The organism is Actinocatenispora comari, assembly GCF_017312725.1.
Taxonomy (GTDB): Bacteria; Actinomycetota; Actinomycetes; order Mycobacteriales; family Micromonosporaceae; genus Actinocatenispora; species Actinocatenispora comari.
On sequence record NZ_BOPO01000127.1, the window covers coordinates 54,892 to 112,562 of the forward strand.

General features: G+C 72.9%; 52 protein-coding genes and 1 pseudogene (2 of these 53 only partly in view). 28 read left to right on the forward strand and 25 right to left on the reverse strand.

Features of this window, described 5'->3' with window-relative positions:
• On the reverse strand, positions 1 to 122 hold the beginning of the coding sequence (locus NUM_RS30690) for an ArsR/SmtB family transcription factor (RefSeq protein ID WP_207128400.1). The gene continues 457 nt to the left of window position 1, outside the view; only the first 122 of its 579 coding nucleotides appear in the window; it begins with the start codon at positions 120 to 122; its stop codon lies beyond the left edge, outside the window.
• Between the two features lie 97 nt (positions 123 to 219).
• On the opposite strand from NUM_RS30690, the gene dcd reads away from it, so the two are divergent.
• The 3 genes from dcd to NUM_RS30705 all read left to right on the forward strand — a co-directional run bounded on the left by dcd (position 220) and on the right by NUM_RS30705 (position 5,068).
• On the forward strand, positions 220 to 798 hold the full coding sequence (gene dcd, locus NUM_RS30695; protein ID WP_207128401.1) for a dCTP deaminase: 579 nt from the start codon (positions 220 to 222) through the stop codon (positions 796 to 798).
• A gap of 313 nt (positions 799 to 1,111) precedes the next feature.
• Positions 1,112 to 3,052 carry an N-acetylmuramoyl-L-alanine amidase gene (locus NUM_RS30700; protein WP_225918956.1) on the forward strand — a complete coding sequence of 647 codons (1,941 nt, stop codon included), beginning with the start codon at positions 1,112 to 1,114 and terminating at the stop codon, positions 3,050 to 3,052.
• Positions 3,053 to 3,115: 63 nt separating this feature from the next.
• Entirely contained in the window at positions 3,116 to 5,068 is a 1,953-nt protein-coding gene (locus NUM_RS30705; protein ID WP_207128402.1) for an N-acetylmuramoyl-L-alanine amidase, read from the forward strand.
• A 339-nt stretch (positions 5,069 to 5,407) separates the two neighbouring features.
• Here the strand turns inward: NUM_RS30705 and NUM_RS30710 are convergent, their stop codons facing one another.
• From NUM_RS30710 to NUM_RS30720, 3 genes are all read right to left on the reverse strand, one after another.
• On the reverse strand, positions 5,408 to 6,445 hold the full coding sequence (locus NUM_RS30710) for a hemolysin family protein (RefSeq protein ID WP_207128403.1): 1,038 nt from the start codon (positions 6,443 to 6,445) through the stop codon (positions 5,408 to 5,410).
• A gap of 76 nt (positions 6,446 to 6,521) precedes the next feature.
• On the reverse strand, positions 6,522 to 7,886 hold the full coding sequence (locus NUM_RS30715; RefSeq protein WP_225918957.1) for a hemolysin family protein: 1,365 nt from the start codon (positions 7,884 to 7,886) through the stop codon (positions 6,522 to 6,524).
• On the reverse strand, positions 7,883 to 8,515 hold the full coding sequence (locus tag NUM_RS30720; RefSeq protein WP_207128404.1) for a hypothetical protein: 633 nt from the start codon (positions 8,513 to 8,515) through the stop codon (positions 7,883 to 7,885). The genes NUM_RS30715 and NUM_RS30720 overlap by 4 nt, the downstream gene beginning before the upstream one ends.
• Positions 8,516 to 8,923: 408 nt before the next feature.
• Between NUM_RS30720 and NUM_RS30725 the strand changes: the two genes are divergently transcribed.
• On the forward strand, positions 8,924 to 9,895 hold the full coding sequence (locus NUM_RS30725; RefSeq protein ID WP_225918958.1) for a lysozyme: 972 nt from the start codon (positions 8,924 to 8,926) through the stop codon (positions 9,893 to 9,895).
• Between the two features lie 68 nt (positions 9,896 to 9,963).
• Here the strand turns inward: NUM_RS30725 and NUM_RS30730 are convergent, their stop codons facing one another.
• Entirely contained in the window at positions 9,964 to 12,186 is a 2,223-nt protein-coding gene (locus tag NUM_RS30730) for a (Fe-S)-binding protein (RefSeq protein WP_207128406.1), read from the reverse strand.
• 467 nt (positions 12,187 to 12,653) lie between these two features.
• On the opposite strand from NUM_RS30730, the gene NUM_RS30735 reads away from it, so the two are divergent.
• The 7 genes from NUM_RS30735 to NUM_RS30765 all read left to right on the forward strand — a co-directional run bounded on the left by NUM_RS30735 (position 12,654) and on the right by NUM_RS30765 (position 18,989).
• The gene (locus NUM_RS30735; RefSeq protein WP_207128407.1) at positions 12,654 to 13,328 is read left to right on the forward strand and encodes a hypothetical protein; all 675 of its coding nucleotides are present in this window, start codon (positions 12,654 to 12,656) and stop codon (positions 13,326 to 13,328) included.
• Between the two features lie 301 nt (positions 13,329 to 13,629).
• Positions 13,630 to 15,513: a molecular chaperone DnaK gene (dnaK, locus tag NUM_RS30740; protein ID WP_207128408.1), complete on the forward strand. Its 1,884-nt coding sequence runs from the start codon at positions 13,630 to 13,632 to the stop codon at positions 15,511 to 15,513.
• Positions 15,510 to 16,298, forward strand: coding sequence for a nucleotide exchange factor GrpE (gene grpE, locus NUM_RS30745; RefSeq protein ID WP_207128409.1), 789 nt, complete (start codon positions 15,510 to 15,512; stop codon positions 16,296 to 16,298). Before dnaK ends, grpE begins: the two co-directional genes overlap by 4 nt.
• Before the next feature lie 40 nt (positions 16,299 to 16,338).
• A complete protein-coding gene (dnaJ, locus tag NUM_RS30750) occupies positions 16,339 to 17,496 on the forward strand; it encodes a molecular chaperone DnaJ (protein WP_207128410.1) in 1,158 nt (385 codons plus the stop codon).
• 10 nt (positions 17,497 to 17,506) lie between these two features.
• Positions 17,507 to 17,953, forward strand: a complete 447-nt coding sequence (locus NUM_RS30755) for a heat shock protein transcriptional repressor HspR (RefSeq protein ID WP_207128411.1) — start codon at positions 17,507 to 17,509, stop codon at positions 17,951 to 17,953.
• Between the two features lie 229 nt (positions 17,954 to 18,182).
• Positions 18,183 to 18,383 (forward strand): antitoxin, encoded by a 201-nt coding sequence (locus NUM_RS30760; RefSeq protein WP_225918959.1) that lies wholly within the window; start codon positions 18,183 to 18,185, stop codon positions 18,381 to 18,383.
• Between the two features lie 273 nt (positions 18,384 to 18,656).
• Positions 18,657 to 18,989 (forward strand): antitoxin, encoded by a 333-nt coding sequence (locus tag NUM_RS30765; RefSeq protein WP_207128412.1) that lies wholly within the window; start codon positions 18,657 to 18,659, stop codon positions 18,987 to 18,989.
• A gap of 334 nt (positions 18,990 to 19,323) precedes the next feature.
• Here the strand turns inward: NUM_RS30765 and NUM_RS30770 are convergent.
• From NUM_RS30770 to NUM_RS30800, 7 genes and pseudogenes are all read right to left on the reverse strand, one after another.
• Positions 19,324 to 20,502 (reverse strand): annotated as a pseudogene (locus NUM_RS30770) (cation:proton antiporter); the annotation flags it as partial.
• Between the two features lie 3 nt (positions 20,503 to 20,505).
• Positions 20,506 to 21,006 carry a cation:proton antiporter regulatory subunit gene (locus tag NUM_RS30775; RefSeq protein ID WP_207128460.1) on the reverse strand — a complete coding sequence of 167 codons (501 nt, stop codon included), beginning with the start codon at positions 21,004 to 21,006 and terminating at the stop codon, positions 20,506 to 20,508.
• 510 nt (positions 21,007 to 21,516) lie between these two features.
• A complete protein-coding gene (locus NUM_RS30780) occupies positions 21,517 to 22,167 on the reverse strand; it encodes a TetR/AcrR family transcriptional regulator (RefSeq protein WP_207128414.1) in 651 nt (216 codons plus the stop codon).
• Positions 22,168 to 22,259: 92 nt separating this feature from the next.
• Positions 22,260 to 23,237, reverse strand: coding sequence for an aldo/keto reductase (locus NUM_RS30785; RefSeq protein WP_207128415.1), 978 nt, complete (start codon positions 23,235 to 23,237; stop codon positions 22,260 to 22,262).
• 157 nt (positions 23,238 to 23,394) lie between these two features.
• Entirely contained in the window at positions 23,395 to 24,609 is a 1,215-nt protein-coding gene (locus NUM_RS30790) for a Cmx/CmrA family chloramphenicol efflux MFS transporter (protein WP_207128416.1), read from the reverse strand.
• Between the two features lie 141 nt (positions 24,610 to 24,750).
• Positions 24,751 to 25,314: a TetR/AcrR family transcriptional regulator gene (locus tag NUM_RS30795; protein ID WP_207128417.1), complete on the reverse strand. Its 564-nt coding sequence runs from the start codon at positions 25,312 to 25,314 to the stop codon at positions 24,751 to 24,753.
• A 36-nt stretch (positions 25,315 to 25,350) separates the two neighbouring features.
• Positions 25,351 to 25,953, reverse strand: a complete 603-nt coding sequence (locus tag NUM_RS30800) for a TetR/AcrR family transcriptional regulator (RefSeq protein ID WP_207128418.1) — start codon at positions 25,951 to 25,953, stop codon at positions 25,351 to 25,353.
• 111 nt (positions 25,954 to 26,064) lie between these two features.
• On the opposite strand from NUM_RS30800, the gene NUM_RS30805 reads away from it, so the two are divergent.
• On the forward strand, positions 26,065 to 27,234 hold the full coding sequence (locus NUM_RS30805) for an FAD-dependent oxidoreductase (protein WP_225918960.1): 1,170 nt from the start codon (positions 26,065 to 26,067) through the stop codon (positions 27,232 to 27,234).
• 236 nt (positions 27,235 to 27,470) lie between these two features.
• Here NUM_RS30805 and NUM_RS30810 read toward each other — a convergent pair whose 3' ends face one another.
• Positions 27,471 to 27,962, reverse strand: coding sequence for a hypothetical protein (locus NUM_RS30810; RefSeq protein WP_207128419.1), 492 nt, complete (start codon positions 27,960 to 27,962; stop codon positions 27,471 to 27,473).
• Positions 27,963 to 28,095: 133 nt separating this feature from the next.
• Here NUM_RS30810 and clpB point away from each other — a divergent pair, with 133 nt between their 5' ends.
• The 5 genes from clpB to pyrE all read left to right on the forward strand — a co-directional run bounded on the left by clpB (position 28,096) and on the right by pyrE (position 33,800).
• A complete protein-coding gene (gene clpB / locus NUM_RS30815) occupies positions 28,096 to 30,687 on the forward strand; it encodes an ATP-dependent chaperone ClpB (protein WP_207128420.1) in 2,592 nt (863 codons plus the stop codon).
• 123 nt (positions 30,688 to 30,810) lie between these two features.
• On the forward strand, positions 30,811 to 31,398 hold the full coding sequence (locus tag NUM_RS30820) for a hypothetical protein (protein WP_207128421.1): 588 nt from the start codon (positions 30,811 to 30,813) through the stop codon (positions 31,396 to 31,398).
• A 121-nt stretch (positions 31,399 to 31,519) separates the two neighbouring features.
• Positions 31,520 to 32,404, forward strand: coding sequence for a hypothetical protein (locus tag NUM_RS30825; RefSeq protein ID WP_207128422.1), 885 nt, complete (start codon positions 31,520 to 31,522; stop codon positions 32,402 to 32,404).
• A gap of 12 nt (positions 32,405 to 32,416) precedes the next feature.
• Positions 32,417 to 33,196, forward strand: coding sequence for an SDR family NAD(P)-dependent oxidoreductase (locus tag NUM_RS30830; protein WP_207128423.1), 780 nt, complete (start codon positions 32,417 to 32,419; stop codon positions 33,194 to 33,196).
• A gap of 67 nt (positions 33,197 to 33,263) precedes the next feature.
• On the forward strand, positions 33,264 to 33,800 hold the full coding sequence (pyrE, locus tag NUM_RS30835) for an orotate phosphoribosyltransferase (protein WP_207128424.1): 537 nt from the start codon (positions 33,264 to 33,266) through the stop codon (positions 33,798 to 33,800).
• A gap of 71 nt (positions 33,801 to 33,871) precedes the next feature.
• Here pyrE and NUM_RS30840 read toward each other — a convergent pair whose 3' ends face one another.
• A complete protein-coding gene (locus NUM_RS30840; protein ID WP_207128425.1) occupies positions 33,872 to 34,804 on the reverse strand; it encodes a S66 peptidase family protein in 933 nt (310 codons plus the stop codon).
• Positions 34,805 to 34,919: 115 nt separating this feature from the next.
• On the opposite strand from NUM_RS30840, the gene NUM_RS30845 reads away from it, so the two are divergent.
• The gene (locus NUM_RS30845) at positions 34,920 to 35,297 is read left to right on the forward strand and encodes an ArsR/SmtB family transcription factor (protein WP_207128426.1); all 378 of its coding nucleotides are present in this window, start codon (positions 34,920 to 34,922) and stop codon (positions 35,295 to 35,297) included.
• A 187-nt stretch (positions 35,298 to 35,484) separates the two neighbouring features.
• Here the strand turns inward: NUM_RS30845 and NUM_RS30850 are convergent, their stop codons facing one another.
• The 4 genes from NUM_RS30850 to NUM_RS30865 form a co-directional block, all read right to left on the reverse strand.
• Positions 35,485 to 36,633, reverse strand: coding sequence for a hypothetical protein (locus NUM_RS30850; protein WP_207128427.1), 1,149 nt, complete (start codon positions 36,631 to 36,633; stop codon positions 35,485 to 35,487).
• Positions 36,634 to 36,774: 141 nt separating this feature from the next.
• On the reverse strand, positions 36,775 to 37,509 hold the full coding sequence (locus NUM_RS30855; protein WP_207128428.1) for a DedA family protein: 735 nt from the start codon (positions 37,507 to 37,509) through the stop codon (positions 36,775 to 36,777).
• Positions 37,510 to 37,640: 131 nt separating this feature from the next.
• Positions 37,641 to 38,951: an ABC-2 transporter permease gene (locus NUM_RS30860; RefSeq protein WP_207128429.1), complete on the reverse strand. Its 1,311-nt coding sequence runs from the start codon at positions 38,949 to 38,951 to the stop codon at positions 37,641 to 37,643.
• A gap of 135 nt (positions 38,952 to 39,086) precedes the next feature.
• Entirely contained in the window at positions 39,087 to 40,439 is a 1,353-nt protein-coding gene (locus NUM_RS30865) for a CehA/McbA family metallohydrolase (RefSeq protein ID WP_225918961.1), read from the reverse strand.
• A 203-nt stretch (positions 40,440 to 40,642) separates the two neighbouring features.
• Between NUM_RS30865 and NUM_RS30870 the strand changes: the two genes are divergently transcribed.
• On the forward strand, positions 40,643 to 41,695 hold the full coding sequence (locus NUM_RS30870; RefSeq protein WP_207128430.1) for an esterase-like activity of phytase family protein: 1,053 nt from the start codon (positions 40,643 to 40,645) through the stop codon (positions 41,693 to 41,695).
• Positions 41,696 to 41,815: 120 nt separating this feature from the next.
• On the opposite strand, the gene NUM_RS30875 is transcribed toward NUM_RS30870, so the two are convergent.
• On the reverse strand, positions 41,816 to 42,808 hold the full coding sequence (locus NUM_RS30875) for an aldo/keto reductase (protein WP_207128431.1): 993 nt from the start codon (positions 42,806 to 42,808) through the stop codon (positions 41,816 to 41,818).
• Between the two features lie 120 nt (positions 42,809 to 42,928).
• On the opposite strand from NUM_RS30875, the gene NUM_RS30880 reads away from it, so the two are divergent.
• On the forward strand, positions 42,929 to 43,555 hold the full coding sequence (locus NUM_RS30880; RefSeq protein WP_207128432.1) for a TetR/AcrR family transcriptional regulator: 627 nt from the start codon (positions 42,929 to 42,931) through the stop codon (positions 43,553 to 43,555).
• Between the two features lie 66 nt (positions 43,556 to 43,621).
• Here the strand turns inward: NUM_RS30880 and NUM_RS30885 are convergent, their stop codons facing one another.
• Positions 43,622 to 44,608, reverse strand: coding sequence for a hypothetical protein (locus NUM_RS30885; protein WP_207128433.1), 987 nt, complete (start codon positions 44,606 to 44,608; stop codon positions 43,622 to 43,624).
• 192 nt (positions 44,609 to 44,800) lie between these two features.
• Between NUM_RS30885 and amrS the strand changes: the two genes are divergently transcribed.
• Both amrS and amrB read left to right on the forward strand, forming a co-directional pair.
• Entirely contained in the window at positions 44,801 to 46,021 is a 1,221-nt protein-coding gene (gene amrS, locus NUM_RS30890; protein ID WP_207128434.1) for an AmmeMemoRadiSam system radical SAM enzyme, read from the forward strand.
• Complete coding sequence (amrB, locus tag NUM_RS30895) at positions 46,018 to 46,809, forward strand: AmmeMemoRadiSam system protein B (RefSeq protein WP_207128435.1); 792 nt, start codon at positions 46,018 to 46,020, stop codon at positions 46,807 to 46,809. The genes amrS and amrB overlap by 4 nt, the downstream gene beginning before the upstream one ends.
• A gap of 105 nt (positions 46,810 to 46,914) precedes the next feature.
• Here the strand turns inward: amrB and NUM_RS30900 are convergent, their stop codons facing one another.
• The gene (locus NUM_RS30900) at positions 46,915 to 47,151 is read right to left on the reverse strand and encodes a hypothetical protein (RefSeq protein ID WP_207128436.1); all 237 of its coding nucleotides are present in this window, start codon (positions 47,149 to 47,151) and stop codon (positions 46,915 to 46,917) included.
• Between the two features lie 380 nt (positions 47,152 to 47,531).
• Here NUM_RS30900 and fbaA point away from each other — a divergent pair, with 380 nt between their 5' ends.
• From fbaA to NUM_RS30915, 3 genes are all read left to right on the forward strand, one after another.
• Positions 47,532 to 48,557 carry a class II fructose-bisphosphate aldolase gene (gene fbaA, locus NUM_RS30905; protein WP_207128437.1) on the forward strand — a complete coding sequence of 342 codons (1,026 nt, stop codon included), beginning with the start codon at positions 47,532 to 47,534 and terminating at the stop codon, positions 48,555 to 48,557.
• Between the two features lie 353 nt (positions 48,558 to 48,910).
• A complete protein-coding gene (locus NUM_RS30910; RefSeq protein ID WP_207128438.1) occupies positions 48,911 to 50,020 on the forward strand; it encodes a histidine phosphatase family protein in 1,110 nt (369 codons plus the stop codon).
• Between the two features lie 287 nt (positions 50,021 to 50,307).
• On the forward strand, positions 50,308 to 50,739 hold the full coding sequence (locus NUM_RS30915) for a DUF3151 domain-containing protein (protein WP_207128439.1): 432 nt from the start codon (positions 50,308 to 50,310) through the stop codon (positions 50,737 to 50,739).
• Here NUM_RS30915 and NUM_RS30920 read toward each other — a convergent pair whose 3' ends face one another.
• Positions 50,740 to 51,054, reverse strand: coding sequence for a putative quinol monooxygenase (locus tag NUM_RS30920; protein WP_207128440.1), 315 nt, complete (start codon positions 51,052 to 51,054; stop codon positions 50,740 to 50,742).
• Between the two features lie 60 nt (positions 51,055 to 51,114).
• Between NUM_RS30920 and NUM_RS30925 the strand changes: the two genes are divergently transcribed.
• Positions 51,115 to 51,459 carry a winged helix-turn-helix transcriptional regulator gene (locus NUM_RS30925; RefSeq protein WP_225918962.1) on the forward strand — a complete coding sequence of 115 codons (345 nt, stop codon included), beginning with the start codon at positions 51,115 to 51,117 and terminating at the stop codon, positions 51,457 to 51,459.
• A 20-nt stretch (positions 51,460 to 51,479) separates the two neighbouring features.
• On the opposite strand, the gene NUM_RS37495 is transcribed toward NUM_RS30925, so the two are convergent.
• A complete protein-coding gene (locus tag NUM_RS37495; RefSeq protein WP_225918963.1) occupies positions 51,480 to 53,657 on the reverse strand; it encodes a chromosome partitioning protein in 2,178 nt (725 codons plus the stop codon).
• A gap of 130 nt (positions 53,658 to 53,787) precedes the next feature.
• Complete coding sequence (locus NUM_RS30935; protein WP_225918964.1) at positions 53,788 to 54,786, reverse strand: diacylglycerol kinase family protein; 999 nt, start codon at positions 54,784 to 54,786, stop codon at positions 53,788 to 53,790.
• 216 nt (positions 54,787 to 55,002) lie between these two features.
• On the opposite strand from NUM_RS30935, the gene NUM_RS30940 reads away from it, so the two are divergent.
• Positions 55,003 to 56,289, forward strand: coding sequence for an adenylosuccinate synthase (locus NUM_RS30940; protein ID WP_207128441.1), 1,287 nt, complete (start codon positions 55,003 to 55,005; stop codon positions 56,287 to 56,289).
• On the opposite strand, the gene NUM_RS30945 is transcribed toward NUM_RS30940, so the two are convergent.
• Complete coding sequence (locus NUM_RS30945; RefSeq protein ID WP_207128442.1) at positions 56,286 to 56,636, reverse strand: hypothetical protein; 351 nt, start codon at positions 56,634 to 56,636, stop codon at positions 56,286 to 56,288. The genes NUM_RS30940 and NUM_RS30945 overlap by 4 nt on opposite strands.
• A gap of 280 nt (positions 56,637 to 56,916) precedes the next feature.
• Between NUM_RS30945 and purD the strand changes: the two genes are divergently transcribed.
• Positions 56,917 to 57,671 carry the 5' portion of a phosphoribosylamine--glycine ligase gene (purD, locus tag NUM_RS30950; RefSeq protein ID WP_207128443.1) on the forward strand. 508 nt of this gene lie beyond the right edge of the window, so the window shows 755 of its 1,263 coding nt (coding positions 1-755); its start codon is at positions 56,917 to 56,919; its stop codon lies off the right edge, out of view.

Consider the following 57,671-nt stretch of genomic DNA (forward strand, 5'->3'; position numbering starts at 1 on the left):
GCGGCGATGCGGGTGGCGGTGGCCGGGCCGCCGTCGCGGAGCAGGTTGAGCACGGTCAGCCGGATCGGGTGGGCCAGCACCCGCAGGGTGGCGGTGTCGAGGCGGATGTCCTGCTCGTCCATGGCCCGACGGTACACCTACAACAGTTGTTTCAAAACATCTGTTGTAGGTTCCAGGGTGGGTTGGGCGTTGCCCGGGCACTGTCGGTACGCTGCGCGAATGCTGCTGTCCGACCGGGATCTGGCCAAGGAGATCGACGGCGACCGGCTGCGCCTCGACCCGTACGATCCGGCGCTGATCCAGCCGTCCAGCATCGACGTGCGACTGGACCGCTGGTTCCGGGTGTTCAACAACTCGCGGTACACGCACATCGACCCCGCCCGCCAGCAGGACGACCTGACCAGCCTGCGCGAGGTGCCGGACGGCGAGCCGTTCGTGCTGCACCCCAACGAGTTCGTACTCGCGTCCACGCTCGAGGTGGTCACGCTGCCGGACGACCTGGCCGGCCGGCTGGAGGGCAAGTCGAGCCTGGGCCGGTTGGGGCTGCTGACGCACTCCACCGCCGGGTTCATCGACCCGGGCTTCTCCGGCCACGTGACGCTGGAGCTGTCCAACGTGGCGAACCTGCCGATCATGCTCTGGCCGGGGATGAAGATCGGCCAGCTGTGCCTGTTCCGGCTCTCCTCGCCCGCCTCCGCGCCGTACGGTTCGGCCGTGTACGGGTCGCGCTACCAGGGCCAGCGCGGCCCGACGCCGAGCCGCTCCTGGCAGAACTGGCGCACCTGGCCCACCAGCTGACCCTTCGACCCCCCAGCCCCAGCCCCAGCCCGAGCCCTGGCCATGACCCTGGCCATGACCCTGGCCATGACCCCGGCCTCGGCCTCGGGTGGCCGTGCCGCTTCCCACCGGCGCCGCGTGCGGGGCGATTTCCGCCGCTTCGGTAGGAGCTGCCGTCACCGGGCGGTGAAAAATTCTTCCCAAACTCCCCCCTTGGACCGGCGGGTGTTGACGTCGGCGCAAGGTCGGACAAGTGTGTCCACAAGCGGTTAGCGTCAGATCAACCGCCATACCCGAAACGACGGGTGACCATCGCCGACGAGGAGATGAGGCTGTGCGACGCATCGTTCGAGCCGCCGCGGTCGCCGCGGCCGGAGTGCTGGGCGCCGGGGCCATGGCCACCGGCGCCGGCGCGCAGGGCAGTACCGGTCCGGCGTCCGGGCCGGGCCAGCGCCAGGCCGAGTTCACCGCGGCGGCGAACCGCTCCGGCGTACCGGCCGACGTGCTGCTCGCCGTGTCCTACCAGGAGACGCGCTGGGAGGCGCACGCCGGCGCGCCGAGCACCTCGGGCGCGTACGGGCCGATGGCGCTCACCGACGTGGCCGCCGCGACCCGCGGCGCGAAGGCCGCCGCGCCGGAGCACAACCAGCGCGGCGACGGCGTGCCCCGGCCGGCGGCGACCCCCGCGGGCGCCGGCGTGGACGGCGCCGCGCAGCACACCGCCCGTACCGCGGCGGCGCTGCTCGGCGTGGACCCGGCGACGGTGCGCGGCGACGAGGCGACGAACATCGACGCCGGCGCCGCGCTGCTCGCCCGCTACGCCCGCGACCTCGGCCACGGCAGCCTGCCGGGCAGCGTGGACGGCTGGTACGGCGCGGTCGCGAAGTACGCGCAGGCGTCCACCCAGCAGGGCGCGCAGAGCTTCGCCGACGCGGTGTACGGCACGATCGCGGCCGGCGCGCACGCCACCACCGCGGACGGCCAGCGGATCACCCTGACCGCCCGGAAGGTGACGCCGAAGCGGGCCGAGGCGGCGAGTCTGGGCCTGCCGAAGCCGGCGAGCAGCGAGCGGCCGGAGTGCCCGCGCGGGCTCGACTGCGACTTCGTCCCGGCCGCGTACCAGCTCGACGGCGACGGGTCGGACCCCGGCAACTACGGCAACTACGACCTCGCCGACCGGCCGAAGCAGGTGAAGATCGACACGATCGTCCTGCACGACACCGAGGAGACCTATTCCGACACGCTCGACACGTTCACCAACCCGGCGAGCTACGTGTCCGCGCACTACGTGGTGCGGTCCGGCGACGGGCACGTGACGCAGATGGTGCCGACCAAGGACGTGGCCTGGCAGGCCGGCAACTGGTACATCAACTCGCACTCGATCGGCATCGAGCAGGAGGGGTTCGCGGTCGCGGGCGCCACCTGGTTCACCGAGCCGCTGTACCACTCGACCGCCCGGCTGGTGCGCTACCTCGCCGCGCGGTACGGGGTGCCGCTGGACCGGCAGCACATCCTCGGCCACGACAACGTGCCGGGCATCAACGCCGCCGGCATCCCGGGCATGCACTGGGATCCGGGCCCGTTCTGGGACTGGAACCACTTCATGAACCTGGTCGGCCGGCCGACGATCCCGCTGCCGGGACGGCACGTCGTCACGATCAACCCGCGGTTCGCGGCGAACGAGCAGCAGGTGCGCGACTGCGAGCAGAACACGCCGGTGGCGAAGCAGGCCAGCTCGTTCGTCTGGCTGCGTACCGGGCCCAGCGACGACGCGCCGCTGTTCGACGACCCGGGGCTCGACCCGAAGCAGACCGGCGGCACGGACTGCGCCGCCGACTGGGGTGACAAGGCCAGCGCCGGCCAGCAGTACGTGGTGGCCGGCCGCGACGGCAGGTGGATCGCGATCTGGTACGACGGGGCGAAGGTCTGGTTCGACGGCACCCGCGCGGTCTCGCCGACCCGGGCTCTGGTGGTCCGGCCGAAGCCGGGCAAGGACAGCATCCCCACCTACGGCGTCGCCTACCCGGAGAAGTCCGCCTACCCGGCCGAGATCCCGCCGGCGAGCGTCACCCCGCTCACCTACACCATCCACTCCGGACAGTCCTATGTGTACGGAGGTCGGGCGGTCACCGACTACTACTACGCGAAGACGATCGACGACAGCATCCCGGGCGATCACACCGACGTGCACGGGCACGACCGGTACCTGCGCATCCAGCTGGGGCACCGGATCGCGTTCGTGAACGCCGACGACGTGGTCGTCGTCCCCGCCTGATTTCGGCCGTCCGTCCCGGGGTGCCCAGCCACCCCGGGACGAACCCTGTGAGGGAGGAACCCGATGCACCGACCGCCATCCCGAAGACTCGCCGCCGCGATCGTGGCCAGCGCCGGTCTCGTCGCCCTGGTACCGGCCGCGGCCGGTACGGCGGCGCCCGCGCCGGCCGCGACCGGGGCCGACCGGCAGCAGCAGTTCGCCGCCGCCGCGGCCCGCCACCACGTACCGCTGTCCGTCCTGTTGGGAGTGTCCTACCTGGAGTCCCGGTGGGACGCGCACGTGGGGCAGCCGAGCAGTGCCGGCGGGTACGGCCCGATGCACCTCACCGACGTGACCCGGGTCGCGGCGCCGGCCGCGCGCGGGGACGCCCGTGGTGACGACGCGCGGCCGATGACCACGCCGGCCCAGCCGTCCCGTACCACCGACGATCCGGCGCTGCACACGATGGACGCGGCCGCCGCGCTCACCGGTGCGAGCACCGCCACCCTGCAGACCGACCCGGCGGCGAACATCGACGCCGGTGCCGCGCTGCTCGCCGACTACCAGCGGCAGCTCGGCGCGGGCGGCGGCGACGCGGCCGACTGGTACGGCGCGGTGGCCCGCTACTCGGGTGCCACCGACGCGGCCGGCGCGCGCGAGTTCGCCGACGAGGTCTACCAGGTGATCCGCACCGGCGAGACCCGCCGCACCGACAGCGGCGACACGGTACGGCTGGCCGCCCAGCCGTCGGTGGCCCCGAAGACCGGCCAGCTGTCCGCGCTGCACCTGAGCAGCGCGAAGGCCGAGGCGGGCACCCCGACGCCGGAGTGTCCGTCCAGTATGGACTGTGACTTCGTGCCGGCCGCCTACGCGCAGAACAGCGCCGACAAGGGCGACTACGGCAACTACGACCTCGCCGACCGGCCGAGCAAGCTGAAGATCCAGTACATCGTGATCCACGACAACGAGGGCTACTACAACGGCACGCTGAGCTGGTTCCAGAACCCGGCGGCGTACGCGGCGGCGCACTACGAGCTGCGCAGCTCCGACGGCCACGTGACGCAGATGATCCAGAACACCAACGTCGCCTGGCAGGCCGGCAACTGGTACATCAACGCGCACTCGATCGGCATCGAGCACGAGGGGTTCGCCGCCACCGGCGCCACCTGGTACACCGAGGCGATGTACCGGCAGTCCGCGAAGCTGGTGCGCTACCTCGCCGCGAAGTACCGGATCCCGCTGGACCGGCAGCACATCATCGGCCACGACAACGTACCGGCGACCACCGCCGGCGGGATCAAGAACATGCACTGGGACCCGGGCCCGTACTGGGACTGGAACCACTACATGAACCTGGTCCGCGGGCACGCGCAGCGGCCCGGCCGCACCGGTGGCCTGGTGACGATCTCGCCCGACTTCGCCACCAACCAGCAGCCGGTCACCGGCTGCGACAAGTCCGGCTCCGGCACGCCGTGCGACGCGCAGGGCACCAACTTCGTCTACCTGCACACGCAGCCGAGCGCCGACTCGCCGCTGGTGTCCGACCCCGGCCTGCACGCCGGGCCCGGTACCACCGACATCGCCGACTGGGCCGCCCGCGCGGTGGACGGCCAGCAGTTCGCGCTGGCCGGGCGGCACGGTGACTGGACCGCCATCTGGTACGCCGGGGTCAAGGGCTGGTTCCTCGACCCGCACCGCAGCCCGACCGCGACCGCGGCGCACGGGTTCGTGGTGACGCCGAAGCAGGGTGCCACGGTGCCGATCTACGGCAAGGCGTACCCGGAGGCCAGCGCCTACGACGGCACCCCGGTGCCGGTGCAGTCGGTCACCGACCTCGGTTACACCATGACCGCGGGGCAGCGGTACCCGCTGGGGTTGACCAACGTGGTCACCGACTACTACTACGCGCCGACGATCGACAGTTCGCTGCCCGGGGACCACACCGTCGTGGTCGGGCACGACCGGTACTACGAGATCCAGTTCGGCCACCGCATCGGCTTCGTCCGCGCCGACGCGGTCACCATCCGCCCGGTGTAGGTGACGAGCTAAAGGCCACCTCTGTTCGCCTTTCAACCCCCCGTGGGGGAAACGTGGGGAGGGGACTTCGCCCCTCCCCACACCCCTCCCCGTCAAGGGGGCAGTCGCCCCCTTGACCATCCCCCGCCGGAAACGCGGAGACGAGATCGCGACCCCGCCTAGCCGCCTCGGAACATCGGGGTACCGGCGAGGTTTCGCCGACGCCGCCTGGCCGCCACGGAGCTGCTCTTCTCTCGCACGCACCCAGCGGTGGGCAGCCGGCAACCGCAGGGTGCGTGCGGGTCGGGACCAGACGACACACGCAGTGCAGGGCTGACCGCAACCACCAGCGCCGCAGGGTCAGCGGGTTCGGGGGGTGGCGGACTCGGACGTGCCGACGATGGCGGAGAGGACGTCGTCGAGGGTGACGATGCCGATGGGTGCGCCCTCGGTACCGACCAGGGCGATGTGGTGCCGGCCGCGGCGCATCGACAGCAGCAGGTCGGCGAGCGTACGGTTCGGCGCCACCACCGGCAGCGGCCGGATCGCGGTGGCGGGCAACGGTTTGCGCCGGGCCGGCCCGGTCACCTCCAGCACGTCCTTGACGTGGATGAACCCGAGCACCCGGCGGGACGAGCGGGCCACCACCGGGAACCGGGACCGGTGGGTACGGTTCGCGGTCAGCTCCAGCGCCGCCGGCGAGATGTCGTCCGGTACGGCGACCACGTCCATCCACGGCAGCAGCGCGTCGGCGGCGGTCAGCCGGCCGAGCGCGAGCGCGCCGGCGAGCCGGGCGTGCTCCGGTTCGGCCAGCAGCCCCTCGGTGCGCGACTCGCTGACCAGCCCGGCGAACTCGTCGGCGTTGAACACCGACTTCGCCTCGTCCGGCGGTTCGATCCGGAACAGCTTCAACACCAGCCGGGCCAGCCACTGCACCGCCACCAGCAGCGGGCGGGTGATCGTACAGAAGCCGAGCAGTGGCGGCGCCAGCCACAGCACCGCGCGTTCCGGCCCGACCAGCGTCAGGTTCTTCGGCACCATCTCGCCGAGCACCGTGTGCAGGTAGGTGACGATCGCGAGCGCCAGCACGAACGACACCGGGTGCAGCACCCCGTCCGGTACGTGCGCCGCCTCGAACGGGATGCGCAGCAGGTGCGCGATCGCCGGCTCGGCCGCGGCGCCCAGCCCCAGCGAGCAGATCGTCACGCCCAGCTGGGTACCGGCGACCATCAGCGGCAGCTGGCTCATCGCCGACAGCGTCCACCGGCCGCGCCGGGACCGCCCCGCCTCCGCCTCGATCTGGGTACGCCGGGACGCGATGATGGCGAACTCGCCGGCGACGAAGAACGCGTTGCCGGCCAGCAGCACCACCGTGACGATCAGTGCTCCGACGTTCACCCGGTCACCTCCCCGACCGCGCGCCGGTCGGCAGATCCGGGGCGGTCTGCGCCGGTCGGGCGGTGCCGGGCGGCGGTCATGACGGCTCCTGCGGGACGTACTCGCTGGGCGGTTCCCAGCCGGCCGGTGGACGCACCCGGACCTGCTCGATCCGGTGCTTCTCCACCGAGGTGACGGTGAACTCCCAGCCGTCGTGCTCGATGCTCTCCCCGGCCACCGGGATGTGCCCGAGCTGCGCCATGACGAACCCGGCGAGCGTCTCGTACGGGCCGTCGGGCAGCCGGAAGCCGCACTGCTCGTACAGCTCGTCGGCGCGCAGCACGCCGGGCATCAGCTTCGCCGGATCGACACCGGGCGCGGTGATCTGCACCGTCTGCGCCGACGCCGACTCCTCCTCCGGCCGGTCGTACTCGTCCTCGATGTCGCCGACCAGCTCCTCGACCAGGTCCTCCAGGCTCACCACGCCGTCGGTCCCGCCGTACTCGTCGACCACCACGGCGAGGTCGCGCCCGCCCTGCCGCAGCGCCTCCAGCACCTTGTCCAGCCGCAGGCTCTCCGGCACGAACACCGGCTCGCGCGCGTACCGGCGCACCAGCGTCGCCCGCCGTTGGTCCGGCGGTACCGCCAGCACGTCGGAGATCACCGCGACTCCGACGATCGAGTCGAGGGTGTCCACGTACACCGGGAAGCGGCTGCGGCCGGACTCGTTCGCCAGCGCCAGCATGTCGGTGACGGTGGCTTCGGCGGGCAGCGCCACCACGTCCACCCGCGGCGTCATCGCCTCCGCGGCCCGCTTGTCGCCGAACCGGATCGTTCGCTGCACCAGCATCGCGGTCTCCCGGGGCAGCGCGCCGGCGCGCGCCGACATCGCCGCGAGCAGCCCCAGTTCCTCCGCCGACCGGGCGCTCGCCAGTTCCTCCTGCGGCTGCACCCCGAACCGGCGGACCACCGCGTTGGCGGAACCGTTCAGGATCCGGATCAGCCAGCCGAACACGGCCGAGAAGCCGCGCAGGATCGGGGTCACCGCCCGGACCGCGCCCATCGGCCTGGCCAGCGTGGCGTTCTTCGGGACCAGCTCGCCGAACAGCATCGAGAACAGCGTCGCGACCACCAGCGCGAGCACCGCCGCGATGCTTGCCGCGACGTCCCCGCCCAGCCCGGCGAACAGCGGCCGCAGCAGCTTCGCCAGCGCCGGCTGGGCCAGGTAACCGGTCAGCAGCGCGGACAGTGTGACGCCCAGCTGGGCGCCGGACAGCTGGAACGACAGCCGGCGGAACGCCGCGAGCACCTGCCGGGCCCGCCGGTCGCCGGCCGACGCCTGCCGCTCGATGCTGACCCGGTCGGCCGTCACCAGCGCGTACTCGGCCACCACGAAGAAGGCGTTCGCCCCGGTCAGCAGCACGAAGGCGGCCAGCGGTAGCACCGTCGACAGCGCGATCACCCGTCCGAGTCGACGCGCGCGCTGGCCACCTGGGTCGCGGTCGAGCCGTCGACGCGGAACAACCGCAGGTGGTACTCGCCGGTCGGGAACGGCATGGTGAAGTGGCCGACGTACCGGCAGCCGGACAGTGTCGCCGGTTGCCGCACCACGAACGCCTTGCCGGCGGCCATCGACTCGCTGCCGACCGGCTCGACCTTCCCGCCGACGATGCGGGCGGAGGTGGCGCCGAACGTCACCGCGTACGTGTCGGCCCTGCCGGTGGCCGCCCAGTACACCGGGTTGCCCTTTTTGACGTGGCCGACCGAGCCGGTGACCTTGGGGGTGCCGCACTGCGCCTTCGGCGGCCACGTGCCGTGCCGGGCCGCGAGTGCCACGGCGCCGACGAACACCACCACGATCAGCACCGCGAGCAACACCCGCGGCTGGTACCAGATGGGCGGCTTGTGCCGTTGCCAGATCGGCTGCTCGGGATCGTCCGGATGTTCGGGCGGCTCCTCGTCGGCCGGGCGTCGCGGGTCGTCGCGCAGCACCGGATGCTTCCCGTTCGTCCGGCCGGTCTCGGCCGGGGCGGGCTCGGCCGACGATCGACCCGGACCAGGTCGATCGTCGCCGCCGGCTGCGTGCTCCACGAGGTGCAGGCTACGCCGTGCCGGCCCGGTGACCGCACCAGCCCGCCCGCGTGACAGCCGCTTCGGGACCGTTTCGGTACGCAGGCCGCCGGATCCGATCCGTGGCTGATCGCGGCGTTGGGCCGATACGCACTGTTGGCCCGGAACGCCGGTCTGCGTCGGAAAGTTTCAATCACGTATAGAAGATGGTGAATACCACCGGTCCGGTCTTGTCTTGATCTTCCTCGGGTAGATGAATGCGGGCGGTAACTGTCCAGACCGATCAATCCGATCCATCCGTATCGATGGGACTGCTCCTCGAACAGCGTGGACGGGTTGGGCGAAGACGACAGCGAGGAACCCATGACAGGACCGCAATCACGCGGCGTACGCGGACGGCGCCGGTGGCGGCTCGCGACCATCGCGGGAGTGGCAGCGGCCGCGGCCCTCACGTTCATCGGCTCCGGTACCGCCAACGCCGCACCGTCGGGGCCGCACGGCGTCGACGTCTCCCACCACCAGGGCTCGATCGACTGGGCCGCGACCGCCCACGGCGGGGTGAAGTTCGCCTACATCAAGGCGACCGAGGGCACCACCTACCACGACGCCGCCTTCGCGGCGAACTACAACGGCGCGTACCGGGCCGGCGTCGTCCGCGGTGCCTACCACTTCGCGCACCCGTCCAGCTCCAGCGGCGCCACGCAGGCCAACTACTTCCTGGCGCACGGCGGCGGCTGGTCGGCCGACGGCCGGACGCTGCCCGGCGCGCTGGACATCGAGTACAACCCGAGCGGCGCCACCTGCTACGGGATGAGCGCCGGCAGCATGGTCAACTGGATCGCCGACTTCCGGAACACCTACCACGCCAGGACGGGCCGCTGGCCGGTCATCTACACCACCACCGACTGGTGGACCCGGTGCACCGGCAACTACGCCGGCTTCGCGGCGACCAGCCCGCTGTGGCTCGCCCGGTACGCCTCGTCGCCCGGCGCGCTGCCGGCCGGCTGGAAGTTCACCACGATCTGGCAGTACGCCGACCAGGGCTCGGCGCCCGGTGACCAGGACGTGTTCAACGGCTCGGCGACGCAGCTGACCACGTTCGCCCGCGGCGGCGCGGCCAAGGCGACCGGCAAGCCCACACCGAAGCCGACCACGGCGGCGCCGAGCACGCCGAGCAGCCCGACCGCCGGGCCCAGCCACGCGCCCAGCGCCACCACGTCACCGTCGCAGGTGGCCACGCACAGCCCGACCGCGGCGCCGTCCGCCTCGCCGAGCGACAGCGCACCGGCCCTGCCGGTCACCGGTACCAGCCTGGGCCTACTCGCGGGTGGCGGCGCGGCACTGATCGCCGGCGGCGTGATCCTCTACCTGCTGACCCGGCGCCGGCGCACCAGCTCCTGACGCCGGTACGTCGACGGGCGGTGCGGTTCCCTGGTGGGGAACCGCACCGCCCGTTCCGGCGCGTCCGGCTACTTGCCCAGCGAGCGGAGCAGCACGGTGGCGACGTCGAGCACCTCGACGTCGTTCTCGGCGTCCACCCCGTCCGGCTTGGTGGCGTTCACCCCGTCGGACATCATCGTCATGCAGAACGGGCAGGCCACCGCGATGGTCTTCGCCCCGGTCGAGCGGGCCTCCTCGACCCGCTCCACGTTGATCCGCTTGCCGATCCGCTCTTCCATCCACATCCGGGCTCCGCCGGCGCCGCAGCAGAACGACCGCTCCGCGAACCGCGGCATCTCGGTCAGCCCGCTCGCCGCGCCGTCGCCGGCGGCCGCGCCGTCCCCGCTGCCGGCGGCGGCGCCGATCAGCTCCCGCGGCGGCTCGAAGATCCGGTTGTGCCGGCCCAGGTAGCACGGGTCGTGGTAGGTCACGCCGCCCTCGATCGGGGTGACCGGGGTGAGCTTGCCGGCGGCCACCAGATCGGCCAGCAGCTGCGTGTGGTGCACCACCGAGTACTCCCCGCCCAGCTGCTCGTACTCCCGGGCCAGCGTGTTGAAGCAGTGCGCGCAGGACGCGACGATCCTGCGTTTCGCCTTGTCCCGGCCCTCGAACGCCTCGTTCAGCGTCTCCACGTTCTGCTGGGCGAGCATCTGGAACACGAACTCGTTGCCCATCCGCCGGGCCGGGTCACCGGTGCAGGTCTCGCCCTCGCCGAGGATCGCGAACTCGACGCCCGCCTCGTGCAGCAGCGTGGCCACCGACTTCGCGGTCTTCTTCGCCTTGTCGTCGAACGCCCCGGCGCAGCCCACCCAGTACAGGTACTCGAAGTCGGCGGCCTCGTCCGACCCGACGCGCGGGATCTCGAAGTCCAGCGACTTCGTCCAGTCCTCCCGGGTGTTGGGGTTGGCGCCCCACGGGTTGCCCTTGTTCTCCAGGTTGCGCAGCATCACGCCGGCCTCGGTCGGGAAGCTCGACTCGATCAGCACCTGGTACCGGCGCATGTCGACGATGTGGTCGACGTGCTCGATGTCCACCGGGCACTGCTCGACGCAGGCGCCGCAGGTGGTGCAGGACCACAGCACGTCCGGGTCGATGACGCCGTTCTCGTCCGGGCCGCCGATCAGCGGCCGGTCCGCCTCGGCCAGCGCCAGCGCGTCCACCCCGGCCAGCTGCTCCTGGCTCGCCTTCTCCTCGCCGGTGGCGTCCTTGCCGCCGCCGGCCAGCAGGTACGGCGCCTTCGCGTGCGCGTGGTCGCGCAGCGACAGGACCAGCAGTTTCGGCGACAGCGGCTTGCCGGTGTTCCAGGCCGGGCACTGCGACTGGCACCGGCCGCACTCGGTGCAGGTGGTGAAGTCGAGCAGCCCCTTCCAGGTGAACTGCTCCACCTGCGCGACCCCGAACGGGTCCTTCTCCGGGTCGGCCTCCTCGAAGTCGAGCGGCTTGCCGTCGGCGTCGGCCATCGGCTTGAGCGGGCCGAGCGCGGCCGCACCGTCGGAGTTGCGCTTGAAGAAGATGTTGAAGAACGCGAGGAACCGGTGCCAGGCGACGCCCATTGTCAGGTTCAGCCCGATGACGATGAACCACACCCAGGACACCAGCAGCTTGACCAGCGCGCAGATCGTGACGAGGTTCAGCGCGGTGCCGTGCGGCATGCCGGTGAAGATCGAGCCGAACGCGTGCGACAGCGGCGTCGCCCAGGTCGGGTACGGGAAGTCGCCGGCGGCGATCTTGAAGGTGCGGATGGCGAAGATCGACGCGCAGATCGCGAAGATCGTCCACTCCACGTAGTACGCCTGCCAGGCGGTGGAGCCGAGGAACCGGGAGCGGCTGCGCCGGCGCGGCAGGTTCACCTGGCGGATGATGATCAGCACCGTGATGGAGATCCAGCACAGGCCGGCGATCAGCTCCATGAGCAGCCCGTACACCGTCCAGTGACCGATCACCGGCCACTCGAACCGCGGGTTGGACACCTCGCCGAACGCCTCGACGATGGTGAACAGCAGCGCGCCGAACGCCACCATCACGAACCAGTGGGCGACGCCGACCCGGGTCCACTTGAGCATCCGGGTGTGGCCGAGGATCTCGCGCAGCATGGTGGCGGTGCGTTGACCCTTGGCGACGAACCGGCTCGGGTCGCTCGCGCCGACCCGGAACAGGCGGACGAAGTACCGGCCGGCACGGACCGCCATCACGACGGCGCCGGCGAACACCAGCCAGGCCACCACGGTGGCGACGATCTGGAGCGCGTGCATGGTCCGCGTTCCTCCCGGGTTGCGGGTGTGGGCTGCCGACAGCTTATTACTCGCCGGTAGCACGTGGGGTTCGGCCCGCCGCCCGACCGGCCGGCCGCAGCGGAGCGCGACCGGTTTGTCCGATCGAGCGCGCGAACCCGTGATCTCCGGCCGAACGGGCCCGATCCGACGCTCACACCCTACGTGTTCACCCCGCGCAACCTGGCGTTCCGCACTCATCGGTACGGACGGTGTTTGCGTGACCGCCGTCGGTGGTATCGCGTTAGCAGTAGAGGTTGTTGCGAGGTCCGGGCACCGCACGCGGACCGCGCAACAGGCCCGCAAGGCGCCAGGGGCGGTCCCGGAATCCGTCCGGACTTCGGGACGGGCCCGCAACGGAGCCGCCGGTCGGTGGTTCCCGGCCGCGGCTCGTACGGAGCCGAGCGGCCGGCGATCCCGCCGCCGCGGCCGAGGAGGTACCCGCAGTCATGCGCAGTCCGTACACGCTGGATGATCCGCCGCCGCGCCAGCCACCGGCGGCGGTCGTCGAGGTGACGGCATGGGCGCTCGCCGCCGACATCTGGCACGGGCACCAGCCGGACAGCCTGCTCGGTACCGAGTGCGCCGAGTGTCACGGTTCGTGGCCGTGCCCGAGCTGGGAGGTCGCCGACTCGATCCTCGCCGACGTCTGCCCGCCCGGTACCACGCCGCGACGAGCCGCCGACGCCGGGGCGGGCGGCCGGGTACCGCGGTCGGCGGCGCCGCCGCTGCGCCCCGCCACCGGGTCCGCAGCCGCGCCGGTGCACGCCGCGGTGCCGGCGAGCTCCACCGTCGCGGCCGCGCTGGCGCCGCCGGCCGAGCCCGCGCCGTCGCCGCACGCGGCGGAGCCCGAACTGCCCTCCCAGGGCACCGGGCGGCACGCCGTCGCCGCGGACCGGCCGTCGTTCGCGCAGCGTGCGGGCGGCCTGGTACCGGCGACCCGGTCCGGCACGCCGACCCGCGGCCGGCGCCGCCGGGCCGAGCCGACGGACGGTACCGAGGTGCCGATCGAGCGGTCGGCCGAGCGGCTGGTCGGGCACCGGGCCCGGGCCACCCAGGAGCTGCCGGTGCTGGGCAACCTGCCGCGCGCGTTGCGCGCCGCCGGGGACACCGGCCGGCACTGACGCCGCCACCGCGCCCGCCGCGGACGCCGCCACCGCGCCCCGCCGCGGACACCGGCCCGCGCCGGCGCCGCCACCGTGCCCCGGGGTGTCCTCCGCCACGGTCGCCGGGTGCGTTCCGCCACCCTCGGGGGGAATGAGGACCGGGGGTGCCGCGTTGTGTGACCATGAAGGTTGCGTGAGGCAGGCTCAACCCAAGTTGACGATCGGTGTTCGGTCGCGTCAACATTGAGCCAAGCGCACTCAACTTCGCCACATGGCAGCAGAAAACGGCCACCTGGCATCAGTAACGGAGGAAGCAAACATGGCACGTGCGGTCGGCATCGACCTCGGCACCACCAACTCTGTGGTCAGCGTCCTGGAGGGTGGCGAGCCCACCGTCATCGCGAACGCCGAAGGCGCGCGCACCACCCCGTCGATCGTCGCGTTCGCCAAGAACGGCGAGGTCCTGGTCGGTGAGGTCGCGAAGCGTCAGGCCATCACCAACCCGGACCGGACGGTGCGCTCGGTCAAGCGCCACATGGGCACCGACTGGTCGATCGACATCGACGACAAGAAGTACACCTCGCAGGAGATCAGCGCCCGCACCCTGCAGAAGCTGAAGCGGGACGCCGAGGCCTACCTGGGCGAGCAGGTCACCGACGCGGTGATCACCGTCCCGGCGTACTTCGAGGACGCGCAGCGCACCGCGACGAAGGAGGCCGGCGAGATCGCCGGTTTCAACGTCCTGCGCATCATCAACGAGCCCACCGCGGCCGCCCTGGCGTACGGGCTGGACAAGGGCGACGCGGAGGAGACCGTGCTGGTCTTCGACCTCGGCGGCGGCACGTTCGACGTCTCGCTGCTGGAGATCGGCGACGGCGTGATCCAGGTGCTCGCCACCAACGGTGACAACCACCTTGGCGGCGACGACTGGGACGAGCGGATCATCAAGCACCTGGTGCAGACGTTCCAGGGGCAGCACGGCGTCGACCTGGGCAAGGACAAGATGGCCCTGCAGCGCCTCAAGGAGGCCGCCGAGAAGGCCAAGATCGAGCTGTCCGCCACCACGAACACCACGATCAACCTGCCGTACATCACGGCCGGTCCGGACGGCCCGCTGCACATGGACATCTCGCTGTCCCGCAGCGAGTTCCAGCGCCTCACCCAGGACCTGCTGGACCGCACCAAGGCCCCGTTCGAGCAGGCGGTGCGGGACGCCGGCATCAAGGTGTCCGACATCGACGACGTGATCCTGGTCGGCGGCTCGACCCGGATGCCCGCGGTGAACGAGGTCGTCAAGGAGCTGGTCGGCAAGGACGCGCACAAGGGCGTCAACCCGGACGAGGTCGTCTCGGTCGGTGCCGCGCTGCAGGCCGGCGTGCTCAAGGGTGAGGTCAAGGACGTCCTGCTGGTCGACGTGACCCCGCTGTCGCTGGGCATCGAGACCAAGGGCGGCGTGTTCACCAAGCTGATCGAGCGCAACACCAAGATCCCGGTGAAGCGGTCCGAGGTGTTCACCACCGCCGACGACAACCAGCCGTCCGTGCTCATCCAGGTGTTCCAGGGCGAGCGCGAGATCGCCGCGTACAACAAGAAGCTCGGCACCTTCGAGCTGACCGGGCTGCCGCCGGCGCCGCGGGGCGTGCCGAAGATCGAGGTGTCCTTCGACATCGACGAGAACGGCATCGTCAACGTGTCCGCCAAGGACGAGGCGACCGGCAAGGCGCAGTCGATGACCATTTCCGGCGGCTCCTCGCTGCCGAAGGAGGACATCGAGCGGATGATGCGCGAGGCGCAGGACCACGCCGAGGAGGACAAGAAGCGGCGCGAGGAGGCGGAGACCCGCAACCTCGCCGAGGGCCTGCAGTTCCAGACCGAGAAGTTCCTCGCGGAGAACGGCGAGAAGATCCCGGCCGACAAGAAGTCCGAGATGGAGGAGGCCCTGGGCGAGCTGCGTGGCGCGCTCGGCGGCCAGGACATCGAGTCCATCAAGACGGCGCAGGAGAAGCTCGCGAAGGTCTCCCAGGAGGCCGGCGCCGCGATGTACGCAGCGTCCCAGGCCGCCGGTGAGGGCGGCTCGGCCGGCGCCGAGGGTGCCGCGGGTGCCGGCGCGACCGGTGACGCGGGCGCGCAGCCCGGTTCCGCCGCGGGCGGCAAGGACGACGTCGTCGACGCCGAGATCGTGGACGAGGACGACAAGAAGTGACCGAGCGCAAGTCAGCCGACGCAGGAAAGGTGCCCCCGGCCACCGGGGGCACCGGCCCGCGCGAGGACGAAGAGCAGGAGGAGCGGATAGTCGTGCGCGACCGGCGTCGCATCGACCCGAACGGCACAGCGCCCCGCGGCGGTACGGACACGGCCGCCCCGGCGTCGGCGAAGGCGGCGGACCAGCCGGCCGAGACGGCGGAGCCGAGCGAGGCCGGTACGTCGGAGGCGACCGCCGCGCCCGATGCCGGTGAGGTGGAGAAGTTGAGTACCGAGCTCGCCGAGCGCACCGCCGACCTGAAGCGGGTCGTCGCGGAGTACGCGAACTACCGGCGGCGGGTCGAGCGGGACCGCAACGTGGCCGCCGAGCAGGCGACCGGCGCGGTGCTCGCGTCGCTGCTGCCGGTGCTGGACGACCTCGACCGGGCCCGCGAGCACGGCGACCTGGTCGGCCCGTTCGGTGCGGTCGCCGACCAGCTGACGTCGGTGTTGACCAAGGCGGGTCTCACGCCGTACGGCGAGGCCGGCGATCCGTTCGACCCGATGCACCATGAGGCGGTGGCGCACTCGCTGTCGCCGGACGTCACCGAGCCGACCTGCGTGATGGTGATGCGCCGCGGCTACCGGCACGGCGAGCGGATGCTGCGGCCGGCCATGGTCGCGGTCGCCGACCCCGACCCGGACGCGCCGTCGACCGAGGCGGCCACCGAGTCGACCGCCTCGGCCGACGCCGGTGAGCAGCAGAAGAGCACGGACGAGCCGAGCACGGACGGGTCGGAGAGCTGACCGGTTCGATGCGTGGACAGGTGGAAGGGGGGCTGCTGCGGTGAGCCAACAGGACTGGCTGGAGAAGGACTACTACAAGGTCCTCGGGGTGCCGAAGGATGCGCCGGCGAGCGACATCAAGAAGGCCTTCCGCAAGCTGGCTCGGGAGCTGCACCCCGACCACAACCCCGGTGACGACGCCGCGCGCGAGCGGTTCAAGGACGTCTCCGAGGCATACTCCGTGCTCTCCGACGACAAGAAGCGCAAGGAGTACGACGAGACCAGGTCGCTGTTCGGCAGCGGCCTGGGCGGCCGGATGCCGGGCGGTGCGGCGGGTGGCGGCGGCATGCCGTTCGACCTGTCCGACCTGATCGGCAACGCGCAGAGCCGGGCGGGCGGGTTCACCGACCTGTTCGGTTCGCTGTTCGGCGGTGGGCGGCACAACGCGCCGCCGACCGACCGGATTGGCCGGGACATCGAGGCGGAGGTGTCGGTCGGGTTCACCGACGCGGTCCTCGGTACGACGCTGCCGCTGTCGCTGCGCTCGCCCGGCGTCTGCGACCTGTGCCACGGCACCGGGGCGAAGCCGGGCACGTCGCCGCGCACCTGCCCGACCTGTCACGGCAGCGGGCTGACGTCCAGCAACCAGGGTGCGTTCAGCTTCTCCGAGCCGTGCAAGGACTGCTCCGGTACGGGGTCGATCATCGACGAGAAGTGCCCGGAGTGCCGGGGCAGCGGCGGCGTCACGAAGACCCGGACGATGTCGGTCCGGCTGCCGGCCGGGGTGTCCGACGGGCAGCGGATCCGGGTGCGCGGCAAGGGCGAGCCGGGTGGCCGCGGTGGCCCGGCCGGCGATCTGTACGTGCTGGTGCACGTCACGCCGGACGACCTGTTCGGCCGCGCCGGCAAGAACATCACGCTGACCGTCCCGGTCACGTTCGCCGAGGCGGCGCTCGGCACCGACCTGCGGGTGCCCACAGTGGACGGTGTGGTCACCGTCCGGGTCCCGCCGGGTACGCCGAGCGGCCGGGTGCTGCGCGTCCGTGGCAAGGGCGTGCCGGCGAAGACCGGTGCCGGCGATCTGCTGGTGACGATCGACGTGTCGGTACCGCCGGAGCTGTCCGAGCGGGCCCGCAAGGCGCTGGCCGAGTTCGCCGCGGAGACGCCGGCGGCGCCGCGCGAGCGGATCGAGGCCCGGGTCCATCGGCAGGAGCACTGAGGAGGTCGGCATGGCCACGGAGTTCTTCGTCAACATCGAGTCGACGTCGGATGCGAAGGTCATCGTCATCTCCGTCGCGGCTCGGATGGCCGGCATGCACCCGCAGACGCTCCGGCAGTACGACCGGCTCGGGTTGGTGCAGCCGGGCCGCACCGCGGGCGGCGGCCGGCGCTACAGCGCGCGGGACGTGGCTCTGCTGCGCGAGATCCAGCGACTGTCCCAGGAGGAGGGGGTCAACCTCGCCGGGATCAAGCGGATCATCGAGCTGGAGCAGGCCACCCGGTTGATGCAGTCGCGGGTCGCCGAGCTGGAGGAGCAGCTGCTGGAGGCGCGCCGCCAGCTGGCCGAGCTGCACGCCATGACCCCGTCGTACGGGCGGGATCTGGTGCCGACCCAGGAGACGGCGCTGGTCGTCTGGCGTCCGCGCAACTCCTCGCAGCGGCGCCGCGACCGCTGATCGAAAACACCCGAAAGCACCGGCACACGGCCGGGGGACGACACGTCCCCCGGCCGTGTCCGTGTGTGTGGGCGGGAGTGTCGCACGTCCGAGTGGTCGGTATCGGGGAAACGTCGAAGAACGGGGTCAGCCCGGTGCTGCTGGGTAGCGTCGGTGACCGGAGCCGCCTTCGTGGTGGTGGCGGCGGCCGGCCGGTCGCCGCGGATCGCAACGAGAGGGACAACGGGTCATGGGGATGAAGGACAAGTTCGACGACATGAAGGACAAGGCCAAGGACATGCTCGGCGACCACAAGGACCAGGCCGAGCAGGGCATGGACAAGGGCCGCGACATGGCGAGCGAGAAAACCGGCGGCAAGTACGACGACAAGCTGGACAGCGCCGCCGACAAGGGCAAGGACTACCTGGGCAACATGGGCGACGACCACTGACGCCCATCGGGGTCGAGCACGTCGGTCCTGGCCACACCCGTCGGTGTGGCCAGGACCTTTTTCGTACCCGGTCGGCAACCCTGCTGCTGCAACAGCCGGCAACCCTGGGATTCCCCGGGTTTCGGCCGGCCCGGCTGGGCATCCCGGTACTGGCCGGGCACCATGGAGTCCGACCGAGTTGTGGGAGGGCGACCCGATGAGCGAGCGCCAGCGAGCGAATCATGAGCACTGCGCGTCGTGCCTCGTTGGGCTTCCGACGAAGGAGGAAGGCCGATGAGTTTGTGGGAGAAGTTCGACGAGTTCGCCGACCGGGCCACCGAGCTGGCCGATAAGGCCACCGATCGGGCCCGCGGGCTCGCGGCCGAGCACAACGACAAGATCGACGCGAAGCTGGACCGTGCGGCCGGCTTCATCGACGAGAAGACCGGCGGGAAGTACTCCGACAAGATCGGCACCGGGGTCGGGCGGGCCAAGGAAGGCCTGGACCGGTTCGCCGAGCAGCAGCCCGCGCGTCCGGAGCAGAACAGCACCGACGAGGGCGGCGCCGGGGAGGGCGGGTCCGGTGCGGAGCAGAACGGCTCCGCCGGCTCGTCCGATCGCAGCTGAGCCACCTCCCGGCCGGGGGCGGCACCATCCGGCTCGGCGAGGACTGCTCGGCGGGGCCGCCACCACAGGGCGGAAACGGACGCAAACCGCGCCGCGGCCGATCATCGGCCGCGGCGCGGTGGTGTCAGTGCACGTCGTCGCGTTCCGCGGCCTCGTCGAACTCGGCCGTCTCGTCCGCCGACGTTTCGCCCGTCGGGGTCTCGCCCGGTGGCCCGGCACCGGCCCGGCCGGTCGCGGCGCGGTGCGGTTCCGGAGCGTCCGATTCCGTCCGTGGTTCGGGCAACATGGCCGCCTGCTCCTCCGGTCCGATCAGGTCGTCGACCTCGATGGGGGCGCCTACCGGCACCGGCGTGGCGACCACCTTGGCCCGCCGGCGCGGCCGGCCGATGTCGGTGAGCCGGGCCAGCAACGGCCCGACCACCACGGTGATCATCACGTACGCGGTGGCCAGCGGCCCGATCTGTTTCTCGATCCCGGCGGCCACCGCCAGGCCGGCGATGACGATCGAGAACTCTCCCCGTGGCGTCAACGCGAGCCCGGCCCGCCAGCGTCCGCGTGGTGCGATGCCGGCGCGTTTCGCCGCTATGTACCCGGTGGCCACCTTCGTGCCCATCGTCACCACGGCCAACCCGACCGCCGGCAGCAGCACCGACGGGATCGACCGCGGATCGGTGTGCAGGCCGAAGAAGACGAAGAACACCGCGGCGAACAGGTCGCGCAGCGGGCTGAGCAGCTGGCTGGCGTGCTCGGCGACCTCGCCGGACAGCGCGATGCCGACCAGGAACGCGCCGACCGCCGACGACACCTTCAACCCCTGGGCGACGCCCGCGACCAGCAGCGTCAGGCCGAGCACGCCGAGCAGGAACGACTCGGCGTTCTTGGCCGAGACGAGCGCCGAGATGAAACCGCCGTACCGGATCGCGACGACCAGTACGGCGGTGATGGTGAGGACGGCGATGCCCAACGTCAGGCCGCCCATCAGCAGGCCCGACCCGGCCAACACCGCGGTCAGGATCGGCAGGTAGAGCGCCATCGCCAGGTCCTCGGTGACCAGCACCGACAGCACCGTCGGCGTCTCCCGGTTGCCCAGCCGGCCGAGGTCGGTCAGGACCTTCGCGATCACGCCGGACGAGGAGACCCAGGTGATGCCGGCCAGCACCACGGCGGCGACCGGGCCCCAGCCGAGGATCAAGGCGAGCGCGGCACCCGGTACCGCGTTGAACACCGCGTCGATCAGGCCGGACGGCGCGTGCCGCTTGAGGTTGCCGACCAGCTCGTCCGGTGAGTATTCGAGCCCCAGCATGACCAGCAGCAGGACGACGCCGATCTCCGAACCGGCCTCGGTGAACTCCTGGCTGGCCGACAGCGGCAGCAGCCCACCGTGGCCGAAGGCCAGCCCGGCGAGCAGGTAGAGCGGGATGGGGGTCAGGCCGATACGCCGGGCGAGTCGGCCGAGCAGGGCGAGGCCGAACAGCAGCGCACCGATTTCGGTGAGGAGTGCCGCGGTGTCCACCGGCTACCCCGTCTGGCCGTGCGCGATGATGTCGGCCACCCCGTCGACGCCCTCGCGGGTACCGACGACGACCATCAGGTCGCCGCCGGCCAGCCGGAAGTCCGGGGTCGGCGACGCGAGCGCCTCGCCGTGCCGGAGCACCGCGACGATGGAGGCGCCGGTACGGGTGCGGGCCTGGGTGTCGCCCATCGGCCGGCCGGCGAACGGGGAGCCGGCCCGCACCGGGATCTGCTCGATCACCAGGGTGCCGGACACCTGGTCGTGCAGCCCGGCGAGCTGGCTGAGCACCCGGGACGCGTCCAGGATCACCGCGAGGGCGTCGGCCTCGTCGTCGGTCAGCGGCACCGTGTCGCTGCTTTCGTCGGGGTCCTCCGGGTCGTACACGATCAGGTCGCGTTGCCCCGATCGGTGGGTGATGACCCCGATCCGACGACCGGACGTGGTGGCTAGGTCGTGCCGTACGCCGATGCCTGGTAGCACGGCCTTCTCGACCCGTACCCGCACGGTGTTCACCGCCTTGTGTTCCTCTGACTTGGCCGGAGTGGCAACCCTACAAGGTGAGCATGGGCGCCTCGTTCGTGCTTGATTTGCCCGATCGGGCGGTACGGGTCCGTTTCGCCGGCGGTCGTTCGGGGTGCTGGTTCGGGGGTGCTGGTGTAGGCCACCTCTGTTCGTGGTTCGACCCCTTGGGGGGGAATCGTGGGGAGGGGCTTCGCCCCTCCCCACACCCCTCCCCGTCAAGGGGGCCTTCGCCCCCTTGACCATCCCCCGTCGGGGTAGCGGGGACGAGGTCCGGACGCCGCCTGGCCGTCTCGGAAGGTCGGGGCCCGGTGATCGGTGCTGACGCTGCCTGGCCGTTTCGGAAGGTCGGGGAACGGTGGCCGGGTTCGGACGCCGCTTGGCCGTCTCGGAGCGTCGGGGGCCGGTGATCGGTGCTGACGCTGCCGGGCCCGCTTCGGGATGTGGGGTCATGGGTGCGCGGGGTCGTCTCGGGGCGTCGGGGGTTGGGGTGGGTCAGGGGGTGGGGGTGTCGAGGTGGAGGGCGTTGGGGAGTGGGGGGAGGGCGGCGCGGCCGGTGAGCAGGGCGCGGGTGGTGTCGGCGGCTCGGGTGACGGCCAGTTCGGCGCCGTCGGGGCCGGGGCCGAACGTGCCGAGCTGGGCCATCACGGCGTGGCCGTGCGCGGTGGTGGCGACGGCGAGGGCGAGCGAGCCGGCGCGGTCCGGGTCGCCGTCGGAGAGGGCGAGGGCGGCGCCCAGGAAGGCGTCCTTGAGCGGTCCGGTGGCGCGGAGGAGTTCGGGATGCCGGAGCCGGTCGAGCTTGCCGCCGAACGCCGCCTCGAACAGCGCCCGCTGGTCGACCCCGAACCGGACGTACCCGCGGGCGGCGGCGACGAGCGCCTCGGTGGGCGTGTGCGCGTCGGCCGACTCGGCGGTGACCGTGTCGTTCAGCACCTCGCAGGCGCGTACGGCGACGGCGGCGAGCAGGTCGTCCCGGTCGGCGAAGTGCCGGTACGGTGCGCTGACCGCGACGCCGAGCCGCCGGCTCGCCTCGGCCAGCGAGAAGCCGGCGACGCCGCGCTCGGCGATCAGCTCGACCGCGGTGTCGACCAGCGCGGCGCGCAGGTCGCCGTGGTGGTAGTGCTGCTTCTTGCCGGCTCGACGCACGCGGCAAGGTTACGACCCGGCGCCCGGTGCCGCGGCCGTGGTCGCCGCGCCTCGCCGGACGGCCGTCGCTGGCGCGGTGCCGGGACGCCCGGTCACGATCGGGTGGCCGCGCGGGACAGCTGGTCGAGTCGGGCGAGCTCGTCGCCGGCGAGCCGGATCCGCATCGCGCCGGCCGCCTCGGCGGCGTGCCGCGGTTTCGATGCGCCGGGGATCGCGACGACGGTGTCCCCGTAGTACCGGACGAGCCAGCTCAGCGCGACCTGGCCGGGGGTGGCGTCGTACTCCTCGGCGATCGCCCGGAGCTCGGTGATCAGCGGCTGGGTGCGGGCCAGGCCGGCGGCGGAGAACGTGCCGCGACCGGTGTAGCGGCGGCCGGGTCGCATCGCGGCGACCTCGTCCGGCGCGCCGTGGTAGCGGCCGGTCAGCAGCCCGCCGGCGAGCGGCGAGTAGGCGATCAGGCCGATGTCGAGGTCGCGGGCGGCGTCGAGCACGCCGTTGTTCTCGATCGCCCGGTGTACCAGGTTGATCTGCACCTGGTTGGACGCCAGCGCGATGCCCTCGTCGCGGAGCACCCGGTGGGCGGCCCGCAGCCGCCGGCCGTCGAAGTTGCTGACCCCGACGGCGCGGATCCGGCCGGCCCGCAGCACCGTCGCCATCGCCCGCAGTTGCGCCGGCATCGACGACAGGCTGCTGAACGGTTCGTGGATCTGGTACAGGTCGATCGGGTACGGGTCGAGCGCGCGCAGCCGGTGTTCGATGCTGCGCGGGATGTTGCCGGCGAACCGCCCGGTCGGCAGCCATTTCGTCGCGACGACCACGTCGCCGGGTTCGCGGCCGGCGGCCCGCAGCGCGGCGGCGAGGGCGCGCTCGGACCGGCCCCGCCCGTACATCTCGGCGGTGTCGAACCAGGTCACGCCGGCGGCGAGGGCGGTCGCGACGATCTGGTCGACGGTGTCCTGGCCGATCCGGCGGATGGCGAGGCTGGCCATGCCGCCACCGGAGAACTGCATGCAGCCCAGTCCGATCGGGCTGACGCGGATGTCACTGCGGCCGAGTCGGCGCGTCTCCACCGGAACCTCCGGGCACCTTGATGTTAATGGCTTTCACAATGTGATGGACACTAACATCATCGCCCGGGACACGGAAGAGCCCCGTGCCGTCCGGGATCCGGACGGCACGGGGCCCTTCGGCGGCACCACCCGCAGCGGCGGGCGGCAGCGCGGGACGTCAGGCGGCCAGGTCGGCCAGCTCGGCCGTCGGTACCTCGGTGCGTACCGGCTCGGTGCGCCGGGACCGCCGGTCCGCCACGCCGGACAGTACGGCCAGGGCCAGCGCGCCGACCGCGACCGCGGCGCCGACCCAGGCGGTCGAGGCGTACCCGAGGCCACCGCCGATGACCAGCCCGCCGAGCCACGGCCCGATCGTGTTGCCGGCGTTGAACGCGGACACGTTGACCGAGGACGCCAGCGTCGGCGCGGCGCCGGCCAGCGAGAACACCCGGCCGTTCATCGACGGCGCGCACGCCATGCCGAACAGTCCGAGCCCGAACGCCAGCGCGACCGCGGCGATCGTCGAGCCGGCGAACAGCGCCAGCGACGCCAGTACCAGGATCATCCCGGCGAGCGCGACGTAGAGGGTGCCGAGCTGCCGGGCGTCGGCGAACCGGCCGGCCAGCGTGATGCCGACCAGGTTGCCCAGCCCGAACAGCAGCAGTACGCCGGGGATCAGCCCGCTCGGCACGCCGGCGACCCGGGTCAGCAGCGGCGTCAGGTAGCTGAACACCGCGATGAACCCGGTCTGTACCAGCGCGGTGGTGGCGAGCGCGAGCCAGAGCCGGCCGCTGCGGAACGCGGCCAGCTCGCCGCGCAGATGGGGCCGGTCGGCCGGGTCGGCGGAGTGCCCGCCCGGCACCACCTTGAGCACGCCGACCAGGCCGATCCCGGCGAGCGCCGCGACCACCAGGAACGCCGCCCGCCAGCCGAGGTGCTGACCGATCAGGGTGCCGAACGGTACGCCGATGATGTTGGAGACGGTCAGCCCGCCGACCATGACGGCGAGCGCGCGGGTGTGCGCGCCGGCCGGGGCCAGCTTGACCGCGGTGGCGGCGCCGACCGCCCAGAACGCGGCGGTGGCGAGCGCGGTGACCACCCGGGCGCCGAACAGCATCGGGTAGTTCGGTGCGACCGCGGCGAGCACGTTGCCGGCGATGAACACCGCGAGCGCGCCGGTCAGCGTGACCTTGCGGGGCAGTTTGAGGGTGGCCGCGGCGAGGATCGGCGCGCCGACGAGCATCCCGATCGCGAAGCCGGAGATGAGCAGCCCGGCGGTGGGGATCGACACGTGCAGGTCGCCGGCCACCTCGGGTAACAGCCCGGAGATGACGAATTCGCTGGTACCTAAGGAAAAGACGCTCAGCGCGAGGATGTAGACCGCGAGCGGCATGGCGGGTCTCCCGAGGACGGAGGTTTCTGGACTGATCGTTCTAATATGCGGACGTCGTTGGCCGCCAAAGGTTTCGGTCTGATCGCCGGCCGGCGCGGCGTTCCGGGCCGATCGGGTCGCTGCGCCGGCGCTCGGTGTCGGCTACATGGCGGCGAGCGCCACGTTCGCGGCGTGCCGCATCGCGCTGCCGTCCAACCCGCCGCGCGCCATCACCTGCAGGCCGGCGACGGTGGCCTGGACGAAGTCGGCCAGCTCGTCCGGCGACGATCCGGTGCGGATCTCGCCGGCCGCCTGCCCGGCCTCGATGGCACAGCGCAGCTCGCCCCGCAACGACGCCATCCCGCGCAGCGCGCACGCGGTCAGCTCGTCGTCCCGGCCGGCGAGCTCGACCACCGAGTTGACGGTGAAGCAGCCGTCCGAGCCGGCCGTGATGATCGCGTCGAACAGCGCACGCAACCGTTCCGGTACCGGGGTGTCGGCGTGCAGCAGGTCGATCAGCTCGCCGGTCTGCCGCTCGGTGTACCGGGTCAGCGACCGCTCGAACAGCTCGCGCTTGCTGCCGAACGTGTGGTAGATGCTGCTGCGGCACAACCCGGTGGCGTCGCACAGGTCCTGGGTGGACGTGGCTTCGTAGCCGCGTTCACGGAAGGCCTGCGTCGCGGCGTCGACCGCCTCGTCGACGTCGAACTCCTTGGGTCGTCCCACCCGGAGCACGCTACCGGTACTAGAACGCGCGGTCCACTATTCCCGCCCGCGACCCTGGTCACGCCCCGCTCCCGGCGGTTCGTCCAGCGCGCCGGTGAGGTGGGCCTGGAGGGTGCCGGCGAGCGCGGGGATCAGCGCCGCGGGCGGGAGCGAGGCGATCGGTTCGAGCCGCAGGATGTGCCGGGTGTAGACGAACCCGACCGCGGTGGCGACCAGCAGCGCGACCCGCCGCTCCACGTCCGGATCGTCGGCCAGCGCGGCCCGCACCGGGTCGGCGATCAACCGGTCGAACACCGCCTGCACCTGCGCCGCGTGGTCCGGATGCGTCGGCGCGACCCGCAGCAGGGCGCCGGGGCCGGTGCAGTGGCTGCCCTCCCAGTACTCGACGAAGCGGCGGGCGAAGCGGGCGCCGAAGTCGTCGAGGTCGCCGACCTCGGGCACCGGCGCCTCGTCCGCGACGGTGGCCACGAACAGCTCGGACTTGCTGCCGAAGTACCGGATGACCATGGAGGAGTGCACGCCGGCGGCGGCGGCGATCGACCGGATGGTGCTCTGCTCGTACCCCGTGGTGGCGAACGAGTCGCGGGCCGCGGCCAGGATCGCGCGCCGCGCCGCGGCGGATCGTTCGGTGAAGGCCATGCCGCCGAGTGTATGTGAGCGAAGGTTTGCAATCACCTGTTGGCAAACGACGCTGCCACCTGTAGCGTCTGCTTGTTTGCAAACGTACGTTCGCAACTGAGGGGGCAGCACGTGTCGGACATTCCGCGCAGCACCGACGTCCTGATCGCCGGTGCCGGACCGGTCGGTCTCACCCTGGCCACCGTGCTCGCCGACGCCGGCGTCGACGCGGTGGTCGTCGACCAGGCGGCCGAGGCGGCCAACACCTCGCGGGCCGCCGTCGTGCACGCCCGCACGCTGGAGGTGCTGCGCGAGCTCGATCTCGCCGACGAACTGATCGCGCAGGGCATCGTGTCCTCCCGCTTCACCGTGCGGGAACACGACCAGGTGCTGCTGACCGTCGACTTCGACGAGTTGCCGACCGACTTCCCGTTCGCCCTGCTGGTACCGCAGGACGTGACCGAACGGCTGCTCACCGCGCGGCTGCGCAAGGCCGGCGGCGACGTGTACCGGCCGTACCGGCTGACCGGGCTCGACGTCGACGCCGGTGGCGTGCGCGGCACCCTGGCGAGCGGCGAGACGGTGCGGGCCCGGTACGTGGTGGGCTGCGACGGGATGCACAGCTTCGTGCGGGAGCAGACCGGCATCGAGTTCACCGGCGACAGCTACCCGGAGTCGTTCGTCCTGGCCGACGTGCGGCTGTCCTGGTCGGAGCCGAACGACCAGGTCGCCCTGTACTTCTCGGCCGACGGGGTGACGGTGGTCGCGCCGCTGCCCGGCGGCCGGCACCGGATCGTCGCCACCGTCGACGAGGCGCCGGAGAAGCCCGGCCTGGCCGCCGTGCAGGCGCTGCTCGACGCCCGCGGACCCCGGCGGCAGCCGGCGCGGGTGGACGAGATCGTGTGGAGCTCCCGGTTCCGGGTGCACCACCGGCTCGCCGCGCACTACCGGTCCGGTCGGCTGCTGCTCGCCGGCGACGCGGCACACGTGCACAGCCCGGCCGGCGGCCAGGGCATGAACACCGGCATCCAGGACGCGGTCACGCTCGGCCACAAGCTCACCGCGGTCCTGCAGGGCGCCGCCGAGGCCGTCCTGGACGAGTACGAGGCGGAGCGGCGCCCGGTGGCCGAGGAGGTGGTGGCGTTCACGCACCGGATGACCCGGGTCGCCACCGTCGGCTCGGCGCCGCTGCGCGGGGTCCGCAACACCGCGCTGCGCGCGCTGGACTGGATCCCGGCGGTACACCGGACGATGGCGATGAGCCTGTCGGAGCTGGCGAACCGCCCCGCCGAGGAGCGCTGACCGCACTCCGCTCCGCGCAGCGGAAGGGGAGCAGGGCCCGCACTCCGCTGCGCAGCGCGGAAGGCGAGCGCTGTCCGCACTCCGCTGCGCGCAGCCAGAGAACGGCCCCGGCGCGAACGGGGGATCGCCGGCTCCGGCTGGCGCGGCGCCGGGGCCGCTCCGTCCGCTCAGTCGTTCCGCCCGTCCGCCCGTCCGCGAGGCTCCCGTCCGGTGCTGCCTCGTGGCCCTGGGCCGGGTCAGTGGCCGGCGAGGTAGCGCTTGGTGTCGGCGGACATGGTGCAGACCGCGGCGAGTACCGCGGCGCCGATGCCGATCACGCAGAGCGCCACCGCGACGAGGCCGAGCGCGAGCCCCGCGGTACCGCCGAGCTCGGCGCCGCCGCCGATGCCGACCGTGCCGCAGCACAGCCACAGCACGCCGCCGATGATCGAGATGGTGAGCGCGAACGGTTGGGCGCCGCCGGCCCGGCGCAGCAGCCGTACCGCCGCGACGAGTTCCAGGACGACCGGGACGAGCGCGGCGCCGAGGTGCAGCACGATGTCGAGCGCCGCCGCGTCGTGCGGCTGGCCCGGCGCGTCGGCCATCGGCCCGGCGCCGACGTCCCCGGCGAGCAGCAGCCCGGCGGACACCAGCTGCAGCGCCGCCGTCAGGCCGAGCGCGATCGCCGCGAGCTGGGTGCGGACCGGTGGCCGGACGACCCTCGGCGGGTACGGAGTGGGCCACGTCATGGCCGGATCCTAGGCATGGGGACAAACCTCAGGTTGAGCGGAATAGACTCAACTCTTGCCAGGTTGGACCGAGGGAGTGCAGCAGACCCCGCGGGCTGCTGACGAGCCTGGGAGATCCGAAGTCGGGGAGAGTATGAACGTCGAACGCCTGACCACCAAGAGTCGTGAGGTCATTGCCGCGGCCGTGTCCGCGGCGACCGGCAAGGGGCACGCCACCGTCGAGGCCTGGCACCTGCTGGATGCCCTGCTGTCCACCGAGGGGTCGACCGCGACCGCCCTGCTGCGGGCCGCCGGCGCCGACCCGGGTCGGGTGGAGAGCGCCGTGCAGGCCGCGCTGGCGAAGCTGCCGACCGCGGCCGGCAGCAGCATCGCCGAGCCGACCGTGTCCCGGGAGATCGTCAACACGATCAACGCCGCCGAGCAGATCGCCCGGCCGCTGGGCGACGAGTACCTGTCGACCGAGCACCTGCTGGCCGCGCTGGCCCGAGTGGGTGGCCAGGTGTCGCAGGCGCTCAAGGACGCCGGTGCCACCGAGGAGAACCTGGTGGCCGCGTTCCCGGTGGTGCGGGGCGGCGACCGGCGGGTGACCACGCCGGACCCGGAGCAGACGTACCAGGCGCTGGAGAAGTACGGCATCGACCTGACCGCGCAGGCCCGCGAGGGCAAGCTCGACCCGGTGATCGGCCGGGACGCCGAGGTGCGGCGGGTCGTGCAGGTGCTGTCCCGGCGGACCAAGAACAACCCGGTGCTGATCGGCGAGCCCGGCGTCGGCAAGACGGCGATCGTCGAGGGGCTGGCGCAGCGGGTGGTCGCCGGCGACGTGCCGGAGAGCCTGAAGAACAAGCGGCTCGTCTCGCTGGACCTCGGCGCGATGATCGCCGGCGCGCAGTACCGCGGGCAGTTCGAGGAGCGGCTCAAGTCGGTACTGGAGGAGATCACCGGCTCCGAGGGCCAGATCATCACGTTCATCGACGAGCTGCACACCGTCGTCGGCGCCGGCAAGGCGGACGGCTCGATGGACGCCGGCAACATGCTCAAGCCGATGCTGGCCCGCGGCGAGCTGCGGATGGTCGGCGCCACCACGCTCGACGAGTACCGCGAGCACATCGAGAAGGACCCGGCGCTGGAGCGGCGGTTCCAGCCGGTGCTGGTCGGTGAGCCGAGCGTCGAGGACACCGTCGGCATCCTCCGCGGCCTCAAGGAGCGGTACGAGGTGCACCACGGCGTGCGGATCACCGACGCCGCGCTGGTGGCCGCGGCGGCGCTGTCCGACCGGTACATCACCGACCGGTTCCTGCCGGACAAGGCGATCGACCTGGTCGACGAGTCCGCGTCCCGGCTGCGGATGGAGATCGACTCCCGCCCGGTCGAGGTGGACGAGATCGAGCGCGCGGTGCGGCGGCTGGAGATCGAGGAGATGGCGCTGTCCAAGGAGGACGACGACGCCTCCAAGCAGCGGCTGGAGAAGCTGCGCCGGGAGCTCGCCGACAAGCGCGAGCAGCTCACCGTGCTGAACGAGCGCTGGCAGAACGAGAAGCAGCACATCTCCGCGATCTCCGACACCAAGGAGGAGCTGGACCAGATCAAGCGCGAGGCCGAGCTGGCCGAGCGCGACGGTGACCTGGGCCGCGCCTCCGAACTGCGGTACGGGCGGATCCCGGAGCTGGAGAAGAAGCTCGTCGACGCCGGCCAGGAGCTCGCCGAGCTGCAGGCCAACGGCGCCATGCTGAACGAGGAGGTCAGCCCGGACGACATCGCCGACGTGGTGGCGTCGTGGACCGGCATCCCGGCCGGCCGGCTGATGGAGGGCGAGACGGCCAAGCTGCTCCGGATGGAGGAGGAGCTGGGCAAGCGCGTCATCGGCCAGGCCGAGGCGGTCGGTGCCATCTCCGACGCGGTACGCCGGGCCCGGTCCGGCATCGCCGACGAGAACCGGCCGACCGGCTCGTTCCTGTTCCTCGGCCCGACCGGGGTGGGCAAGACCGAGCTGGCGAAGGCGCTCGCCGACTTCCTGTTCGACGACGAGCGGGCGATGGTCCGCATCGACATGTCGGAATACGGCGAGAAGCACTCGGTGGCGCGGCTGGTCGGTGCCCCGCCCGGCTACGTCGGGTACGAGGAGGGCGGCCAGCTGACCGAGGCGGTGCGGCGCCGGCCGTACTCGGTGGTGCTGCTGGACGAGGTGGAGAAGGCGCACGCGGACGTGTTCGACATCCTGCTGCAGGTGTTGGACGACGGGCGGCTGACCGACGGCCAGGGCCGTACGGTCGACTTCCGCAACACGATCCTGATCCTCACCTCCAACCTCGGTTCGCAGATCCTGATCGAGCCGACGCTGGCCGAGGAGGAGAAGAAGCAGGCGGTGCTGTCGCTGGTACGGGAGCACTTCAAGCCGGAGTTCGTGAACCGGCTGGACGACGTGGTGGTCTTCCACGCGCTGGACACCAGCGAGATGGAGGCCATCGTGGACATCCAGGTGGCCCGGCTGGCGAAGCGGCTGACCGACCGCCGGCTGACCCTGCACGTCGCCGACGACGCGCACAAGTGGCTGGCCGAGCACGGCTACGACCCGCTGTACGGGGCGCGCCCGGTGCGCCGGCTGATCCAGACGGCGATCGGCGACCAGCTGGCGAAGGAACTACTCGCCGGCGCGGTGCGGGACGGTGACACCGTCTCGGTGCGTACCGCGGAGGACGGCTCCGGGCTGCTGGTGACCCGGGCCTGAGAGGTACCGCGACACGCCGGAGCGGCAACCCGCCGCTCCGGCGTTTGCATGCCTCACCTACGGTCCCATCGAACGGCGGTGGTGGTGCGTCCACCGACAACCCAGGACAAATGGGGAGGCGGGATGTACGGCGCGGCATACTCGGCGCCGCCACCACCAGCGCCCGGCCGGCCGACCCAGGTGATGGTCGGCGCCCTGGCGGTGTTCGGTGCGGCGGCGATGACCCTGGCCGAGACCGTGTTCGAGATCCTGATCTTCCAGGACTTCAGCCGGCTGGACACCAGCGGTGAGCTGGCCACCAGCCTGCAACCCTGGCTGATCATCACGATCGTGCTGAACATGCTGGTCACGATCGGTCTCGGGATGGCCGCGCTGCTCACCATCCGGCGCCAGCAGGCCGGCCGGATCCTGATCTGGTCGGTCGGCGGGCTCTGCGCCGCGCTGCGGCTGTGCTGCCTGTCCGGGATCGGCATGTTCGGCGCGATCAACGCCGCCGTCGGCAGCGCCGCGTCCGACTCGGACATGTCGATCTCGCAGCTCGCGCCGGGCTGGGAGATCGCCGGTTCGGCCATCTTCGGCATCCTCGCGCTGGCGGCCGTGACGGTCGCGATGATCATGGTCGGGCTGCGCCAGGTCGGTGCCTGGTTCCGCGCCGCTCGGCCCGCCGCGCCGGTCGCGCCGCCACAGCCCTACCGGCCGTACGGATACTGATCGCCGTGTCCCGGTACGGTGGGCGCACCCGAGACAGAGAGGTCCGATGATGTATCCGCCACCATCGGTGCCGCCCGCGGCGCCAGGTTTCCCCGCCGCCACAGGTGGTCGTCCGGTCACCGTGACCGCCGCCGCGGCGTGCATGCTGGTCGCCGTCGTGGTCAACCTGGGGCAGGTCGCTGTCTCGGTGCTGGCGATCACCCGGATCGGCGACTGGATGGCGGCTCAGGGGCTGTCACAGAGCACCGTCGACTCGGCCACCTCGGTCTTCAAGGTGGTCCAGGTCATCTCGATCATCATCTACCTGCTGCTGAGCATCACCATCGTGCTGCTCGCGCTGGGCAACCTGCGCGGCAAGCGGGGCACCTGGATCACCACGTTCGTGATCTCCGGCCTGTTCGTGGTGTGCGGGTTCTGCGGCGCGATTGGCAGCGTGACCAACACGGCGTCCACCTCGAACATCGACACCAGCGGCATGATGCCCGGCTGGTACACGCCGATCACGATCGTGCTCGCGGTCCTGCTGGTGCTCAGCCACGGCGCGGCGATCGTGCTGCTCGCGATCAAGCAGTCCAGCCAGTACTTCGCCAAGAAGGCGCCGGGTGGCCCGGCCGCACCGGACCCGAGCTACCCGGCGCAGCCGGGCGGTCCCGGCGGCGGTTACCCGCCGCCCGGTCCCGGCTACGGGGCCGAGACCAGCCCGTACGGCGACCAGACCACCTACGGCGACCCGGGCACCGGCTACGGCCCCGGCCCCAGCTACGGTGGCCCGCCGGCGTCCGGCCCCGGCTACGGTGGCCCGCCGCAGTCCGGCCCTGGGTACGGTGGCCCGCCGCAGTCCGGCCCTGGGTACGGTGGCCCGCCGCAGTCCGGCCCTGGGTACGGTGGCCCGCCGCAGTCCGGCCCTGGGTACGGTGGCCCGCCGCAGTCCGGCCCTGGGTACGGTGGCCCGCCGCAGTCCGGTCCCGGCTACGGCGGTGGCCCCGGCTACGGCCCGCCGCGCTAGCGGGTGACGGCGATGCCCACCGCACTGGTGACGGGCGCGACCGCGGGGATCGGCGCGGCCTTCGCCGACCGCCTCGCCCGGGACGGCCGCGACCTCGTCCTGGTCGCGCGGAACGAGCAGCGGCTGGCCGACACCGCCGCCGAGCTGACCCGGCGGTACGGGGTGGCGGTCGAGGTGCTCGCCGCCGACCTGTCCACCGCCGACGGGTGCGGCGCGGTCGAGGCCCGGGTGGGCGCGGTCGACAAGCCGGTCGCGCTGCTCGTCAACAACGCCGGCATCTCCCTGCACAAGCCGTTCACCAGCAACAGCGCCGACGACGAGGAACGGCTGCTCTGGCTGAACGTACGGTCGGTGATGCGGCTGACGCACGCCGCCCTGGCGGTGATGGTGCCGCGCCGGTCCGGCGCGATCGTCAACGTGTCGTCGGTGTCCGGGTTCGCCGCGGTGATGCCCGGATCCACCTACCCGGCCAGCAAGGCGTGGGTGACGAACTTCAGCGAGTCGGTCGGGGCGAAGGTGCGCCGGCACGGCGTCCGGGTGATGGCGCTCTGCCCCGGCTACACGCACACCGAGTTTCACGACAGCGCCGGGATCGACATGTCCGGGCTGCCGAAGTTCGCCTGGCTCGACGTCGACCAGGTGGTCGCCGAGGGGCTGCGCGACCTGCGCCGCGGCAAGCTGCTCAGCGTCCCGTCGCTGCGGTACAAGGCGGCCGCGGTGGTGCTGAGCCGGCTGCCCCGCGCGGTGCTGCACCGGCTGCCGAGCGCCGGCGGGAGCCGCACCCGGGAGTGACCGTCCCGGGGCCCGAAGGTCGGCGGGCGCCGGTTGCCGGCGCGGCCCGGGCCTCTAGGCTGTGGCCGTGTCGGATCGGGAGAACCTGCGTCAGCTGATCAAGGACCTGGCCGTGGTGCACGGCCGGGTCGTGCTCTCCAGCGGTCGGGAGGCCGACTACTACGTCGACCTGCGCCGCATCACGCTGCACCACGCCGCCGCGCCGCTGGTCGGCCGGGTGCTGCTCGACCTGACCGCCGACTGGGGGTACGACGCCGTCGGCGGCCTGACGCTGGGCGCCGACCCGGTCGCCACCGCGGTACTGCATGCCGCCGCGGGGCGCGGGCACGGGATCGACGCGTTCGTGGTCCGCAAGCAGGGCAAGGCGCACGGCCTGCAGCGCCGCATCGAGGGGCCGGACGTCGCCGGCCGGCGGGTGCTCGCCGTCGAGGACACCTCCACCACCGGCGGCAGCGTGCTGGACGCGGTCGAGGCGCTGCGGGCCGAGGGCGCCGAGGTGGTCGGGGTCGCCGTGGTCGTCGACCGCGGCGCCGGTGACGCGGTCCGCGCCGCCGGCCTGGACTACCGCGCGGCCTACTCGCTCGCCGACCTCGACCTGGCCTGACCGGCGCACGTCTGGCCGCAACCGCACCGCGCGGCTGGGGGTGTCTTCATGGCTGGCGGTGAAGGCACGCCCTACGCTCGGCGGAGCGCCGGGTCGGCGGTGAGGGTGCCGGCATCGGCGTCGAGTACCGCCCGGGTACCCAGCGGTACCGTCACCCGCACCGCGCCGTGGCCGATCGGCAGCCCGCCCAGCACCGGCACGCCGAGCCGGTGCAGCCGGTCGGCGAGCACCTCCGGTACCGAGGGGTCGGTGCCGGCGCAGTCGGTGAACTGACCGACGGCGACGCCGGCGAGCCCGGCGAACAGGCCGGCGCGCTCCAGGTGCAGCAGCATCCGGTCGACCTTGTACGCGGGTTCGGCGACGTCCTCCAGCAGCAGTACGGCGCCCGTCGGGTCCGGCGCGTCCGGGGTGCCGATCGTCGCCGCGAGCATCGCCAGGTTGCCGCCGAGCAGCCGCCCGGTGGCGCGCCCGGCGGTGGTCACCGCGGCGGTGGACTCGGCCGGATCGGCGGCCACCCGTACCGGCGCCGGGTCGAACAGCGCGGTGCGCAGCGCGGCGACGGTCACCGGGTCGAGCTCGGTGCGCAGCGCGAACGCCGGGCCGTGCAGCGTGGCCAGCCGGGCACCCCGCCACAGCGCCAGGTGCAGCGCGGTGATGTCGGAGAAACCGAGCACGATCTTCGGGTCGCGCACCACCGCGGCCGTATCGATCCCGCCGACGATTCGTTGGCTGCCATAGCCACCGCGGGTGCACAGCACGGCACGTACCGCGGGGTCCGCCAGGGCGGTGTTCAGGTCGGCGAGCCGGTCACGATCGGTGCCGGCGACCAGGCCGTCCCGGTCGTACGCGTGTGCGCCGACGGTGACGGACAGTCCCCATCCGCGCAGCAGTGCGGCTCCGCGTTCGACGTGTTCGGGGGAGACCGGGCCGGCCGGCGAGATCAGTACGACCTGGTCACCTGGGGTGAGTGGGGTGGGCTTGAGGGGCAAGGAGTCGTCGGACACCCGCACAGCCTAGATATGTCGCCCCGCGGGCCGTTACCTACCGCAGTCGGCTGCGTTAACGCTATAGGTACCGGCAAATATTCAAGATGTTGAATGTCCAGGGGGATGAGGGCACGTGACCGCTGTGCTCACCGAGACCGTACCGACCGCTCGCTCGCCGCTCACCGGCGAACCGCTGGCGGCGGCCGAGGCAGACCGCCTCGCCGGCCTGCTCAAGGCGCTCGCCGACCCTGCCCGGCTGCGGCTGCTCAGCCTGATCCAGGCGGCTCCGCGGCGCGAGGCCTGCGTCTGCGACCTGATCGGTCCGCTCGGGCTGAGCCAGCCGACGGTCAGCCACCATCTGCGCGTGCTCACCGAGGCCGGCCTGCTGGAGCGGGAGAAGCGCGGCGTCTGGGCCTACTACCGGATCGTGTCGCCGAACCTGAGCACCGTGGCGAGCCTGATCGCGCCGCCACGCCGGCGGCGCAGCCCGCGCCCGCGTACCGCGTCCTGACGGGTGCTGCTTGCCCGGGCCGGTGGGGGCGCCGGCCCGGGTCTTGCCGTCCACGGCACCCGCACGCGCCGCAGGCGTGCCGCGGGGCCGGGATGCGCCGCCGGGCGTGCTGCGGGCCAAGGCGGGTCGTGATTGGCCGTGGCTCCGGGCGTCCGGTCGGGTCGACGAACCCGGGCCCGGACCCGGGTCAGGATCGGATCGCGAGGTAGGCGGCGACCAGCAGGGCCAGCACACCGATCGCGCCGAGCGCCATGATGATCAGCAGGATCGGCAGCGCCCGGCCGCCGCCGACCGGTACCCGGCGAGCGGTGTACGGCGCGGCGATCGGCCGCGGCGCCGCGGTGTACGGCCGGCCCTGGTAGGCGGGCATCGGCGGCAGCTCCCGGCCAGGCCGGGCGGGCGGCCGCAGCTGGCCGGTCTGGTGCGTGGGCAACGGGCCGGTGCGCGCCGTCGGTTCGACCGGCCGCCCGGTGTGATCGACCCGCGGCTGCTGGCCGGTGTGCGCGACCCGGGGCAGCTGGCCGGTGTGTCGGGCCGGGCCGGAGACCGGCGGGAGCGGGTTCGTCGGTGACTCCACCACCCGGGGCAGCTGCCCGGTGTGCCGGGCGCCGGCCGGTGAGCGGTACCCGGGCGGTGCTGCTCCCGGAGGCGGTCCGGAGGCCGGTGGCATGGCCCGGCCGGCCCGCGGGATGGAGCCGGTGTCGGCGGTGGTCCGGGGGATGGAGCCGGCGTCGGCGTGCACCGGCCGCCCGTCCGGCCCGACCCGGGGCATCGAGCCGGTGTCCGCGACGCGCGGGATGGAGCCGGTGTCGGCGTGCACCGGCCGCCCGTCCGGGCCGACCCGGGGCATCGAGCCGGTGTCGCCGGGAAGCGGCCGACGGGCCGGGTCGCCGGCCGAGACCGGCCGGCCGTCCGGCCCGACCCGGGGGATGGAGCCGGTGTCCGCGGCGCGCGGGATGGACCCGGTGTCGGTACGGGTGGCGAGGTTGCCGGTGTGCCGGCCCGGCGCCGGCGGCCGCACCGTACTGACCAGGCGGTCGAACACGCTGCGCACGCCGATGGTGCCGGCCGCGTCGATGCTCGCCACCCACGGCTGCTCGCCGGACAGCTCGACGCCGGCGAACTCCTCACCGGCCGGCGCGTGCGCCCGGGCCCACTGGTACGCCTCGGTCAGCGCGCCGCGCAGCGAGTCGTCGTGCACCGCGGACGGCCCCATGGTCAGGATCGTCACCGCCCGACCCTGCTCGTCCTTGCCGCGGCAGATCTCGAACCCGCCGTGCACCCGGACGGTGGTCACGCCACGGAACGGACCGACGTCGCGTCCAGTGGGTTCCATCGGCTTCTCCGGCGTACCGAGGGTGAGTCTGCGGCTCGTTTCCCGACACACCGTCTCGGGCCGCGAGCTCCGGTCCGGCTCAGCGTACCCGGCCGGATCCGGCGCCGACCGGGGCGCGGGCGTGGCGCGGTTCGCGCACCGTCACCGGTGCGTCGCGGGCTGCGAGTCGGTGTCGTCGTCGGCGGTCCGCTCGGCGCCGCCACGACGCCGCGCCAGCAGCCGCTTCACCAGCTCACGCAGCATCGGCAGCAGCGCGATCAGCACGATCGCCGCGATGATCGGCAGCAGGTACTTGTCGATGATGGCCGGCGGGATCACGCCGGCGGTGCGGTTGCCGAGCAGGATGATGCCGTCGGTCCAGATCACGCCGCCGACCACGTTCCAGAGCAGGAACTTCTGCCACGGCATCTCCAGGATGCCGGCGACCGGGTTCAGGAACGCGCGGACCACCGGGATGAACCGGGCCAGCACGACGGCCTTGGCCGGCCCGAACTTGTTGAAGTAGTACTCCGCCTTGTCCACGTACTGCGCCTTGAACAGGCGCGACGCGGGCCGGTCGAACATGGCTCGGCCGAACCGGGCGCCGAGGAAGTGGCCGAGCTGTGCCCCGACGATCGCCGCGATCGGCACCCCGATCAGCAGCGCCGGCAGGGACAGCTGGGTACCGAGCAGGTGCTCGGCGACGCCGGAACTGGCGATGCCGGCGATGAACAGCATCGTGTCGCCGGGCAGGAAGAACCCGAAGAACAGTCCGGTCTCGGCGAAGATCACCGTATAGACGCCGACCAGCCCGAACGTGTCGATCAGCGACTTCGGATCCAGCAGGTTGACCGCCAGCGGCTCGCTCGCCGCCCGGACCGACTCGACATCCCCCATGTGCGGCACGCTACCGACGCGTCGCTGACATCGAGCTGAGCGGTGTGACCAGCGATGCCGCCCCGGTCAGCCTGTCGTCTCCCACCCCGATGCACCCCACCGTGCCGAGGCTACCCGGCGGAAAGATCGCCTCACGCCTCGGCCGCGAGATGTGCGGGCGATCCCACACGCCGGGGCCGCCGCGCCTTCAACCCCGGTACCAGCAGCGCCACCAGCACGCCGAACACCAGGTACCCGCAGATCACCAGCAGGTGGGTGGTGATGTGGTGGGAGCCGAAGTAGGAGACGTTGCGCACCGTCTGGGTGGCGGCACCGGTACCGATCCAGGGGCCGATCGCGCGCCAGAACGTCGGCAGCATCGGCCACGGGAACACCCCGCCGGAGCTCGGGTTGCCGAGTACCACGAACACCGCGATCGCGATGCCGATGCCGATCACCCCGGCCAGTACCTGCATCGCCATCGTGAACGCGGCGGCGGAGAACACCAGCAGCGCCCCGATCCACCACAGCTGGCCGACCGATGCCGGCAGCGCGTGCAGTACCGGGCCGACGACGATCGCGCCGCCCACCCCGGCGGCGATCGAGTACACCGCCATCGCGAGCAGCCGGATGAACGCGCGGCGCAGGTTCGCCGGCCGGGTACCGGCCGAGACGCCGAGCATCGAGGCGACCAGGTAGCCGCCCACGCTCCACGCCACGACCAGGTAGAACGAGCTCAGCTCCTCGAAGTCGTCGGATGGCAGCGGCTTGACGTCGACCACCGACAGCCGCAGCCCGGCGCGCGGCGCGACCGCCTTCATGACCCGCTCCAGCGCCTGCGACATCGACGGCCCGGCGGCGCTCGCCACGACCAACCGGGCGGTACCGCCGCCGGTCGGGGCGGGCGTGACCAGCAGCGCACCGTCCGCGTCCCGGGTCGTCACCTGGCGCCGCGCGGTCGCCGCATCGGCCACGGTACGGGCCTCGACCGGCTCCCCGGGCAGCCCGTTGAGCTGCTTCAGCAGCGGCCCCGCCGCCTGGCTCGGCGCCGCCACGGCGAGGTCGATGCGGTGCGGCTTCGGGTTGTGCAGCGCGCCCATGTAGGACAGCGCGAACGCCAGCATCAGCAGGAACACGCCGACGCACAGCAACGCCGACCGCGGCGTCACCGCGTCCTTCCAGTCCCGTACCGCCGCCCGGTCCCGGTGTTTCGTCGCCCCGCCGGTGCCCGGTGTCGCCTCGTCGCTGGAGCCCGGTGTCGCCTCGCCGCCGGAGCCTGGTGTGGCGTCACCACCGGTGCCCGGTGTCGCCTCTCCGCTGGAGCCTGGTGTGGCGTCACCACCGGTGCCCGGTGTCGCGTCGCCGCCGACGGCGGGTACGGCGCCGTCGGCGGGGCCGGTCGCCGGGGGTTCGCCGCCCGGCCGGGGCGCCGCGTCGTCGTTCGTACCGTCGTGTTCGTTCACGGCCGCTCCCCCGGGAATGCGGATGTTCTCCGCAGTTTCTCCCGCCGGTACGCGTCGTGTGCACGGTTTGCCCAGAGTGCCACCCGCTGCGGGCCGGTGGCGTCGGCGCGGACCCCACGGTCCCCGGCGACGGTCCTAACAGTCCAGGAAGATCGGGTTGGTCAGCGCCGCCATCGAGCCGTACGGGAGGGCGGCGCCGGCATCGGCGTGCCGTACCTCGGCGCGGACGTAGCCGGTGCAGCGGGCGGTGGTGCGCCACTCGACCAGGCCGGGCAGCGGCGCCGCGTGCACCAGGCCCCGGTCGGTGACCAGGCGTACCGTGCCGGCCGGAACGCCGGCGACGTCCAGCCGCACCGTGACCGGGGTGTCCGGCGCGACGGCGAGCCGGTCGCCGATCCCGGCGGTACGCCCGTCCGCGGTCGCCACGAGCGACACGGTCACCGCGGCGTCGTCCGCCAGGTACGAGCGGCCCGCGGCGATGCCCGCCTTGATCCCGGTGGCGGACAGCGCCTCGGCGTGCACCACGGTCTGCGGCAGGCCGACCACGTCGCCGTCCCGGTGCGCGTCGCTGTTGCCCATCGCCGGGACGAACCGGCCGGCGACCAGCGTCCCGTCCCAGGTGGCGAGCGCCGCCTCGTTGCCGATCGACCACGGGCCGTTCCACACCTCGACCGCGTCGGCCTGCTCGTAGCCGAACTTCCACGAGCACGCCACGCACTGCCCGTACGGGTGGGCCGGCACGACGAGGCCGCCGAGCTCGCGCACCCGCGCCGCGTGGTCGGCGAACACGCCGTCGGTGGCCCGGTACCGCCAGTCGATCCAGGAGCCGGGCGGCAGGCCGATGGCGAGGCAGTGGCCGTTGCGGGTGGTGATCTCCTCGCCGGTGAGGATCAGCAGGTCGTCCCCGGCGTACTCGCCCCAGACCCGGTGCGAGGCGGGCGTGTTGTGCTCGCTGGAGTTGATGAAGTCCAGGCCGCGGGCCCGCGCGGCGGCGGCGACCTGCGCCGGGGTACGGCCGCCGTCGGAGTAGACGGTGTGCAGGTGGCAGTCGCCGCGGTACCAGCCGGGGCCGCGCCCGGTCGCCGCCGGCGGGTACCGCACCGACGGCTCACCGGCCACCGGCGCGTCGTCGAACGTCACCTCGACCGTGTAGTCGAGCCCGCCCGGCGCCACCGTGTACGGCCCGAGCACGACGTGCCAGCGGCCCGGCTCGATCGGCCCCGGCAGGTAGCCGGGCGTGGCGTCGGCCGCGGACAGCTCGAACCGGTCCCGCGCCCCACCGGACCAGCCGCGAAAGCCCGCCTCGGTCCCGCGCTGGTCGAAGATGCCCACGTCGCAGGCGTTGCCGACGGTGCCCGCGGCCAGCACCGGCCGGTCGTACGAGTACCGCACGGCGAGGCGCGCGGTGCCGGCCGGCACGTCGACCGGCAGGTACACGTAGTCGGCGGCGCCAGGGTCGAGATGCCCGGTGTACACGCGTTTCTGCACCACGCCAGTCTGCCGTGCCCTCCCGGCCCCCCGGCAACCCTGCCGTCCCGGCCGCGCGGTACCTCTTGGCCGGCAACCCCGTCGCCCCGGTCGCGCGGCAACCCTGTCGTCCCGGTCGCCCGGCAACCTTGCTCACCTGCCGGGACTGTGGCGTTCGCGTACCGATCAACTGCGGGACGGAGGTTTCCGGCATGATCCGACCCATGCGAATTCGAGCGCTCGTCGTTGCCTCCGTCACCGCACTCGGTACCGTGGCCGCCGCCGCGCCGGCGGTCGCCCATCCCGCGCCCGGCCGCCACGACGCCGGTGCCTGCTCCCCCTCCGTGTCGCTGCGCGGCTTCTCGGACGCGCTGGACAAGCGGACGTTCGGCGATGCGCAGGTCGGCGAGCTGTCCGGGCTGCAGTTCGACGGCTCGCACCTGCTGGCCGTCAGCGACACGTCGGCGCTCTGGACGCTGACCCGGCCCACCCGCGGCCTCGTCACCGAACCCGTCGGGTACCAGCCGTTGGCGGACGAGCACGGCGACCCGATCGACTCCGAGGCGATCGCCGTCGACCGGGACGGCACCCGGCTGATCACCTCGGAGATCGAGCCGTCGGTCCGCCGGTACGACCGGCGCGGGAAGGTGCTGGCCAGCCTGCCGGTGCCGGACCGGTTCCGGGTCGCACCGGCCGGCGAGGCCGAGGAGAACGCCACCTTCGAGGGGCTGACCCTGCTGCCCGGCGACCGTTCGCTCATCGCGACGATGGAGTCGCCGCTGTCCGGCGACGGCACGGACGCCGACGGTAACGGGCTCAACCGGTTCCTCCGCTGGGACCGGCGGCACGGCCGGTTCGAGGTCGCGGCGCAGTACGCGTTCACCGTCGACGCCGGCCTGCAGATCTCCGACGTCCAGGCCATCTCGCCGAACCGGCTGCTGGTGCTGGAGCGGGGCTGGAAGAAGGGCTACGGCAACACGATCCGGCTGTACGAGGCGGATCTGACCGGCGCGCAGGATGTCACCGGTGTCGCCAGCCTGGCCGACACGACCGTCCGGCAGGTGCACCGCAGGCTGCTCGCCGATATCGGCCAGTGCCCGAGCGACGGGGCGACGACCAAGCAGCCGCAGCCCAACCCGCTGCTGGACAACATCGAGGGGATGGTGTTCACCGGCCGGCACCTGCGAGGCGACCGCCGGGAGCTGCTGATGGTCTCCGACGACAACCTGTCCGACGAGCAGATCACCCGGCTGTACTCGTTCGCGGTCCGCGTCTGATCGCCGCCGAAGGGCAGCGGTCCGCGTCCGATCGCCGCCGAAGGGCGGCGTTGCCCGGCTGACCGCGTGCCGGAGCCCCCCGGCGGGTTCCGGCACGCGGTGCATCGGCGCCGCTCCGGGTTACCAGGCGTACGCCTCGGGTGCCGGGTGTGCGCCGTTCGGCGCCGGCGGCGGGAACAGCTCGTCGAGCCGGGCCAGCACCGTGTCGTCGAGCGTGATGTCGAGGGCGCGGAGCGAACCGTCCAGGTGCTCGATCGTCCGCGGCCCGGTGATGGGTCCGGTGACGCCGTCCTGGGCGAGCAGCCAGGCCAGTCCGACGTGTGCCGGGTCCTCGCCGATCTCGGCACACAGCTTCTCGTACGCCTCGATCGTGTCGCGGTGCTGCGCCAGGGCGTCGGCCGCGTGCCCGGAGCTGCCCCGGCGCGCGCCGTTCTCCCGCTGCTTGCGCAGCACGCCGCCGAGCGCGCCACCGTGCAGCGGGGACCACGGGATCACCCCGATGCCGTACTCCCGGGCGGCCGGCAGCACCTCCAGCTCGACCCACCGGGCCATCAGGTTGTACAGCGACTGCTCGCTCACCAGGCCGAGGAAGTGCCGCGAACGGGCGGCCTCCTGCGCCTGGGCGAGGTGCCAGCCGGCGAAGTTGGACGAGCCGAAGTAGAGCACCTTGCCCTGCTGGCGCAGCACGTCGAACGCCTCCCAGATCTCGTCCCACGGGGTCGCCCGGTCGACGTGGTGCATCTGGTACAGGTCGATGTGGTCGGTCTGCAGCCGGCGCAGCGACTGCTCGCAGGCGCGCCGGATGTGCAGCGCGGACAGCCGTGCCGTGTTCGGCCAGTCGCCCATCGTGCCGTACACCTTGGTGGCCAGGACGGTCCGGTCGCGCCGGTCGCCGCCGGAGGCGAACCAGCGGCCGATGATCTGCTCGGTGACGCCCTCGCCCAGCACCCGCCCGTAGATGTCGGCGGTGTCGAAGAAGTTGATGCCGTGCTCGTGCGCACGGTCCATGATCGCGAAGCTGTCCGGCTCGGTCGCCTCGGTGCCGAAGTTCATGGTGCCGAGGACGAGCCGGGACACCGACAGGCCGGTGCGGCCCAGTTGCGTGTACTGCACGGTGCGAACCCCTTCGGTGCGGTGTGGGCGGGGGACCCACGCAGGGGCGCGCCACCGACCAGGTCGCCGCCGGCGACTCCCGGCCTCGACCACTAACGAAACTGATCGTACAGTATCGCTATGAGCGCCGAGCGGAACAGTGACGTCGACGACTCCACGCGGGCGGCCGCCGCCCGGCGGGGCCGCCCGCGCAGCGAGCGCGCGCGCCGGGCGGTCCTCGCCGCGGCCCGCGAACTGCTCACCGACCGAGGTCTGCCCGGCCTGAGCGTCGACGACATCGCCAGTCACGCGGGGGTCAGCAAGGCCACCATCTACCGGTGGTGGCCGACCAAGGCGGCCGTGCTGATGGACGCGTTCACCGACGCGGTCGAGGACCGGATGACGTTCCCGACCGGCGACGACCCGCTCGGCCGGCTGCGCGAGCAGCTCGGTCGGGTCGCCCGGCTGATGAACGAGCCCGCTGCGCGCCGGCCGTTCGTGGCCCTCGTCGCGGCCAGCCAGCACGACCCGGAGCTCGCCGCCGCGCTGCGGGACCGGTTCGTCGCCGGCCGCCGGGCCGCCGCGCGCGAGCTGGTCATCGAGGCCGTCCGGGCCGGCCAGCTCGCCGCCGGCACCGACCCCGACACGGTCCTCGACATGCTCTACGGCGCCCTCTACTACCGCCTGCTGGTCAGCGGCGACCCGCTCACCCCGGACTACCCCGACCACCTCGTCGACACCCTCGGCGCGCGCCCGCCCGTCGCCTGACGGCGTACCGCGACCGACTCCAGACCGGCGCCGAAGCCTCTCCCCGCCGCCGGTCTCTCGCGCGGGTCAGGCGGCGGTCCGGGCCGGCTCCGGTGTCTCTACCGGCGTGGCCGCGGTCTTGCCCGCCGCGAGGGCGGTCAGCGCCAGCGTCAACACCACGAACCCGACCTGCCCGACCAGGTCGACGCCGTGCTTCGGCTGTGCCACGAAGCCGACCACGCAGTACACCAGCAGCGCGCCGGCCGCCGAGGCGAACGCGTGCCGCGCCGTCCAGCTGGTACGCCGGGACCAGGCGACGAGCAGCGCCGCGACCGCGGCGTAGAGCACCAGGTCGACCGGGATCGGCCAGCCGCCGGGCAGGCCGTGGTTCGTCAGCTCGAACACCGCACCAGCCACCGCCGCGAGCAGCGCCACCAGCCACGGTGCCGGCACCCGGCCGGTACCGGTGCGACGGCGCCGGTCGACCCGCGGGAACAGGAACGCGACCACGATGCACAGCGCCGTCGCGACCGCGGTCAGCGCCACCTGGCCGACCGACAGCTCGTACGCCGGGAACGACGGGAGGCCGCCGCGGAACGTGACGTGCACGAGAGCGACGCCGGCGACGAAGACCGCCGCCGTCACCGTCAGCCCGACCCGGCCGAGCCAGGGCCCGGTGCCGCGACGCGCGTACAGCGCTTCGGTGAGGGCGATGGAGGCGCCCATGCTCCACACCACGTGCAGCGTCAGCACGAACAACCACCAGGTCCAGCCGATCCCGAACAGGTTGCCGGGGCCGAGCAGGTGCAGGCCGGCGAACCTGGGGTTGAACAGGCTCATGTCCGCGAACCCCTCCTCGACCAGCCCGTACGCCGCGGCCAGCGCCAGCATCGTCGGCCAGCCGCGGCCGGTCCGCCGGGTCACCTCGCGCACCAGCACGGCCCCCGCGCCGTACATGGCGGCGTCCATCGGGTACGCGAACGCCGCGCTCAGCGTCGTGTTCCCGAGCAGGAACTCCCCCACGAACGGGGCCAGCAGGACCAGCACCCACGCCGGTGCGATTCGTCGCCACATCTCGATCACCCTCCGCCGAAACGATCGAGCCCAGCCTCGCGCTGCGGCACCCATCCCGGGCAGAGTCGTCGATCCGGACTCCGCCGGTACAAATGTCCTGCCCGGTGGCCGCGCGATCGCCGTCCGACGGGGCCGCGCCGCCGCCCGGCCGGTGCCTGGCCTGCCCGGCGGTCGCGGACTAGCGTGGGACCGATGGGGAGCACCGAGGTCGACGTCGACCCGCCGCGCCGGCGCGGCGCCGAGACCGGGCCGAGGTCGGACGACGCCGACCGGCTCAGCCTGGACGATCCGTTCACGGTGGCCACCGACTACTGGCACCGGCTGCCGGACGGCCGGATCCAGTGCGACGTGTGCCCGCGCGCCTGCAAGCTGCACGAGGGGCAGCGCGGGCTGTGCTTCGTGCGCGGGCGGGTCGACGACCAGATCGTGCTCGCGTCGTACGGCCGGTCCTCCGGGTTCTGCGTCGACCCGATCGAGAAGAAGCCGCTGAACCACTTCCTGCCCGGTACGCCGGTGCTGTCGTTCGGCACCGCCGGCTGCAACCTGGCCTGCCGGTTCTGCCAGAACTGGGACATCTCCAAGTCGCGCGAGATCGACACGCTGACCTCGGCCGCCGGCCCGGAGGCGCTGGCCCGTGCGGCCGAGCAGCTGGGCTGCCGCTCGATCGCCTTCACGTACAACGATCCGACGATCTTCCTGGAGTACGCGATGGACGTCGCGGACGCCTGCCGGGAGCGCGGGATCAAGGCGGTGGCGGTGAGCGCCGGGTACATCAACGAGGACGCGCGCCGGGATCTCTACTCCCACATGGACGCGGCGAACATCGACCTCAAGGCGTTCAGCGAGCGGTTCTACCGCAAGGTCACGTTCGGCAAGCTGGACAACGTGCTGGCCACGCTCGACCACCTGCGCGAGACCGACGTCTGGTTCGAGGTGACGACGCTGCTGATCCCCGGCCAGAACGACGCGGACGACGAGATCGCGAAGCAGTGCGACTGGTTCGCCGAACATCTCGGGTCGGACGTGCCGTTGCACTTCACCGCGTTCCATCCGGACTTCAAGATGCGCGACATCCCGCGCACCCCGCCGGAGACGCTGCGCCGGGCCCGGCGGATCGCCCGCGAGCGCGGCCTGCACCACGTCTACACCGGCAACGTGCACGACGCCGACGGCCAGACCACGTACTGCCCGTCCTGCGGGAAACCGGTGATCGTGCGCGACTGGTACGTGCTGGGCGAGTACCGGTTGACCGACGACGGTCACTGTGTCCACTGTGGAGCGTCGGTGGCCGGCGTGTTCGACGGCCCGCCCGGCGACTGGGGCTCCCGCCGGCAGCCGGTCCGGCTGGTCGAGCGCGGCGGCCTCGGCCCGCACGACCGCCGCGCCCCGGCCGGTACCGGCGGTGCCCGGTGACGGTGCGCCCGCCGGCGGTGGCCGGGAAGTTCTACCCGGCCGACCCGGAGAGCCTGCGCGGCCTGGTCGACTCGCTGCTCGCCGGCGTGGCGGTGCCGGCCGGCGAGGCGCTCGCCCCGGCGTACGTGGTGCCGCACGCCGGCTACCGGTTCTCCGGGCCCACCGCCGCCCTGGTGTACGCGCGGTTCGCGGCGCACGCCGAGCGGATCGCCCGGGTACTGCTGATCGGCCCGGCGCACTTCGTCCGGCTGACCGGCTGCGCGGTATCCACAGTGGACAAATGGGCCACCCCGCTGGGCGAGGTCCCGCTCGACGCGATCGGGCGCAACACCCTGGTCGAGGCCGGTGTCGCGGCGGCGAACGACGAGCCGCACGAGCCGGAGCACTCGCTGGAGGTACAGGTCCCGTTCCTGCAGGCGGTGCTCACGCCGGGCACCCCGATCCTGCCGGTGGTGGCCGGGCCGACGCCCGCGGACGCGGTCGCCGACCTGCTCGCCGCGGGCATCCGGCGCCCCGGCACCGTGCTGCTGTGCTCCACCGACCTGTCCCACTACCACCCGGACGCGCAGGCGCGCGAGCAGGACGCCGGCACCATCCGCGCGGTCACCGAGCGGGCACCGGACCGGATCGGGGTGCGGGACGCCTGCGGCGTGTTCGGCCTGCGCGGGTTGACCGCGCTCGCCGCCCGCGCCGGCTGGACCCCGCGGCTGCTCGGCTACGCCACCTCCGCCGACACCATCGGCCCGCCCGACCGGGTCGTCGGCTACGCCGCCTTCGCCCTCTCCTGACCGCACTACCGCGCGCTGGACCGTGGCGCCAGCACGTTCCTCGGACGTTTCGGCCGAAGTAGTGCACTCTGGCCGGGAGGGTCGGCGCTTCGCCGGACGATCCGGTCAGCGGTAGTCGTCGGGGTCGTCGGGGACCGTGCGGGACTGTTCCAGGGTGTCGTCGACCGGCGTCTCCAGGCCGATGTCCGGCGTGGGCTCGTCCTCGTCGGCCGGCTCGGCGGGCCGCTCGTCGTCCGGCGAGTCGGCGTCCGGTGCCTCGATCCGCGCGGCGACCGGTGTCTCTTCCGGCCGGTACTCGCTCGGGTCGCGCTCCTGGTCGGGTGCCAGTTCCGGCTCGGTCACCGCGTCACCTCCGCAGATCGGTTCGCCGGTGCCGTACGCGCCGGCGCGGGCGTCGTGCCGCTGTCGCTGCGTGTGCGCCTCAACCGTAACCGGGTACCCGGCCGCCCGCAGCGCCTCACCGAGGTACCCGCCGGGCCGCCCGGCGAACGTCAGGGGGCCGCCGAACGTCAGGGGCCGCCGAACGTCAAGGGCCAGCGAACGTCAGGGGGCCGCCGAACGTCACCGGGCCGGCGAATGTGCGGAATACTCGACGGCGCGGTACGGCCGGTCGCAGGATCGACCGTGCCGGGGACAGCGGCGTCCATCTTCCGGTGTCGACCCCGTGCCGGGGTCACACCCGCGAGACTCGACCGAGACACGACACAGCTCAAGGAGCGCTCATGCCCATCGCCACGCCCGAGGTGTACGCCGAGATGCTGGACCGCGCGAAGGCCGGCAGCTTCGCGTACCCGGCGATCAACGTGACCTCGTCGCAGACGCTGAACGCCGCGCTGCGCGGCTTCGCCGAGGCCGGCAGTGACGGGATCGTCCAGGTGTCCACGGGCGGCGCCGAATACCTGTCCGGCTCGACGATCAAGAACATGGTGTCCGGCGCGGTCGCGCTCGCCGGGTACGCGCACGAGGTGGCCAAGCAGTACCCGGTCAACATCGCGCTGCACACCGACCACTGCCCGAAGAACAAGCTCGACTCGTACGTGCGGCCGCTGCTCGCGATCTCCGCGGAGCGGGTGGCGCGCGGCGAGGACCCGCTGTTCCAGTCGCACATGTGGGACGGCTCGGCGGTGCCGCTGGACGAGAACCTGGAGATCGGCCGGGAGCTGCTGGCCCAGGCGCACCAGGCGAGGATCGTGCTGGAGGTCGAGATCGGCGTGGTCGGCGGCGAGGAGGACGGCGTCGTCGGCGAGATCAACGACAAGCTCTACACCACGCCGGCCGACGGGCTGAAGACCGTCGAGGCGCTGGGGACCGGCGAGAACGGCCGCTACCTGACCGCGCTGACGTTCGGCAACGTGCACGGGGTGTACAAGCCGGGCAACGTGAAGCTGCGGCCGGAGATCCTGAAGCAGATCCAGGACGAGGTCGGCGCGAAGGTCGGCCAGCAGCGCCCGTTCGACCTGGTGTTCCACGGCGGGTCCGGCTCGACGCTGGACGAGATCCGGGCCGCGGTCGACTACGGCGTGGTCAAGATGAACATCGACACCGACACGCAGTACGCCTTCACCCGGCCGGTGGTCGACCACATGCTGCGCAACTACGACGGCGTGCTCAAGATCGACGGTGAGGTCGGCAACAAGAAGCAGTACGACCCGCGGGCCTGGGGCAAGGCGGCCGAGCAGGGCATGGCCGAGCGGGTCCAGGCGGCCTGCGAGGCGCTGCGCTCCACCGGTACGACGCTGGCGAAGTGACCGGAGGCCCGCAGCGGGCCTTCGGGAGCGGTCCGGAAACGCCGGACACGAGTTGCGTAACGAGCGTCACACACCGACTCGCCAACACAACCGAAAGTGTGGTACGAACGGCACTCGGTCGGACCTAGGGTCTGTCACGGCGTCGCTGCGGGCTGCCGGTGCGGCGCCGAGACGGGCCCTGGGATCGTTCCGAGACCCTGCCCCGGCGGTCTCGCGGTGCGGAGGTGGGACGGGCCAGCGGGCCGACCCTGCGGGTTCGACCGGGTGCCGGGTCCGGGGCCAGCCGGCATGGTGATCTTTCGTGATACGGAATGGGGTCGCGGCGTCGTGAGCGAGACTGGCTTTCTGGGGGGATGAGCACCTTCTACCTCGTCCAGCACGGCGAGAAACAACGCAGGGGAGGCGACCCGGGGCTGACCGTCACCGGGCGGGCCCAGGCGCTGTGGACCGGCTCGTGCCTGCGAGGCAGGGGCATCACCCAGGTCTGGGCCAGTCCGCTGCGGCGCAGCCGGGAGACGGCCGAGATCATCGCCGCGGTGCTCGGTCTGCCGGTGCGCACCGACCCGCGGCTGCGGGAGCGGATGAGCTGGGACGGCAGCCAGCCGTTCGACACCTTCCAGCGCGAATGGGAACGCTCCACCGCCGACCGGGACTACCGGCCGCTGTGGGGGGACAGCTCCCGGGACGCCGGCGACCGGCTCGCCGGGTTCCTGCGCGAGCACGCCGAGGATCGCGGCAACACGGTGGTCGTCTCGCACGGCGGCGTCACCGTCGACCTCGTTCGTACCCTGTTCGGGGAGGCACCGCTCGCCGACCGGCCGGAGCTGCTCACCCGCGGCGTCGCGCCGTGCTCGCTGACCACGGTGCGGTACACGGACGCCGCGCCGGCGCTGGAGCAGTTCGCCGACGACCGGCACCTGTCCACCCCGGAGGCGCCGACCGGCGCGTTCATCCACCAGGTCGGCGGGTACCGGCCGCGCTGGCTCTACACCGCCCGGGAGATCCTGGACGTGCACGGCGAGCGGCTGTCCCGGCTGGCCGGCCGGCCGCTGGAGCACACCTGGGTGCTGTGGGACCGCGACCTCGACGAGTGGTACAGCGAGGGGCCGGTGGTGTTCCAGTTCGCCGGCGAGCGGCTCACCGCCTGCCACCGGCGTACCGGGGAGTGCTCGCTGAGCTGGGACGACCTCGACCCGACCGAGCCGGTCGACGCCGGCGACGAGAGCCTGCGGCTGTGCTGGCGGGCCGACGTGCTGCCGCCGCTCGAACCGGTGGTCGGGCACCCGCTCCGGCTGCTGGACCTGGTCGAGGACGGCGATTCGGACGGGCGCTGGCTGATCAGCGGGCTCGACTTCGGCTTCGACGACCCGCACGTCGTGCTCGCGAACGTGGACGGGCACAACGCGCTGTCCGCGCTGCCGGCCGCCGGCACCGAGCCGCGCCGCCGGGTCCGGGTGTCCTGACCGCGTCGACGCCCCGGCAGACGAGAACGGTGGCCCGTCGCGAGTGCGGCGGGCCACCGTCATACCGGGTCCTGGGGAGGCTCCGGACACCTGGTACGTCGGGCCGTGCCGGCCCCGTGTTACACGCCCGCCGCAGCTTCGCCGTCGGTACCGGCACGCCTCCGTGCGGTGGTCGCAGCCCCGGCGCCGTCGCCCGGTCCCGGCGCCGGGACGGCCGTCCCGCGTGGCGGGTAGCGTTTGGGTGCCCGGAGATGTCGGGTGCCCGGAGATGTCGTACCGATTGGCGGATGAGCGTGTCGCACCAGAACCTGCTGCCGGAACCGCCGGCGACCCTGCTCGCCGAGGAGCCCGAACCGGACGCCGAGCTGGCCGCCGCGGTGCGCGACGACGGTGACGTCGCCGCGGTCGCCGCCCACTTCCCGGCGTACAGCGCCGCCTGGGCCGAACTGGCCGAGCGCGCGCTGGCGAGCGGCGCGGTGGTGACGGCGTACGCGTACGCGCGCACCGGCTATCACCGCGGGCTCGACCAGCTGCGCCGCAACGGCTGGAAGGGGTTCGGCCCGGTGCCGTGGTCGCACCTGCCGAACCGCGGCTTCCTGCGCTGCCTGCACGCCCTCGGACAGGCGGCCGGCGAGATCGGCGAGTCGGACGAGGCGGCCCGCTGCGCCACCTTCCTGCGCGACTGCGACCCCTCCGCCGCCGACGCCCTGGACGGTTAGCTAGGCGCCGGCGCCTGAGCCGGCCACGGCGGTGCGGGTGTAGTGGCGCATCTCCTCGATCGCCGGGAAGTACGGCTTGATCTCGGCGAAGAAGGCGCGGAAGGCGGGGCTGCCGCGGAAGCCGGTGAGGTGGTCGGCGGCGGAGGTCCAGGTGATGCGCAGGACGTACGATTCAGGGTCCTCGTCGCAGCGGGTCAGCTCGTAGTCGACGCACTGCGGCGCACCGGCCAGCGGCACCGCCGCGCGGGCGTACGCGGCCTCGAACGCCTCGGCGTCGGCAACCGGAATGCGATAGCGGGTGTACTCGATGATCATGAAGCCAGCGAAACATCGGGCCGGCGCGGCCGCAAGAACGCACTTTCCGGTGCGTGCCCGGTGAGTGCCGCCCGCGCCTACCACTGCCCGGTCGAGCTGACGATGGACGTCATCGGCCGCAGGTGGACGGCGGTGATCCTGGCACACCTGAAGGAGGGCGTGCACCGGTACGGCGAGCTGCGCCGCCGGATGCCCGACGTCAGCGAGAAGATGCTCACCCAGCGGCTGCGCGAGCTGGAGCGCGCCCGGCTGATCAGCCGCACCGTGCACGACGGCGTGCCGGCACCCGTCTCGTACCGGCTGACCGACGAGGGCGTCAGCCTCGCCCCCGTCCTCCAGGCGCTGTACGACTGGGGCACCACCCACGCCACCCGCCACGCCATCCCGCTGGACCCGATCTCCTAGCGGCCGGGCCGCGTCGGACCCTAGAGTCCCTCCGCGACCGCGGCGGCGATCTTCAGCCAGGCGTCCCGGCTGGACTGGGACAGCCCCGCGTAGCGGATCGGCTCACCCGAGTCGAGCAGCTTCTCGTACGGCGCGAGCAGCACCGCCCGGGTGCGCGCGGAGAAGTGCCGCTGCACCGCCGGCAGGTCGAGGTCCTTGCGGTGCGCCGGCATCGAGACCACGGTGACCGCGCGCCGGACCAGGTCGTGCCGGCCGGTCTGCTCCAGGTGGTCCAGCGCCCGGGCGGCCGTCTCGGCCGAGTCGTTGCGGGCCGACATGCACACCACCAGCTGGTCGGTGGCGTCGATCGCAGACTGCCAGTTCGCGGCGCGCACGTTGTTCCCGGTGTCGACCACGATCAGCTTGTAGAACCGGCTGACCACCTCGCGGATGTCGTGGAACGCCGCCGCGGTGAGCATCTCGCCGGCGGTCGCCGACTCGTCCGACGCCAGCACGTCGAACATCGCCTCGCCCTGGGACCGCACGTACTGGGAGAGGTCGCCGACCCGGCCGGTCGGGCCGCGGAAGTGCGCCAGGTCGCGGAGCAGGTCGCGCACCGTACGGTTGTGGAAGTCCTGCGCGGCGCGCATCCCCAGGGTGCCCTGGGTCTCGTTGTTGTCCCAGGCCAGCACGTAGCCGCCGCGCTTCTGGCCGAACGTCATCGCGACCATCAGCACCGCGACGGTCTTGCCGGCGCCGCCCTTCGGGTTGATCACGGTGATCTGCCGCAGGCCGCCGAAGTTGCGCCGCACCATCTCGACCGCGTGCCGCTGCTCCTGCTCCTTGCGGCCCGGACCGAGCTTCATCAGCCCGAACGAACCGACCCGCACCGCCCGCCGTACGCCCTGGGCGGCGACCGGGTCGCTGGGCCGGGCGGCGCGGCGCTGGGCGAAGTCGTCCGCGGTCGGCGCGTGGTCCGCCCCCGGCATCGGGTACTGCGGCTGCTGCTCGGGCTGCTGGTACGGCCCGGCCTGGTACTGCTGGCCGGCGCCCCACTGCTGCCCGCCGGGCTGCGGGGTCGGTGCGGCGCCCCAGCCCGGCTGCGGCGGGTACGCGTCGTACCCGGGCTGTGCCGGCTGCGGTGCCGCCGGCCACTGCTGCCCCGGATCGACCGCCGACTGCCCGGCGCCCTGGTTCGGCCCGCCGCCCTGCCCCGAACCGGGCGGCGCGGGACTGCCCTGCACCGGACCCCCGGCCGAGCCGTCCTGCGGGGACCCGCCCTGCGCCGGACCGCCCGGCGCGGAACCATCCTGGGCCGGGCCGCCGCTCTGCGCCGGGCTGCCCTGTGCCGGGCTGCTCTGTGCCGGACTGCCCTGCACCGGACTGCCTTGCGCGGGACCGTTCTGCGCCGGACCGGGCGGCACCTGACCGGTCGGCATCGGGCCGTCCTGGTTCTGCCCGGGCTGGGTTCGGCCGGGCTGCGATGCCGCGTGCTGCTGGTCGGGGCCGGCGGAACCGTTCGGGCTCGGTGCGGCCGGCCCCGCGGCGCCCTGGCCGACCGGGCCCGGCGTGCCGCGCCGGCTCGCCGGCGGGCCGGACTGCGGCTCGGCCAGCGGCGGCAGCGCCAGCTGGTCGAAGACACCGTCCTGGGTGTGGTCGTACGGCGCGTCGCCGGGCCGGGTCGCCGGCGCGCCGGGTTGCGGCGAGGCGGGTGCCGGGCCGGCGAACTGCGGCCAGCCGGCGCCCGCACCGGTGAACGGATCGACGTCCGGCGGCTCGGGCCAGCCGGTGTCGGTGCCGCCGGCCGGCTGCTGCGACCAGTCCGCGGTGGTCGGCCGGCCGTCGGTGGGCTGGAACGCGGGCCAGTCGGACCCGGCGCCACCGGCCGGAGCGGGCTCGGAGAACGGCGACCACGGGTTGGTGTCGGCCACCGGCCAGCCCGCGCCGCCCGGATCGGTACCGGCCCAACCGTCCGCGTCCGGCGCCGGCGGCGGCCAGGGCGCGTCCGGGCCGGCCGGCGGGGCCGTGTCGTCCAGCTGGGCCGTCGGGGTCGGGTCGTCGGAGACGGACCCCGGCGGTACCGGTGGCCACGGCCCGGGCGCGCCGTCGTTCGGCGCACCGGCTGTCGCGGCGCCGTCCCGGCGGGGCGGGACGGTGGTTCGGGCACCGTCATCCGCGGGCGACGAGGTCGACTGCCGACCGGTGCGGGAATCCTCCACCAGTTCCCCCTGTGACCTGTACGGTCCGCGACGAGTGGTCGCGGACGGTGAGCGCACTACTCGATATTGTCGGCCATTCGTCCGGCCGACGCAGATTTGGCAGAACCTGACCGAGACAGATCTAGCAGTTCTATCGGTACACCGCCCACGCACCTCGTTCCACCCACCAGGTGCGCTTGCGGGTCAGCGTGCCGGTCACCGCGTCGTCGACGAACGGTACGTCCTCGGTGGGCGTCACGGCGACCGCGCGGCCGTGCGCCCGGCGTACCTCGACCCGGGCGCGCCGGTTGCCCAGCCAGCGCTTGCCCACGTACCGCAGCACCGCCACGGCGACGTCGACCGAGCCGTCGGCCGGATCCGCCGCGGTGACCAGTGGCAGCCCGTCGACCTCGGTGTAGCTGCCGCCGGGCGCGTTGACCACCGTGCACAGCAGCAGTGGATCGGTGCCGTCGGACAGCACCGCGTCGTCCACGTTGACCACGGCGCGCCACGGTACCGGTCGGCCGTCCTCGTCCGCACCACCCAGCAGCGCGCCGTGCAGCGTCACCGAACCGCCGTCGGTACGCAGCAGGTCGAAGCGGGCGGTGCGACCGGCGAGCACCGCGGCCGCCACCGCGGCCGGGTCGCGCGGCAGGCCGAGCCGGGCGACCAGGTCGTCGGTGCCGTTGCGGTCCAGCGACAGCAGGCCGATCGGCGGCAGATCCGGCAGGGTGCGGTCGGTGGGCAGGTCGGCGGGGCGCTTGCTGGGCGGTGGCGCGCAGCGCCGGACCAGCCGGCGGACCACCGCGCGGGCCTCGCCGTCGTCGTTGCCGACCACGACGAGCTTGCCGTCGGCCAGCACCGTCTCCTTGAGTACGGTGTCGATCTCGGCGTCCGAGTTCGCCTCCACCAGCCTGACCTCGGCGCCGCCGGCGCGCAGCGCGTCCCGGCAGGCCAGTACCGCGGCGCGCGGCGTCGGCGGTTCGCCGTGCCCGCCGCAGCCGCCCGCGCCGGACCCGCAACTCGCGGCGTCGCTGCCGCAGCCCGCGCTGTCGGCACCGCACACCGCCCCGCTCGTACCGCAGCTGTCGCAGTCGTCGCCGGCGTCGTCGCCCTGGCCGAGGCCGAGCAGTACCACCTGGTCGCCCACGTCGTTCCTCCCGTACACCGGTCCGCGGATCGGCTGTCGCTCGGTACCACGGTGGCAGGCTCCGCGGGGGCGGCCGGCGCCAGGGTCGGCATCGTCACCGGCCCGCGGGATTCTCGCGCAGGCCCGACACCTGGTCGGGCCGGTGGGCGGCGGCAGCCCACCGGCCCGCGACCTCTATGGTTCCGGTGTAGCGGGAGGCGCCAGGAGGGCGGACGCATGCCAGCGATCGTGGTCGTCGGTGGACAGTGGGGCGACGAGGGCAAGGGTCGGGCAACCGACCAGCTCGGGGACCGAATCGACTATGTGGTGCGATACCAGGGCGGCAACAACGCCGGGCACACCATCGTCACGCCGGACGGCGAGAAGTTCGCGCTGCACCTGCTGCCGTCCGGGGTGATCACGCCCGGCGTGGTGACCATCATCGGCAACGGCGTGGTGGTCGACCCGAAGGCGCTGCTGGAGGAGATGGACGGGCTCGCCGCCCGTGGCGTCGACACCAGCAACCTGCTCGTGTCGGCCGACGCGCACCTGATCATGCCGTACCACCGGATCATGGACAAACTGACCGAGCGGTACCTGGGTGTGCAGCGCATCGGCACCACCGGCCGCGGCATCGGCCCGTCGTACGGCGACAAGATCGCGCGGATCGGCATCCGGATGCAGGATCTGCTCGACCCGGGCATTCTGGCGCAGAAGCTGCAGGGCGCGCTGCGGGAGAAGAACCAGGTCCTGGTCAAGGTGTACAACCGCAAGGCGATCGACGCCGACGCGGTGTGCGCCGAGTACCTGGAGTACGCCGAGCGGCTCCGCCCGTACATCGCGGACACCCGGCTGGTGCTCGACCAGGCGCTGACCGCCGGCAAGACGGTGCTGATGGAGGGCGCCCAGGCGACCATGCTCGACCTGGACCACGGCACCTACCCGTTCGTCACCTCGTCCAACCCGACCTCGGGCGGCGCCGCCGTCGGCTCCGGCATCCCGCCGACCCGGATCGACCGCGTCGTCGGCGTCTCCAAGGCGTACGCGACCCGGGTCGGCGCCGGGCCGTTCCCGACCGAACTGTTCGACGAGAACGGCGAGCACCTGCGCAAGGTCGGCGGCGAGTACGGCGTGACCACCGGCCGGCCGCGCCGCACCGGCTGGTTCGACGCCGTCGTCGCCCGGTACGCGACCCGGGTCAACGGGCTGACCGACCTGGTGCTGACCAAGCTCGACATCCTGTCCGGGCTGCCCCGGGTGCCGCTGTGCGTGGCATACGACGTGAACGGCACCCGCTACGACGAGATGCCGATGACGCAGACCGACTTCCACCACGCCAAGCCGATCTACGAACACCTGGACGGCTGGTGGGAGGACCTGGCCGACGTGCGCAAGTTCGACGACCTGCCGGCGAACGCGCAGCGCTACGTCGAGCGGGTCGAGCAGCTCGCCGGTGCGCCGGTGTCGATCGTCGGCGTCGGCCCGCGCCGCGACCAGACCATCGTCCGCCACGACCTGCTCTAGCGGGTTCGCTGCACCTCGGGGCCGGGTGGGTCCGACGCGGCGTACCGGTCGGCCCGCCGGTCGCGCAGCCAGCCGGCGACGGCCGGTCGGTACTGCGCCACGATGGCGGCGGCGATCAGCGGGATCGTGAACAACCCGCACGCGGTGACCGCGCCGACGACGATCAGCGGAACGCGGGTGTCCCGGCCGGTCAGCAGCAGCACGCCGAGCACGACGACGGCCACCCCGATCGAACCGACGACGAGGCCGGCGACCAGCATCGGCGCCGCGGCGCCGAGCGACACCCGCCGCGACGTGTCGTACCAGGCGGAAAGGGTCCACAACGCGCCGTCGACGGTCCAGCACACCGCGGCGATGGTTCCGGCCGCCGGCCGGGTGGCCGGCGCCGTGGACGGTTCCGGTTGGGCCGGACCGGCCGGCCGGTGGTCGCGGCGCGGCCGGGATCCCGGCCGCGGAGCCGGGCCGCGTCCCACCGCCGACGGCTGGAACGGTGGACGGTCGCGCATCGACGCCCCCTCGGTCGCTCCGACAGGTACGCCCGGAGCCTGCCACCGCGCCGCAGGACCCCTCCCGAACCGGTGTGGGGCGGGGGGGTACGGCCGGGGTTGCGGAACGTAGGCTGCCGGCATGCGGGTACTGCTGATCGGGACGGGCGGGCGCGAGCACGCGCTGGCGCTGTCGTTGGCCGCCGACCCGGCGGTGGAGCTGCTGGTCTGCGCGCCGGGCAACCCGGGCATGGCCGAGGTGGCGGAGCTGCGCGAGGTCGTGGCGACCGACCCGGCCGCGGTCGCCGCGCTGGCCACCGAGATCGCTGCCGAGCTGGTCGTGGTCGGCCCGGAGGCACCGCTGGTCGCGGGGGTCGCCGACGCGGTCCGGGCGGCCGGGATCGCCTGCTTCGGCCCGTCCGCGGCGGCGGCCCGGCTGGAGGGTTCCAAGGCGTTCGCCAAGGACGTGATGGTCGCCGCGAAGGTACCGACGGCGCGGGCGCGCAGCTGCGCCGAGCCCGCCGAGGTGGCGGCGGCGCTGGACGAGTTCGGCGCCCCGTACGTGGTGAAGAACGACGGGCTGGCCGCTGGGAAGGGCGTGGTGGTCACCGACGACCGGGCCGCCGCGCTGGCGCACGCTGACGCCTGCCTGGCGCCCACCGCCGGCAGCGTGGTGGTCGAGGAGTACCTGACCGGGCCCGAGGTGTCGCTGTTCGTGCTCACCGACGGGACCACCGCGGTGCCGATGCTCGCCGCGCAGGACTTCAAGCGCATCGGGGACGGCGACACTGGCCCCAACACCGGCGGCATGGGTGCGTACGCGCCGCTGCAGTGGGCGCCGCCGACGCTCACCGACGACGTGCTGCGCGACGTGGTGCACCCGCTGCTCGGCGAGCT

Coding starts and splice junctions, on each gene's coding strand:
- NUM_RS30910 (WP_207128438.1), top strand. CDS start 48,911: ATGAGCACCTTCTACCTCGTCCAGCACGGCGAGAAACAACGCAGGGGA.
- NUM_RS30830 (WP_207128423.1), top strand. CDS start 32,417: ATGCCCACCGCACTGGTGACGGGCGCGACCGCGGGGATCGGCGCGGCC.
- dcd (WP_207128401.1), top strand. CDS start 220: ATGCTGCTGTCCGACCGGGATCTGGCCAAGGAGATCGACGGCGACCGG.
- NUM_RS30810 (WP_207128419.1), bottom strand. CDS start 27,962: ATGACGTGGCCCACTCCGTACCCGCCGAGGGTCGTCCGGCCACCGGTC.
- NUM_RS30790 (WP_207128416.1), bottom strand. CDS start 24,609: ATGCCGCTCGCGGTCTACATCCTCGCGCTGAGCGTCTTTTCCTTAGGT.
- NUM_RS30800 (WP_207128418.1), bottom strand. CDS start 25,953: ATGGCCTTCACCGAACGATCCGCCGCGGCGCGGCGCGCGATCCTGGCC.
- NUM_RS30755 (WP_207128411.1), top strand. CDS start 17,507: ATGGCCACGGAGTTCTTCGTCAACATCGAGTCGACGTCGGATGCGAAG.
- NUM_RS30850 (WP_207128427.1), bottom strand. CDS start 36,633: ATGGAACCCACTGGACGCGACGTCGGTCCGTTCCGTGGCGTGACCACC.
- NUM_RS30885 (WP_207128433.1), bottom strand. CDS start 44,608: ATGTGGCGACGAATCGCACCGGCGTGGGTGCTGGTCCTGCTGGCCCCG.
- dnaK (WP_207128408.1), top strand. CDS start 13,630: ATGGCACGTGCGGTCGGCATCGACCTCGGCACCACCAACTCTGTGGTC.
- NUM_RS30940 (WP_207128441.1), top strand. CDS start 55,003: ATGCCAGCGATCGTGGTCGTCGGTGGACAGTGGGGCGACGAGGGCAAG.
- NUM_RS30820 (WP_207128421.1), top strand. CDS start 30,811: ATGTACGGCGCGGCATACTCGGCGCCGCCACCACCAGCGCCCGGCCGG.
- NUM_RS30920 (WP_207128440.1), bottom strand. CDS start 51,054: ATGATCATCGAGTACACCCGCTATCGCATTCCGGTTGCCGACGCCGAG.
- clpB (WP_207128420.1), top strand. CDS start 28,096: ATGAACGTCGAACGCCTGACCACCAAGAGTCGTGAGGTCATTGCCGCG.
- NUM_RS30855 (WP_207128428.1), bottom strand. CDS start 37,509: ATGGGGGATGTCGAGTCGGTCCGGGCGGCGAGCGAGCCGCTGGCGGTC.
- fbaA (WP_207128437.1), top strand. CDS start 47,532: ATGCCCATCGCCACGCCCGAGGTGTACGCCGAGATGCTGGACCGCGCG.
- NUM_RS30705 (WP_207128402.1), top strand. CDS start 3,116: ATGCACCGACCGCCATCCCGAAGACTCGCCGCCGCGATCGTGGCCAGC.
- NUM_RS30735 (WP_207128407.1), top strand. CDS start 12,654: ATGCGCAGTCCGTACACGCTGGATGATCCGCCGCCGCGCCAGCCACCG.
- NUM_RS30915 (WP_207128439.1), top strand. CDS start 50,308: ATGAGCGTGTCGCACCAGAACCTGCTGCCGGAACCGCCGGCGACCCTG.
- NUM_RS30870 (WP_207128430.1), top strand. CDS start 40,643: ATGCGAATTCGAGCGCTCGTCGTTGCCTCCGTCACCGCACTCGGTACC.
- NUM_RS30760 (WP_225918959.1), top strand. CDS start 18,183: ATGGGGATGAAGGACAAGTTCGACGACATGAAGGACAAGGCCAAGGAC.
- amrS (WP_207128434.1), top strand. CDS start 44,801: ATGGGGAGCACCGAGGTCGACGTCGACCCGCCGCGCCGGCGCGGCGCC.
- NUM_RS30730 (WP_207128406.1), bottom strand. CDS start 12,186: ATGCACGCGCTCCAGATCGTCGCCACCGTGGTGGCCTGGCTGGTGTTC.
- NUM_RS30880 (WP_207128432.1), top strand. CDS start 42,929: ATGAGCGCCGAGCGGAACAGTGACGTCGACGACTCCACGCGGGCGGCC.
- NUM_RS30765 (WP_207128412.1), top strand. CDS start 18,657: ATGAGTTTGTGGGAGAAGTTCGACGAGTTCGCCGACCGGGCCACCGAG.